Origin of the sequence: Psychrobacter sp. FME5 (assembly GCF_014861375.1) — a bacterium.
Lineage (GTDB): Bacteria > Pseudomonadota > Gammaproteobacteria > Pseudomonadales > Moraxellaceae > Psychrobacter.
In genome coordinates, this window is sequence record NZ_RRYX01000013.1 from 1 (window position 1) to 46,855 (window position 46,855).

A 46,855-nucleotide genomic window follows, 5' to 3' on the forward strand; every position below is an offset into this window, starting at 1 on the left:
TTCTTCTTTGCCGATGCTTATGCGTCATGGCAGCGAGGAACCAACGAGAATACCAACGGCTTAATCAGAGAGTTCTTGCCTAAGGGTTGTGACTTTAGACAAGTCTCTGATAATGAGATACAGGACATTGAGAATAAACTAAACAACAGACCAAGAAAACGATTAGGGTTTAAAACGCCTATGCAGGCGTTCTATAATATTAATTAGCGTTGCACTTGGTGTGTTAATCTAAGATTCATTAAATTTTACTAGTATTTAATAAAGAGAAACCCTTATGTCTACCTCTGCGAAAGCTCTACCCAAGCGTTTGATTGAAATACCAGAGATGCGCCGTATTCAGCATTTGCATTTTATTGGTATTGGTGGCTCGGGGATGTGTGGGATCGCAGAGGTGATGAAAAACCAGGGTTATCAAGTCAGTGGTTCTGATATTGCTGAGAGTTTAATCACTAAGCGTTTAGCACAAATTGGTATCGCTATCGCTATCGGTCATGACTCCAAAAATATCGCCGATGCCGATGTGATCGTGGTATCGTCAGCGATTGATCGTAGCAACCCTGAAGTAAAAGCAGCCCTCGAAGCGCGTTTACCCGTGGTACGCCGTGCTGATATGCTCGGCGAGTTGATGCGTTATCGTCATGGTATCGCCGTTGCTGGCGCTCATGGTAAGACCACAACGACCAGCTTATTGACCACTATGATGGCGGAAGGACAGCTCGATCCTACCTATGTTATTGGCGGAAAATTAAACGCTTCTGGTAAAAATGCGGCGCTTGGTAGCAGTCGTTTCTTGGTGGCTGAAGCGGATGAATCTGATGCATCGTTTTTATCCTTGCATCCGATGGCGGCGATTGTGACCAACATCGATCAAGACCATATGGAAACTTACGAAAACAGCTTCGATAAGTTAAAAGCGGCCTATATTCAGTTTTTACAAAACATGCCGTTTTATGGTTTGGCAGTGGTTTGTGGTGATGATCCTGAATTATATGCGATGATTGATGATATTGGTCGCCCAGTACTGACCTTTGGTCTTGAGCCTTTTAACGATGTACAGGCTGTTGATTTGGTGAGCGAAGGCACAAAAACTCACTTTACCGTACTGCGCCGTGACCGTGAGCCACTACATCTGACCCTTAATATCCCTGGTACTCACAATGTTTATAATGCCCTTGCCGCCATCACGATGGCGACCGATGAAGGCGTAGATGATGAAGCCATTAAGCGTGCCTTACAAAAATTTGAGGGCGTTGGGCGTCGTTTTGAACAACACGCCTCTGTCGATATCGATGATGGTAATGTGTTACTTATCGATGATTATGGTCATCATCCAAAAGAAGTCGATGCTACTATCAAAGCCGCCCGTCAAAGCTTCCCCGATCGCCGTTTAGTAATGTTATTTCAGCCGCATCGTTATAGCCGCACACGTGACTGCTACGATGAGTTTGTTGAAGTGCTTTCAAGCGTCGATGAGCTATTGTTATTAGAGGTATATTCAGCAGGTGAAAGTCCCATTGCAGGCGCTGATACCAAGTCATTAGCACGTAGTATTCGCCTGCGCGGTGCCGTTGAACCGACGATTATTGATAAAGACAATCTCGCACCCGTGATGCAGCGCTTATTAAAAGCCAATGACATGCTTATCACTCAAGGTGCTGGTAATATAGGGCAGATTGCTGTCGATTTGGCCGCAAATAATCTTTATATCAAATAGCTTTTATATCGGTTTTATATTGAATAATTTAGAAAGAATTTTAGGAATGATCTTTATTAGGAACGAGCGCTATGTCGACGAATCACAATCAAGAAAACGTAAACAACCATAATAGTATTAATGCTACCGATGACGCTGAAGATAAGTCTGTAATTGTCAATCCAGAGCCAGCTCTAGCGGCTGCTGCACAAATAGAACAGGATAATGTGGCGAATGAAACGGTTGAAAATGACAAGGCGACTCACAAAGAAGCTTTAGGCACTATGACCAGTAAAGTAACAGATGCTAGTGATTTTGGTAAGGTGGCCGTGGTCTATGGCGGTAGCAGTAATGAGCGTAGCGTCTCTTTAGACAGTGGGGCAGCAGTATTGCAGGCGCTGCAAAATCAAGGCGTCGACGCGACTCACTTTGACCCTAAGCACCAAGATATTATTGAAATACGCGAGTATGACCGCGTCTTTAATGTGTTACATGGTCGCGGCGGCGAGGATGGTTTGTTACAAGGCGTGCTGCAATGGCTTGATATTCCGCAGACGGGTTCAGGTATTTTGGCATCTGCGCTGGGCATGGACAAAGTTCGTACCAAACAGTTATGGCAAGGATGCGGCTTATCGACCGCGCCATTTTCATTGCTCACTGCGGATACCGACTGGCAGCAAGTAGTCAATATGCTAGGACTGCCGCTTATCATCAAGCCTGTTCACGAAGGGTCCAGCATTGGCATGACTAAGGTAAATCATCTTGATGAGCTGCCGGCTGCCTATGCCACAGCAGTGCAGTGCGGCGATGCAGTAATGGCCGAGCGCTGGATAACGGGTCGCGAATTTACCATTGCTATTGTCGACGACGAGGCCTATCCGGTCATTCGTCTGGAGCCTGCCGATATCACTAACTTCTACGACTTTGAAGCCAAGTATAACCGTAACGACACCAGTTATTATATTCCGTGCGGTCTAAATGCCAATGATGAGAAGCATCTACAAGCATTAAGTCTGGCCGCTTTTCGTGCGGTTGATGCTAAAGGCTGGGGACGTGTTGATGCCATGCAAGACGAAGCGGGCAACTTTTGGTTACTCGAAATTAACACCGTACCAGGGATGACCAGTCATAGCTTGGTGCCGGTGGCTGCCAAGGCTCGAGGTATGGATTTTGATACGCTATGCTGGCATATATTAGCGCAGACCGTTTAATTATCATTTGAACGGTAGTTATAGTAGTTATATTTACGTCTAATACCGCAGCGCAACCGTGATTTCGCTATTTTCCAATAGTGTTTATCACGGTATTTATAATAAAAAGGGTATTTATAGAGAACGAGTTTTGTTAAATAAATACCAGCTAATGTATCGCTAGAGCTGCTATAGCACAGCATCATGTAAACTTGTGTAAATTCGTTGTCACTAGTAGGGGTTAGGCTATTGTTTAACCATAAAATACGTTAATATTGTAAGTATAGGTCTGTTTTAGTGAGGTTTATAGTTTTTATAGGTATAACCCACTATTAATTTATAACCTATCAAATCCATAAAGTTCTGCAAGAAAATATGCAGGTTCATATCCATAAATAGCATGAACAGTTTTATGCAAATATAGGGACATAGGTCGTCATGGCTCAAACTGTCAACGGGGTAACTGACTTGATGAGTGATAAAGGTAGTCGGCCAATATCTAAGTTCCAAGTACCAACATCGGTTAAGTATCTATTTATGGTGTTGGTATTAGGTTTGCTAGTGCTAATATTGATAATGGGTGGAAAAGCGTTACGTGATGCCCCTCCTGCTGCTATTCATGTCAACAACCAAGGTTTGACGGTTGCGCAATACAGCTCATTGCAACAGGTTATGAATCAACGAAAAATTAGCAGTTTTTTTACCTCTGATCTGCAAGCACTAAGAGACATTACGACGGGTTTGGCTTGGGTTGACCAAGTGAGTATCTCGCGTGACTGGCAACGCGGCATCGTGGTTACTGCCTTGCCCAAACAAGCAGTCGCCAATTTTGGTACAGAGCGTTTGGTCGATGCAAAAGGGGCAGTTTTTGTGCCTGCTGATAGTAGAGATTTAACGCAAGAACGCTTTGCTACCTTGCAAGGTGAGATAACACAAGCGCCGGTCATTATGCAGCAGATGCAGCAAGTCAATGATTGGTATGCGCCACTTGGTATACAAGTTGCAGATATTATTTTATCACCCAGAATGACATGGTTGATTCGCTTTGATAGTGGGTTACGTGTCATCGTTGATAATGAAGATACTGCGCAAAAGCTGCTGAATTTAAGTCAGCTGCTCGGCAATCAGTTAAAGGAACGCCGAGATGAGATACAGTCGGTAGATTTGCGTTATAAGAACGGTTTTACTATCGCTTGGGATATGTCCCAACCCCAAAATGGCGAAGCACAGTAGCCATAGATAGATTTATAGATAATGGTTTTAAAAACTAATGAGCATTTAAAGTTTTAACTTGACTGCTTTTATAGTATAAATAATGAATATAATATTTCATCGCGTCTTGATAGCGCTTTTTTTAATGATTTAATGGGCGATCACTTGGTCTTCCGTTTAGCGATAATTTGTCTGGTAACATGAAAAATACTGAAAATCTGGTTGTTGTCCATTTAAGTGCCACGGCAGTGTATGTCGTCATTGGCAATGTTGTCTCTGCAAAAGACATTCGTATTCTAGGTGTAGGGCAAGTCAAAAACAGCGATTTTTATCAAGGTCAAATAAAGCATCGTGAACGTTTGCAAGGCGCTATCAAACAAGCTATTCAAGAAGCAGAAGATATAGCCAATTGCCGTGTGCATAGTGTGTGGCTGACCTTAGCAACGCCTGAACTATCTAGTAAGAACAGCGCCGGCGAAGTACGAGTAGAAGATGATGTTGTACGTGCCAAAGATATGGTGCAGGCTTTGTCCAATGCCAAGTCACGCGACCTTTCATCAGATTACTACTTAATGCATTGCTGTCAGCAGGGCATTTATGTTGATGAACAAGACTTTATGGTCGACGATGCCATTGAAACAATGGCGCACAATATCACCGTGATGTATCATATGATGATGCTGCCTGTCGCTAGCCGTCAGAACATCCAAAAGCTATTGCAAAGCTGTGATGTGGGTATCGATCATATCGTATTCGATGCGGTGACCAGTGCTGAATATAGTCTAATGAGCGATGAGCGTCAGCAAGGTGTTTGTTTGGTAGACATCGGTGCTAGTACGACGAGTATCTGTGTTTATAAGGAAAATAAACTGATCTTTACCCATTGTATTGCAACGGGTAGTCATGAAGTCACCATGGATATTTCAGCAGATTTTGGAATTTCAATGATCGAAGCTGAAAAACTCAAAAAGACTCATGGTACTGTTGATGTCAATAGTGTCGATCCCAGCTCGTTTTTTATCTTTAAGCCACAAGGCTCAGGAGATGAAATTAATGTCGGTATTTATAATCTAGCCCGTATTATTGAGGCTCGCTACATCCAAATCTTTACCGAAGTGGCTCGTCAATTACATGAAGCAGATTTAATCAGTTATATTGATAAAGGCATCGTACTGACTGGTGGCGGTAGTGTGATAAAAGGTATGATACCCTTCACCAAAAAACTGCTTAAAATGCCAGTAGTGCTCACCAATACACATCCTGCTATTAGTGCATATAACCATTTCGATAATGATGAGTCATTTAAGCAACTGAATATTCAGGTCAATGATCGTGCTTATCAAACCGCATTTGGTACATTACTATATAGTCAAAGCGAGCAGTTCCGCCGAAGTGAAAAAAGTGAGCCTGAAGCGATTCAAAAGAACCGAGTGACAGGCGTTTTTCAAAGCGCAGGGCAACGTTTTGCTAGTGTGCTAAAAAAGATATTATAGGTTTGCTTTCTAGAGTGCCTAGAACCTAGCGTGCTTAATAAAAGGCCCTTAAACTATTTAAGAAAAAATACAGTTAAGTGAGCTCAAGCCACTTAAAATAAAGTCACGTAAAAAGCAATGCCCTGTGTGATGATGACCTATTGTTGTCTGCACATAAACTATTTAAGCCATAGCCCTGTTTTATTTAAATACATTTATATATAGTATGTCGATAGTGCGCCATATGAGTGCGTTACCACGTATCAATCATCACGCTATCTGCAACTGGAGAATCTTTTTTATGTCAAAATACACCATGCCAGATGATAACCAGCTTCAAAATAATGGCCAAGCGAGCTTCACTGTATTCGGTGTTGGCGGCGGCGGCGGTAATGCGGTTGAGCATATGGTACAACAAGGGATTAGAGGTGTAACATTTGTCTGTGCAAACACGGACAAACAAGCGCTCGATCGTCTGACGGCCCCTCATAAATTACAACTTGGCGCAAAAACAAACCGCGGCCTAGGCGCGGGTGCAAACCCAGAAGTGGGGCGTGAAGCGGCAGAAAGTGAAGAAGAAGCCATCCGCCAACTACTCGAACACTCAGATATGGTATTTATTACCGCTGGTATGGGTGGTGGTACGGGTACGGGTGCAGCACCAGTGGTTGCGCGTATTGCTAAAGAAATGGAAGTATTGACCGTGGCTGTCGTGACCACACCCTTCAAATTTGAAGGCGGTAAACGTATCAAAGCTGCCAAAGCGGGCATTGAGCAACTAACCAACTTCGTTGACTCTATCATCACCATTCCAAATGACAAGCTGATGAGTGTCTACGGCAATATCTCTATGCAAGATGCCTTTAAAAAGGCCGATGATGTTTTACTACACGCTGTTCAAGGTATTGCTGAAACCATCGCCAGTGAAGGTATGATCAATATTGACTTTAACGATATTCGTACCGCTATGACCGCCAAAGGTCATGCGATGATGGGTATTGGCCGTGCCAGTGGTGATGATCGTGCGCGTCAAGCGACCGAAAAAGCCATTAGATCTCCACTCTTGGATGATTTACGTTTAGAGAATGCCAAAGGCTTACTGGTCAACGTGATTTCTTCTGAATCTTTATCATTAGATGAAATGAGCAAAATTAGTACGATAGTCGAAGAAATTACCGATATCGATGATGCGCACATTTTCTATGGTTCTGTCATTGATGAAAAAATGGGTGATGACTTGCATGTAACCGTCATTGCAACAGGTCTGACTCTAGATGAGCACGCTGGCGAAGAGGCTGAAGTAGTAGAGACGCCAGTTCCTTCTGTTAACAGCACACAGCCTGTCGATCCAAACTTACATACCAGTGCTTTAAACAGTCAAAAACAATCTCAAGCGCAAATGTATCAGGATACTGCAGCGCGCTCAAATGCGCCACAAGAGCAGCCTAAAACCAAAACAAATAGTATTCAGGACTATTTGAAGCGTCAACAAAATAGATAGGCGTCTTGACTGTTTGAGATGCTCTGAGTGTTTTAAATATTTGAAATTAAGGAAAGCCAGCATCAATTGCTGGCTTTTTTGTGCTTATAAATTAGCGTTATTTGCCCAGAGAGAAGTATTTATAGTCAGTGAGAAGTAATATCGCTACATCACGTACTGCAGGTACCGTTTTTTCTTGCTTGCTGTGCCTACGCAGACAGAGGCTGCAAAAAAACTATACCCGCAGTATCGTAGCGTTTTTAAAGTATTTTAACTATATATCAAAAATTGATGAGGTAGACGAATGAATGAGGCTTTATTTTCATAACAACTGATGGGTTTGTGACTATTTATAGAATTTTTAATAAGTGGTTTAGAGAAAGGAATAATCAATAAAATATCGACGATAAGTGTTATCAATCAAGGAGATAAGAAAATTAGCCGTTTTTAATTGTGGCGAACTGGGGGTGTGTAATGATACACTATGGCAATTGTAACAAAATATGTGAGAAGACAGTCATGAACCAAAGAACCATAAAAACTGCGATAGCCGTTACGGGTACTGGTCTCCACAGTGGTCAGCCTGTTGACTTAGAGTTTCATCCGCAACCAATTGATACCGGCATTGTTTTCGAGCGTTCCGATATTGAAGGCAGCCAACCGATTCCAGCGAGTGCATTTTTGGTACAAGATACCATGATGTCATCCAATCTCGTATTTGGCGGCACACGTGTCGGTACGGTTGAGCATCTGCTCAGTGCGATTGCTGGCTTAGGGGTAGACAACCTGTTGATTCGTGTTTCGGCGTCTGAGATACCGATTATGGATGGTAGTGCTGCACCTTTTGTTGGGTTGTTACTTGATGCGGGTTTCTGTGAACAGGATGCCCTAAAGAAGTTTATTAAGATTGTGCGGCCTGTACGCGTCAAGGTCGATGATAAATGGGCAGAACTACGTCCTTATCAGGGGTTTGAGTTAAACTTTGAGATTGATTTTGATCACCCTGCCATTGATAAAGACTTTCAGCACGCACAGCTACAGTTTTCGACACAAAACTTCATCGAACAATTGAGTTCAGCACGTACTTTTGGCTTTTTACGCGATATCGAAGCGTTACGTCAGAACAACTTGGCTTTGGGTGGCAGCATGGACAATGCTATCGTCATTGATGAGGCCAGTGTGCTTAATGAAGGCGGTTTACGATTCAATGATGAGTTTGTCCGTCATAAGATTTTGGATGCTTTAGGAGATTTATATCTGATTGGTTATCCAATTTTGGGTCGTTTTAATGCTTATAAATCTGGTCACGCGTTAAATAATTTATTGGTACGTGAGATATTATCTGACCATGATAACTTTGAAATTGTAACATTTGATGACAATGTAACTTGTCCTATCGAGTATTTCCCTTTGAGCGGCCTGACGGTTGAAGGATGAATACAGGAATATACACGAAGTATCGAAACATTTACGCAATATTACATAGTTAGGCTCTAGTTACACTCATATAATATGCTGATATTTGGATATATTGTTTAGATTACTTTAACAATTCTGCTCTAGGGTAGAGACCATAAAAGCTGTGGATAATTTCTAAATCATCTGTTGGTGACTTTCACATTTTGAAAGTCACCAACAGATGATTTTTTTTGTTCGCGTCATTACAAACTTGCTGTGTTACTACCCTCATTTTACGATTTTATTTACATAACTTTACGTTTGGGCACACCGTTTTTTAGTGATTTACCAAGCGCAAAAGTGCTTTTTTGAGGTTTTCATCAGTGGTGACATGGTCTGCGGCCTGTGATATAGTCCGCTTTGTGTTTTGGCTAAGAGCCTGATTTCCATTGGCTTTACCAGGTTTTGAAATGGGCACTGAAGAAGCTGATGATGATTTAGAATAATGATTATTGGCAGATGTCTTAGCTACTACGACGCGAATTTGCTTGAGTTGTTTAAATGTAATTGACTGCTCTGTTAACACTTGCAAGTAAGCGCTTTGTAAATAGCGAATATGGTTGGCAGCGGTCATCGAGCCAACACTGAGTATCAATTGCTCAGTAGTTAAGCCCACGACCCAGCAGCTATTGAGGATTTCCTCAGGTAGACAATCTACCAAAAGGGTTTTTACTTCAGTGGTTGCTTGTATATATAAACGCATATTGTCAGCAAGAGTTTGAGGTAGCGCACTACCAGCAAAAGCTTGATGGTCGATAAGCTGGGCAAGTCGGTTAGGTTGTTTTTTTGACATCGTAATAACTCATCTAATAGGTGACAGAATCGATGTTTATTATAAACAGCGCGCTGTTGTAACAAGGATTTTATCATGTTTATTTCATGACTATATCCGCTAAATTAATTCATGCTTTGTCACGGATGACGAGCAATCCTGTATTCACAATAGGTAGTAAATTTATGAAACAAGCTTTATTAATTTTGTCAGTATTGGGAATGGGTGTAGCACAGACGAGTGGTGCTGCCGAAACGACCTTTCAATCAAATAATACCTTGAGTCATACCATCACAAATATCTCTACTTCTGCGAACTACGGTTCTAGTCGCAATATCTATAGCACTAATAATGGTGCACATGTATATAGTAACGATGAGATCAGTCAAGCGATTGATAACTTAAGTGCTCATGCTAAGCAAAAAGAATATCAGCTTGCCTCATTGACCAGCCGTTTGTCTTACGAACAGCGCCAGCAGCAAGCAAGTCGTGTCCCTGATAGTAACTCTGCCCCTGCTATCGCAGCATCACGCGCATCACGTGTGGCATTATCTAGAAGCTCAGGCTACTGCGCTCGCTATGTGCGTAAAGCATTACAATCAGCTGGTTATGAGTTTACGCCTAATCCTTCAGCCTATCAGTACGCCTCTCGTGGTACGCTTGCCAATGCAGGCTTTACCAAAATCAGTAATGATATGCAGCCTCAAGTGGGTGATGTCGTAGTCTATGATCGTACATCTAGACGACCACATGGTCATATTCAGATATTTGATGGTAATGGTTGGGTATCTGACTTCCGTCAAAACAGCATCAGTCCATATGGCGGTCATCATAACTATACAACGTGGCGTGATTCACAATATGTTGATGATGCATCAAACAGTGGTATCTACCTAGCGATGGCTGATAAGTAATATTGAGCTCAGCTTAAGCGAACCCTTTTCTCCAAACCCAGTAATGCTCTTTACGACATTGCTGGTTTTTTTTGTGTTTTTAAATGCTGAGGTTTAAGAAGGGTGAAGGTTTTTTTATTGGCTTGAGTTATCTTGAATAGCTAAGGTATAAATCTCGACCAGTAGCGCTGATCGTGAAAATCAGGCGGAGAAGCATGTTTGGGAGCAAAATATAGCGCAGTCGCTCCAAACCATAAAATGACGCATGGATGTATATACTCAATAATAGTACTATTAATAGCGTATTGCGGCTTGGAGTTAGCGTTAGAAGGGCGTAGTTGCTTCAATGGCACCCGAAAACTGCGCTCATAATGATAGGCTATAGCAGAGGTAGGTTTCGTTAACGCTAAGGGGAGCTTGGAGCTTTCAAGCCAATCAATAGAGGCATAAGTCTGTTTATCTGCATGCAAAAGGGGATTGGGCGGCAGCGTTGCAGGGTTTCGATAACGCTGAAATTGATAAAGTGCATAGCGGCCATCTGGATTGGCATTGATTTCAATATAAGACGCTGTATTGTCAGTGTCAAAAGCTTCATAATCACCGACAGAACGACCAGTGATAAAACATTCAAGGCAGGTCTCTTCCCATAAATAATCAAAAAACCCTACTTGCTCTGCTTGCCATGCCGTCCAATCTAATTGAGCAGCCAAGGATTCAAGCGGCAGGGTCACGTGATACTGCAGTTGTAAATAAGCTTTTGGCTGCTGTATAAGGGTTGCGCTTATCTGTACCTGAATCCGTTGTAAATCTTCTATAGCAACACCGAGTTGGTATGCATCATTTGCTAGCGTTTCGTTTGCTAGGCATAAATCAAAAAATTGGCTCATAGCGTGCGCGCCCCAAAAGTAATTTATATCTTAAAAAGTCATATTTGCGATAGATAACGCATGATATTAAATATTGAATCATAGCAATTATTTAAGCCTAGATAACATAAAAGCCGCGAGCAAAGTTGCATCGCGGCTTTTATCATTTACTGTATTGATTAGCCTCTATAAAGTAAATCAACACCATATATTTGTTCTTACATCAACGATTACGCATTACGTGCAAGATTTGACAACTTAGGATTGGCATTCGGATTTTTACGTAGCAAAAGCGCCATACGACCAATAGTATGAACCAAAGAAGCATTAGCAGCCGCAGCAAGTTCAGCACCGATGACTTCACGTTCTTCTTTGGTGCCAGCAGGCAATTTAATTTTAATAAGTTCATGATCTGATAAAGCGCGATCAATCTCTTCAGTAATGGTCGGCGTGATACCTTTATTACCAATCATAACGATAGGTTTAAGATCGTGGCCAATGCCTCTTAGGCGTTTAATTGTAGCGTTATCGAGTTCCATAGAATTCCTAAGTGTGGGTAAAAATAAATGATAGTGCTATTAAGCGTAGTTAATGACCATTATAAATAATCTATGGTCATCTTGCATAAGATCAGCAGGATTTTGCACGATTTTACGTGATGAAAATGTTAAACTGAATATTTGGTCACATTATAAACGCTACTGTCTGATAAATCAGTGTTTTAACCAATAGAATTTAGCCAGTCTGCTACTGCGAATGAATAAAAAGCCTGATTGATAGTATATCCGAATGAGTTCGGCTCATCTCAAAAGTGCTTTATAAATATTTTGGCTGCTTCGGCAGTATGTATAGCCAATAGTACTGTCTCGTTTTTAAAGTGAACCCACTATATTAATGTTTTGCAAAGCAATAGGAGCAGGTATTTTGGCCACGCGTATCGAAAACAAAAAACTGTCAAAGAGTAGTAGTGCTTGGATGAAAGAGCATATTGACGATCATTATGTGCAAAAGGCTCAAAAAGACGGCTATCGTGCCCGTGCTGCTTATAAGTTACTTGAGATTAATGAAAAAACCAATCTTATTAAAAAAGGCATGACGGTTGTAGATTTAGGCAGTGCGCCCGGTAGTTGGTCACAAGTAGCTGGCCAGCTGGTAGGTGAAAAAGGCATTCTAATAGCCTCTGATATCTTACCTATGGACACCTTGCCTGACGTTACTTTTATTCAGGGCGACTTTCGTGAAGCGGAAGCATTCGATGCTATCATGGCGGAGGTGGGCGATAGACAGGTCAATGTGGTGTTGTCTGATATGGCGCCCAATACTGCTGGCAATAGTGCCATCGATCAACCACGCATGATGTATTTATGCGAGCTGGCAGTAGACTTTGCTTTGGCCACCTTACCAGAAGGTGGCGCGCTTATTATGAAAGTGTTTCAGGGCGAAGGTACACAAGAATTACGCAAGCAAATGCAGCATGATTTTAGTAAAATCCGTAGTATTAAACCTGGTGCTTCACGACCGCGCTCAAAAGAGATGTTTTGGATTGCGATTAAATAATCATCATTTCAATAAGTTGTTGTCATTGTAGCGGGTTTAATACGTCACTATAAACGGTGTTTATCGGCGTATTAAATCCGCTACAATCGTTAACTGAATAATAGTGAAATCGGCTTGAATTATGCAGGGTAACACCACATATCATGGTATATTAACTTTGTTTTAAACATATTTTTTAGACAAAGTCGTCTGATAGTAAGCGCTTGATAGGCTCACCTAAGATAGACTCTTGATATCCATGACTTGTTAAAAGTTAAAAACAGTCCTCATGCGACATTTGAAAAGCATAGGCTTGAATCGCAAGTTTTCGATATCGATGTGTTTATCAAAAATGAGCAATACGTTTATAGACGTCACGTGTCAAGTTGACACACCAATAAGTAAGGGATGGGAATAACTAGTGAGCGACATGGTAAAAAATACCTTATTGTGGCTGGTGGTAATCGGCGTTTTGGTGCTGGTGTTTAGCGGCTTTGACCAATCATCTGAGCCGGATAACCTTAACTACTCTGAGTTTGTGACCGCGGTGTCAGAAAATCAAGTAGCCAGTGTCGAGATCGATGGCGAGCAGATCACCGGCGAAAAGAAAAATGGCTCATCTTTTGAGACCATTAGACCAGCTGTGTCAGATGACGAGCTGATGCCAATGCTGCGTGAGAACCAAGTCGAAGTTCAAGGAACAGCGCCGAAGCGTCAAAGCGTCTTGATGCAGTTACTAATAGCCAGTTTCCCAATTCTATTGATTATTGGTCTGTTTTTATTCTTTATGCGTAACATGCAAGGCGGCGCTGGCGGTAAAGGCGGCGGCCCTATGAGCTTTGGTAAATCAAAGGCCAAAATGCTGACTGAAGACCAAATCAAGGTCAACTTTGAAGACGTTGCTGGCTGTGAAGAGGCCAAAGAAGAAGTCGTTGAAGTGGTCGAGTTCTTACGTGATCCTGATAAATTTACCAAACTGGGTGCGACGATTCCACGTGGTATTTTGATGGTAGGTCCACCAGGTACGGGTAAAACGCTATTGGCAAGAGCCATTGCTGGCGAAGCAAAAGTGCCTTTCTTTTCAATTTCAGGTTCTGATTTTGTTGAAATGTTCGTGGGTGTCGGTGCCTCACGGGTACGTGATATGTTCGAGCAAGCGAAGAAAAGCGCTCCTTGTATCATCTTTATCGATGAGATTGATGCGGTCGGTCGCCATCGTGGCTCAGGTACGGGCGGCGGTAATGATGAACGCGAGCAAACGCTTAACCAATTATTAGTCGAGATGGATGGTTTTGAAGGTAATGAAGGCGTCATCGTCATTGCTGCTACTAACCGCGCCGATGTTCTTGATAAAGCCCTGCTGCGCCCTGGTCGTTTTGACCGTCAGGTACAAGTGGGCTTGCCAGACATCAAAGGTCGTGAGCAAATTCTAAAAGTGCATTTGAAAAAACTACCGAATACAACGAGTGTCGATGCTCATTCACTTGCTCGTGGCACTCCTGGATTCACAGGTGCGCAATTGGCCAACCTTGTCAACGAAGCGGCGCTATTTGCCGCACGCCGTAACAAGAAAAGCGTCGATATGAATGACTTCGAGGACGCGAAAGATAAGCTATACATGGGACCTGAACGTAAATCAATGGTGATACGTGAAGAAGAACGCCGTGCTACTGCTTACCATGAATCTGGCCATGCGTTAGTTGCTGAACTGCTACCGGGTACCGATCCGGTGCATAAAGTGACGATTATGCCGCGCGGATTTGCCCTCGGGGTGACGTGGCAGTTGCCGGAGCACGATCAAACCAGCATGTATAAGTCGAAAATGCTGAGTGATCTCGCCATCTTATTTGGTGGACGTATCGCTGAAGAAGTCTTTATTAATCAAATGTCGACGGGTGCTTCTAACGATTTTGAACGAGCGACTAAGATGGCACGCGCTATGGTGACCAAATATGGTATGTCCGACGCGCTTGGCATCATGGTCTACGAAGACGATGATAGCTCACAAGGTTACTTTGGCGGTAGCCGCACTATTTCAGAAGCGACTCAGCAAAAGGTCGATGAAGAAGTTCGCCGTATGCTAGAAGAGCAATATGATATCGCCCGTGAGTTGATCGAAGGCAACCAAGAAAAAGTGCATGCCATGGTTGATGCATTGATGAAATGGGAAACCATTGACCGTGATCAGCTGCAGGATATTTTAGCAGGCGAAGAGCCACGTCCGCCAAAAGTGTATCAGCATAACGAAGTCAACTTAGCAAAAAATGATATCACCACAACGAATTCAACACCGCCACCATTACCAGCGATGTAGTTGTTAATTGATTAACCTTCAATAAAAAAAGCCCTTTTTGATAAAGGGCTTTTTTGTGGCTATCATTCTATGAACGCTTTAGGACAGAATAAGATTTACTGGTATCATAAGCACAGCTATAGTTAAAATACTTTAAAAACGCTACGATACTGCGGGTATAGTTTTTTTGCAGCCTCTGTCTGCGTAGGCACAGCAAGCAAGAAGAAACGGTACCTGCAGTACGTGATGTAGCGATATTACTTCTCACTGACTATAGCAATCATTAGAATGTTTCTTATGCCAAACCCAAGAATTACGATTAGCCGTGTCAAACTCGTTTAGTCTACAGTGCATAGCACTTGCACTCGTTTTCCTTGCTACTCTAATTTTTGTGAATGGTATTATAATAAATGGATTATTTATGTCCTTATTCCAGCTTTTACCCCAACAAAAAATATCGAGTCGTGATAAAACCTTAGATTTATCACAACCTCATGTTATGGGTATTCTCAATGTCACGCCAGATTCGTTTTCAGACGGCGGGCAGTTCAATGGGGTAGACAAGGCCGTTGCTCATTGTCAGAAAATGATAAAGGAGGGCGCTACAATCATCGATATTGGCGGCGAATCTACTCGTCCCAATGCAGATGTAGTAGCCACTAGCGATGAGGTACAGCGTGTCGTGCCAGTTGTTCAAGCGATTAGGCAGCACTGCGGAGATGAGATTTGGCTGTCCATTGACACCAGTAACCCAGCGGTGATGCAGGCAAGTTTTGATTCAGGTGCTGATATTTGGAATGATGTACGAGCGCTGAAACGCGAGGGTGCAGCGGCACTAGCAGCTGAGCTTGATATACCTGTGATGCTGATGCATATGCGCGGTGAGCCAACGACGATGAATAATCTGGCACAATATGACGATATAATAAGCGACGTGAGTACCGAGTTGTCAATGCGCATTGATGAAGTAATGAGCCTTGGTGTTAAGCGTGAAAACATCATTATTGACCCAGGCTTTGGCTTTGCTAAAAACTATGAGCATCATTGCGCACTATTAAGCCAGCTTGAAAGTTTAAAAGCACTTGGGTTACCAATCATGTTTGGTATTTCACGCAAGCGTTTTTTAGCGGAAGTGTTAAGCAAGAGCAGGGTTACAGCGGTTGCAACGACTCAAGCGTTAGATCGTGATGCGGTAGGCACGACGGCTGGCATTTTTGCGCTACAGCAAGGAGCAAGTATCATTCGTACGCATAATGTGGCTATGATGCAGCAAGCGGTGGCATTATGGAATCAATTATCTGCGTATAATCATCCTGAATCTTAAACATCATTTAAAATAGTGAGAGTATCTCTATGACCAGCACCATTCAGCCAGAACCAACCAATGAACAGCGCCGTATAATTTATCAAGCGCGTCGCGGATTAAAAGAGTTAGACTTTTATATCGATCCTTATGTCAAAGAGCTGTATTTAACGGCAGCGCCTGCTGAACAAGAGGTATTTGCAGAAATGCTCACTCATGAAGACCCTGATTTACTGGATTATTTCACCAATCAAAATCGCCCAGAAGATGAGGCAATATGGGCGTTGGTCAATAAAATAAAAACCTGGCGCCATACTAAAGAGTTGACTTAATAAATCTTATTAGCAGCTTATGTGCTTTAACTTGGAATAGCAGTTCACCATTTTTTGGGAGTACACTATGAGCTTGGCAACCCCATTACGTATTGACACTGCTATCCAGCCTACCAGCTACTTACGAGTATTGTTTTATATAGGTTTATCTGTTGTCATGGTTGTGCTTGCATGGCTTGCGGCTCTAGCCTTCTGGCAATATGTACTTATCTCGATAGTTGCGGCAGCGGTCAGCATTTATTTGATATTATCACGCCCGATATTACTACATCTTAGCCAGCCGCCCCTCAGTCAGCGTCTTGATCAACAGTGGCAACTATTGATGCGCACGGGGCGTGGTGATGAGCTATGGCAGGCACAATTAAAAGCGGTCCATCGTTATCAATGGGTGATGAGTTTTGAGTTCATAGTCATAGAGCCTTATCAGCGGCCATTATCAGTGACGGTGTTTCGCGATCAAGTAAACCCTGAGCAATGGCGAGAATTAAATATTTTAGCCCATGTAAGTTCTACTAAAACACGGTAATCCATTACTCTCTCGACTCCTATCAACCCTGCCTTTGTTCTATAGATTTACGAACACCTACATGTCATAACAAAATACCTATCTCTGTGCCGAAAAAGATTTGTTATATTGCAAGATAACAATAAATACTATGACAAAAAAGTGAGTAGATGATGAGTTTATTAGGGAATTTAGTGAGCCAAGTGGCCCGTAATGCGATGGATCCAGAAGATGCCCAACGCAATCCAGTCAACCAACATACTAGTCCGCGTCGTACAGGTGGCCTTGGCGATATACTGGGCGGTGTATTAGGCGGCAGCGGTGGTCAAGCGGATGGCTATAATCCTCGCCAATATGACCGTCAAACCGATAATGGTTTTGGTTTAGATGACATTCTCGGTGGACTAACAGGTGGTGGTTTAACAGGAAGTAGTCAGCGTGGTGATATGAGCTCAGGTGCGGGCGGGCTTGGCGACATATTAGGTAGCGTATTGGGTGGACAGACTATGGGTGGTCAAACTAGACAGTCTGGCTTCGGCGGTAAAGGGATGCTAATTGCTGCATTGATGCCGATGGTATTAAACTGGATCAAACGTAACGGCGGTTTGAGTGGTGCATTATCAAAAATTACTGGCATGGGCTATGAAAACCAAGCGAAGTCGTGGATGAGTAATCAACAAGACAATGACAACCTTGATCCAAACGAAATCAGTCGCTTATTTGACGACAGTGAAATCCAGCAAGTCGCTGCTCATACAGGTGCTAACGATACAGAAGTACGTCAAGGATTGGCTGAGTTACTGCCCGAGATCATGAACCAACTAACGCCGAATGGTAACTTGGATAATGAGACTGAGGCTAACCAAGAAGTTGATCAAATTATTAGTCAGCTATCAAGCCGATTGGGTGCATTAAAGTAGGATAATTCTTTCTATTCATTATTTTAAAGTGATAAAAATAAAAAAGAGTACATATCTATGTGCTCTTTTTTTGTTTTTTTAATGCTATAAAACAAGCTCATAGAAATGTATGGAACGGTAAAAGCACCCAGGAAATGGGGTGCATTTTTCATATTCAAGCACCATCAAACCTATATTTATTCATTTTGAACAGAGTATAAATATGTTAAAAGTAGTGAATAAACACCATAAATAGATTTGAAATTATTATGATAACTGTATAATTTATTTAGTACTACTTTATAAAAGCTGTTAATTTGAGGATGCTTTACCTTAAAGGTAACGATAACTGAGGGTATAAATACTTTATAAGGATATATGACTCATGCCATTTAAGCCTATTCCTGCAGCACTTGCGATTTTAGTCGGTCTTATTATCTGGTTTGTTATCCCAGTACCTACTGGGGTGACGCCTGAAGCTTGGCATATGTTGGCATTATTTATTGCCACCATTGTCGCCATCATTGGTAAAGTCTTACCTATTGGCGCGATTGCTATTATTGCCGTTACCTTGGTTGCGCTTACGGGTGTGACTAACGACAGTCCAAAACAAGCCATCAGCGATGCATTATCAAGCTACTCAAGCCCCCTAATTTGGCTGATTGGTGTTGCCGTTATGATATCGCGGGGGTTAATAAAAACCGGTTTAGGTCGACGTATCGCTTATTATTTTATTTCTATTTTTGGTAAAAAAACCATTGGAGTGGCGTATTCTTTGACCGCCGCAGAGTTGATGATCGCACCGATTACCCCCTCTAATACAGCTCGTGGTGGTGGTATCATTCACCCTATCATGAAGTCGATTGCCCAGAGCTTTCACTCGACGCCAGAAGAAGGCACGCAGAAAAAAATAGGCCGTTATTTAGCGATGGTCAATTATCACGCTAACCCAATTACGTCCGGTATGTTTATTACGGCTACTGCACCAAACCCGTTAGTGGTAGATTTGGTCAACAAAGCAACGGGTAGTGAGATTCAGCTAACATGGACGACGTGGGCTGTTGCGATGTTTATACCAGGGATGCTGTGTTTATTATTAATGCCATTGGTGATTTATTTGATTTATCCACCCGATGTCAAAGTAACCCCCGATGCGAAAAAATTTGCCAAAGATAATTTAACAGAAATGGGGCATGTAAGCACACAAGAGAAAATCATGTTAGGTGTCTTTGCACTGATGCTGATACTGTGGGCAAATATTCCTGCGCTAATTTTCGGTGAGCAATTAAGTGTCGATGCGACCACCACCGCCTTTATAGGGTTAACGACGTTAATACTGACTGGCGTATTGACTTGGGATGATGTGCTTAAAGAAAAATCTGCGTGGGATACCATTATTTGGTTTGGTGCCCTTATTATGATGGCGTCTTACCTCAATAAACTGGGTTTAATTGGCTGGTTCTCAAGTAACATCGAATCGATGATTGGAGTGATAGGTGTTGGTTGGATCGGCGCTGTGGTTATTTTGACTTTAGTCTATCTATATATTCATTACTTTTTTGCCAGTACTACCGCTCATATTACTGCACTGTTTGCCGCTTTTTATGCAGTAGGGTTAAGCTTAGGTGCACCGCCAATGTTATATGCGCTGATTTTGGCAGCAGCAGGCAATATTATGATGACCCTTACCCATTATGCAACTGGTACCGCACCCGTTATTTTTAACTCAGGCTATGTGACGTTAAGAGAATGGTGGAGCATCGGGGCAATCATGAGTGTGGTCAATCTGGTGGTTTGGATTGGTGCCGGTCTGATTTGGTGGAAGCTGCTTGGCTACTATTAATTCACGATTAAGCTGCTTATAACTACAGGCACTCAAACTGGCACTAAAAGCGTTCATCTAGAGTTTCTAATGTATAGTTGAGTGCTTGAAAGCAGATATCGGTATTAAAGCCTCTATACTGTAAAAAACGAAGCTGTTTGGCCTTGTCTTTTTGCTCAGTCGGTATGTCGTTACCATACTTTTTGGTACGGGCGGTCACTGCTAATTTGAGCCAATCTACGCCATCGACTAGATTGTCCGCGCTATCATCTACAAAGTCGCGAAACTCCTCTGATTCTGTATTAGCCATATCAATGAGCTCGTCAATATTACCTGGCATGGCGATCTTTTTATTATAGAACTCTTGCTTGATACGGCCACGGCCACGACCTTTGCGGATGTTTTCACGAATAAGCATTAAGGTAGTGCGATAGTCGCTTTGGTAGCCTTTTTCCTCAAATTCCTCAAGTAGCGCCTCTATCTTTTCTGGGTCTTGCTCCTTGTCGATCAGTTTTTGCTTCAGCTCAGCTTTACCATACTCGCGGCGCGATAGATAATAAAAAGCCAACCAGCGCAAGCGGCTTTCAGCTTTGATGGCATCGACTTCTGCCTGTCGTTGCTCTGGTGTGCGCAAATAAGCTTTGAGTGCAGCGGGGAGGTTGTCAGTTTCGCTAACGTTTTCTCTAGCACTAGACACCGTTAGCGTAGGCAGTTGCTCCCCACTTTCAGTATTTTGCTCGTCATTAGTTACAGTTTCCGCGTCGTTATCGCTTTTATTGCCATGAACGTGCTGCTTAACTTCAGCCAGCATTTGCTTAATACTTTGTGCCTTTGGCGGTTGATAAGCAGGGGCATTGTTGGGCTCAGGAGTAAAATTGGCAGCTGGGTGAAAGCGTTTCTTACATTTTTTAGACTTGGAAGTTTTGCTGGGAGTAGAAGAGGGTGAATTGGTTGATTCTATATCAACGATAGAATCATTGTCTAAGGAGTACTTTTCAGCTGAGTCGTTTAAACGCTTGTTGGTCTTACTGTGTTTTTTGGAAGCGTCTTTGTATGAATGTTTAGAAGGCTTAGAGGGTTTAGATGGCTGAATAGGTTTTTTTGCTTTTTTGGCCTGGTCATTAATACTACTCGCTGAATCGGTATCCGATTCAGCGAGTATTTCAGCTAAGGTTTTAATTTTCATAATAAGTCATGCTTACTTAAAATGGTTAAGAAGACACGGTTATTGTACCGGTTCAGCAGTCTGCTCTTTATTGGCGTCATCACTATCTTCGGTTTTGCTGTCTTTTTTGCCCCCAAGTTTTTCGGCACGAACTTTATTTTCAATCTCTTCAGCTATAGCAGGGTTTTCTTTTAAGAACAGCACAGAATTGGCTTTACCTTGACCAATTTTTTCATCGCCATAGCTATACCAAGAGCCTGCTTTGCCAACTGCGCCAATCTCAACGCCTAAATCAATGACTTCGGCTAAATGATTGGTGCCTTCGCCGTAAGTAATCTCGAACTCAGCTTGGCGGAATGGTGGTGCCATTTTATTTTTGATGACTTTAACACGGGTTTGGTTACCAATGATTTCATCACCGTTTTTGACCGCACCGATACGGCGAATATCCATACGTACTGAGGCGTAGAATTTAAGCGCATTACCACCCGTCGTGGTCTCAGGACTACCGAACATAACACCAATTTTCATACGGATTTGGTTAATAAACACTACCATACAATTGGAGCGTTTGGCGTTACCGGTAATTTTACGTAGCGCTTGACTCATTAGACGCGCTTGCAGACCCATATGTGAGTCACCCATTTCGCCTTCAATCTCTGCACGCGGTGTCAAAGCAGCGACCGAGTCAATAACGATCATATCGATTGCCCCTGAACGTACTAGCATGTCAGTAATTTCAAGCGCTTGCTCGCCATTATCGGGCTGAGAAAGCAATAATTCATCAGTGTTGACACCGAGCTTGCGCGCATAAACAGGATCAAGCGCATGCTCAGCATCGATAAAGGCACAAGTACCACCTTGTTTTTGACACTCTGCAATCGCTTGTAAGGTCATGGTGGTTTTACCTGAGCTTTCAGGGCCGTAAATTTCAACGATACGACCTTTTGGTAGACCGCCAATGCCCAGCGCGATATCTAAGCCTAATGAGCCTGTTGATACGACATCAACATCCATAATCGCAGCATCATCACCTAAGTGCATGATGGTATTTTTACCAAACTGCTTTTCTATTTGACCTAAGGCGGCTTTAAGCGCTTTGGCTTTATTCTCGTCCATAAAGGACTCCTTGTTATAAATAATTTATTCAGAATAATAAGTATAATTACGATAATTGGTACTGTAAAAACTGCTTACTCAATGCTGCTGATTACTTAAATATAGGCAGTTCTAAATAAAGTCGATGTGATTGTAATAAAGTAAATAGCCACGTGCTACTGTTATAAATTTTTCTTGCTTGCTGTTCGCAAGCGTGACAGAGGCTGCGAAATGTTTACTTTAGTAGCACTCGCATTGGTTTTAAATCGCATCAATTATAGTAAGCTACGGTGTTTCGAGTAAATTTGGCGTTATTGGTAATATAAGATTTTAGACAGTGGTATCGGATATATCACCTTACTATACAGTAAAAATAAACAATGAGAAAAGTAAAAATAAGTTCATAATTAGCTGCTATTATGTGAACTTTTGAGCTTATTATGCTGGTCAATCATTCTATGATTTGTAATAGCGCTGTTGAGTAGATAAGGTGATTATAACAAAAACCAAGGGTTAAATAGCGAGTTGGATGACATCATACGACAACCAATGTCGTATGACATATCATCAAGTATTTGTATAAATACTTGATGGCTTAAATGGTAATTTCGGACAGGAGAATGGTGCTGTTTGTCAATAGACTACTAAGTTGTCCACAACAAATAAAAGTATTTTATTTATCAGTTGTGAAACATCGCTAGTTATAAAATAGTTTTGAAAATAATTAAAAAGTAATTATAAATGTTTCTATAGTTGGTTCAAGTATTTGATTTTTAACCACTTTTAAATTGTATAAAAAATGAACGATTTTACCTTACCCTTTAAGCTGCCTAGGGATATTCTTGTCAAGTAGCGACTTATACACAGGGTTATCCACAGCTTATGGGGAGAACTCATGAAGCCCTTATGGTATCAATGCTTGCGCAGATAGTTAATATTTAAGACTGACGCTGTAATACGATTTACACGCTTATATATACAGGCTTTTATCAAAAAGTTGCATGCTGATAACGATGTTTCACGTATAAATAATTTATCAGTTTTTATCATTAAATACTCTCAACACCTCTGCAATAAAGGGTATGGCTGAGATTTTATCAAATATACCTTATGTAAAGTGACAGTTGGTTTATCGGTGAGTACAAAAAAGCGGCTACATAAATGTGCCGCTATAGTAAAATCATAAAATTGTGCTGTCAGTGTCAGTCTTTAATATAGATTAAATCCCATACCCCATGGCCACGCTCTAAACCACGTCGCTCAAACTTAGTCATTGGACGAAAGTCAGGACGGTCGGTAAAGTTGCCCGCACCAGCTTGGTTGGTTAAGCCTGTAAAACCATCTAAAACCTCAACCATCCAAAATGCATAATGCTCCCAGTCAGTGGCAGTATGGAACCAGCCGCCTTGCTTTAAGCTGTGAGTCACGATTGCCATACGTTCGGGACTAACGAAGCGGCGTTTGTAGTGGCGCTTTTTTTGCCAAGGGTCGGGGAAGTAGAGTTGGATGCGATCGATATGGTTTTCTGGTAGCTGTTTGAGCAATTGAATGGCATCACCATTGATGATTTTTACATTGCTCAAATTTTGCGTACCTGCCATATAGGCGCATTTACCAATACCGGGCTCATGAACTTCGACGCCCACAAAGTTACGCTTAGGCTCAGCTGCTGCCATCTCGATAAATGAATCACCGAGACCAAAACCAATCTCCAGAGTAAGTGGGGCATCACTACCGTTAGGAGTATCTGCAAATAGCACGCGCAAGTCATCAATACCATCCAGATTGCCATCACCGAAGCTGTTATTGACAAGGTAATGCGCAAACTCTGGCGCAGTCAGTGCCAGCTCGGCATTTTTATTCATATGCGTGCGCCGTTTCATAAAGGTATTGACGATACGAATATGCTTACTGTCTTCAGTCGCTAACTCACTTTTGGGGCTGTCATTCTCATTAGTGTTGGTGCTATTGACGTTATCATGGATATCAGGATGTTGGTTCATAGGATGGGCAAGGCTTAATAAAATGGGTGGAATACGCTTATTATAGGTGAAATCTATACAGCTGTGAACGAACATTGCTTTTTTAGTGGTTTTAACTTACTCAATCTTTTTAGCATGTATTTTTTATCGTTTAGCAGTTCTATACTTTGTTGTCCTATACAGGGGTTTTGGCGTTATCATATAATAAATATGACGAGGTCATATTTTTTCTTAATAGCAAGTAAGGCTTATCACTATGTTATTTATCGAGACGGATTCGCCGCCCCCTTTTTATCAACAAAAACTGACTGCTACCAGACGTGAACAATTAGATAAATGGTTCATTAGTCATCGTAGTCAGCGTTATTATCTTAAGCGCTTTAAGCAGTTTGATGAGCAAGGCTATCTATCGCCAAAATGGCATTGGGCGGCATTTTTTGTCACCTTTCCTTGGCTGCTCTATCGTAAGCGTTATATGGATGCGATTGTGTATAGTGTGGCAGGCTGGTCATTTATTCAGCTTAACGTTGCCATTGTGCTGGTCACGTTTGAATTTGTAGCGATGTCCTATATACCCGATGCTTATCAAATGGCAGTACGAGTAGGTATCGCTGCGGTGATTTGGCTGTTTTGGTCGTTTATGGTGGCACGCTGGACCGACGCTTATTATTATCGAATGGCGCGACGTGAAATTGCCGATGTTATTGAAGATTATCCGCAAGACGAGGCCAGACAAAAAGCACATTTGCGTCGAGAAGGCGGGGTTAGTTTGTTTGGTTTGGCATTGGGCTTTGGATTTTTCGCCTTTGCTTTAACGGTCATTAAAGTGCAGTTTTTACCTATTATCGCGAAGCCGAAAGCCAATGAGGTGTTATTCAATGCTTATGACATCACCAAAACGACGCAAAACCGTGTGGCTGTGATTTATCAACAGACTGAGCAGTGTCCGGTTGATTTGCCATTTGACATAGAGGATCCGCAGATTAAGGTGCGTATTGATACTCAAGTACCGGGCGTGCCCAAAACAGATTGCGCAGTTGTAGGAACGATTCAGAATGTTAAGTTTCCACTGCGTTATCTCAATGAGCAAACAGTGGTTTTTTATCATGTGAAAGATAGCGATAGCTGGCAGTGCACCAGCTCGTTAAATGAAAAGCTAGCGCCCCCAAATTGTTCAACGGATTGAATTATTCAACGGATTAACAGCTCTTTTAAACTTTGGGGTCGGTAGCGGTAGTGTCTTTTTCATCAACTGGTGTCGCTTGGCTTTTTAGCGCATCATAAAAGTCGCTCAAATCCATTTTACGGGCTTTATCGATATCTTCGTCAAATAAGCTCTCAAGCTCTGCCATCGCGGATTGGGCTGACTCAATCATGCTGGCTTCATCATCATAAATCGCTTGCTGACGTTCAATCAAATCGTCATCGTAGTCACGGAAGGTTTGTACCGTTTCGCGGGCTTTTTCTGGTGAAATTCCGAGCAGCTGTAGTGATTCACGCGACATATCTAGCGATGACAAATAGGTCTCGCGCCAAATATGACGGACGCCCACCTCACGCAGGCGATAGTAATGCTGGCGGTCACGCGCACGAGCTAAGACAATCATGTCTGGGTAGTTTTTACGCAGGTATTGAGCAGTGGTAATAGAGCGCTCTAAATCATCGATGGCGAGAATAAAGACGCGGGCTTTTTTGATACCAGCCGCGCGCAGTATCTCAGGGTTTTTCGGATCGCCATAATAGACTTGGTTACCAAATTTACGGACGAAATCGACGCGATTTGCTGAGCGCTCAATGGCGGTAAACTCGATATTGTGCATACGTAGCACTCGACCAATAATTTGTCCAACGCGCCCAAAACCAGCAATAATTACCTGATGTTCATGGTCTGGAATCGTATCATATTCGCGACTGGGTTTACCTTTAGCAAATAATGGCTCACCAATTTTTTCTAATAACAAAAATGCCAGTGGTGTGAACGCCATAGAAATCGTCACGACAAGATTTAGGGTATTGGCAAGCTCAGGGCGCAAGACGTTCTGCGCTGTAGCCACACTGAATAAAACAAAGGCGAACTCACCACCTTGAGCAAGCGTAACGCCCAGCCGAATACTGGTCGGCCAACGATTACCGGATACTTTTGCAATCGCGGTAAGAACGCCGAATTTAAGAAACATCAGCCCCATCGCACAGCCGATGATAAAAATAGGCTTAGCTAAGATGAGTTTGACATCAGTCAGCATGCCGACCGACATAAAAAACAGCCCTAATAGCAAGCCTTTAAACGGTTCGATACTGGCCTCTAGCTCGTGGCGATACTCAGAATCTGCTAGCAAGACGCCAGTCAAGAATGCCCCTAATGCCATCGATAGACCAATCTGCTCCATCAAGATAGAAACGCCCATGACGATGAATAAAGCCACAGCAGTCAGTAGCTCTGCGGCACCGCTTGAGGCGACAAACTTGAAAAATGGTCTAACAATGTAACGGCTAGAGAAAATCAAACCGGCAAAAACAGCAAAAACTTTACCAAAATAAATCAAATCATAGCTTTGTTCGCGAACGCCTGAAAGGAAGGGGATGATAGCCAATAAGGGAATAACAGCAATGTCTTGGAATAATAAAATAGTAAATGCTTCACGACCATGGGTGCTCGATAATTGTTGCTTTTCAGTCAATATCTGTAGTACAAATGCCGTAGAGGAAAGGGCCAGACCAAAACCAACGATAAAGGCGGTATCGAGTGGCAAGGCAAAAAACTGGTGTGATAGCCACATCAATAGCGTGCCAGTCAATCCGACTTGCAAACCACCTAACACAAATATCGAACGGCGTAGCGCCCAGAGTCGTGAGGGTTGTAGCTCAAGTCCAATAATGAACAGCAGCATGACGACGCCAAACTCAGAAAAATGCAATAAGCTCTCAGCGTCGCCCGCCACATCTAAACCACTAGGGCCCAATATCAAACCAGTGATGAGATAACCTAAGACTGTTGCAATACCAAAGCGCTTGCCCAGTGGTACAAACAGCAGCGCTGCTCCCAAGAAAATCGTAGCTTGTAACATTAAGTTTGGTGAGCCGGCGGCGGCAGCGAGCATCTGGAATCCTTAGCAAGAACAATAAAATAAGCAGTGAAGCAAGATTATAACAATAATAAAAACTATTTTAGCATAGGTTATTTTTTACGATAAATCTTCCACACGCCATTATCTGCTAGCGGATTACGATAAGCATCGTTACGGCGCTTACGAGGTGTCTGCCGACTGTCTACGATTTTAAAGTCGGGCAGAGCATGGACGATAAGCCCAGTACGATAAAAGCGTACTCGTTCAGGCTCTAGCATCTCGCCCTTGTTATCTCGGCAAAAAACATAAGCGCGTAGATCGATAAACTCACGATGGGCGACCAAACGCGCTTCATCATCGTTATCAAACACGGCTGCCATACGCTCAATGTCATCAGCGTTATAATCGCCGCATTTATCTGTGAGTGCACCAACCGAGCCAAAGCTTTTAGATTCTTTAGCACGGGTCTTGGTCAGATGTAGTCTTTGAACATGATAGATAAACTGTGGTATCTCAAGGCTGGCTGGCAGTGGCAGGTAGTCGGGCGGCAGATTGGCAGCGGGATAAAATGCCATCGCCCGCTCAAGCAGGTTATGCCAATGTTGCTGGTATGCTTGGACTTCAGCTAAATTGCCTTCATAAATAGGCATATCACGGATTTGACGTAAGATATCAGGCGGGAATTGCTCATCTCGAAAGCTGGCAATGTCTTCTTGCAGCGTTGACAGCAAAACTTTGGCGTGTTTTTTGCCGTCTTTTGAAGTGGGGTCGTCGATATAGTCTGGGGCGACAAATTGTGCTGAACGTCTAGACATGGCTGAAGGTCATCAATTGGTTATGAGTGAGGCTTTAAGTCTTAAGTATACAGAATTTATATTAAAGATATGGCGGCGAGTCTAAATTTCCCATCATTTTTAACATGCTATTACAATGCTAAAAATCAGCGTGATATAAGCTCATACACAATAAAGTCTTTTTTATTTATCCGAATCTACTTTTTTAAGTGTCATCTGTATCTATAAATAGGCGGCGTGGCATGAGTTATTACAAAATCATTTCTTATAAATAAGCGTTTAGCATTTTTAACCAAATATCATGAAAGGCGTTACTCATTGAAAGTTTTTATTAGAATAATATTGAGAGTTATTGGCGCAGGAGTAGGGCTGATACTTGGGTTGTGGTTGGTTATGGCCTCAAATATGGGGCCTGCTTATCTGCCGCAAGTGATGGATGGTGCCTTAGATTTCTGGATTAGAATAAGTCTATTGGGGGTAGGTCTTGGTATTTGGATAAGCACAGTAGTGTGGTTACTGTGGCTTATAGTATGCTATTTCTATGATTTGGTTAGGCCTGACCCATAATTGATGAGGTTTAGATTTATTATTACCTTATATTTTAATGATTGTGCCCGATATGACTATTGCCCTCAACAGCTTGCTCTGAGATATCACAAACTAGGGCATCACTATGGGTATTGGTTTGCGGATGCGAGGAGCTTTCGACTTGAATCGTGGCATGGTGAATGCCAAGCTCAAGCAGGCTTTGTTCCAGACTGGCAATCAATAAGCTTGATTCGTGGATACTCATTTCACCATCGACCACCACATGGCAAGATAAGGCGTTTAAACCACTGGTAATACTCCAAACATGCAGGTCATGAACTTGCTGCACCTGTGGGTGGGCAAGCAGTTTTTCTTCAACATTGACCAAAGATATGCCTTCTGGCGTACCTTCCATTAAGATATGTACGGAATCACGCACCACGCGGTAACCGCTAAACATGATAAGTATTGCAACAATCACTGATGCTGCCGCATCCGCCCATACCCAACCAAAACTCATCATCAATAGCGCGGCTACAATAGCCGCAACCGAACCCATTAAATCACTCAATACATGCAAGTAGGCACTTTGCATATTGAGATTAACAGGCTGTTTGTTATCCGATGCGTCGCTTGTTAATTTGGCATCATTCGCCTCATGTTTATCTTTATGTGAACCATGATTATGTCCATCGCCACTACGGCTGCCGCGATGCATCAGCCAAGCGACCAAGATATTGACCAGCATGCCGATAGTGGCAACGATGAGCATACCTTGGCTGGCAATCTCTGGCGGTGAATTAAAACGTTTAATCGCCTCATAAAAAATCATTAAAGCAATAATAACCAGCGTCGCACCATTGACGGTCGCGACCAATATCTCAAAACGTTTGTAGCCATAGGTTTTTTGATGGGTGGCTGCTTTTTCGCCGATTTTAAATGCCATCAAGGTAGCGCCAAGTGCGATCGCGTCACTTAGCATATGACCTGCATCGGACAGTAGGGCTAAACTGCCCGTCAATAAGCCTCCAATGGCTTCGACAAACATATAGCCAGTAATAATCAGAAAGCTAAACAATAAGGTGCGTTGATAGCCTTTGGTATCTCGCGGAGCGACTGTTTGTTCTAAATGTTCGTCATGGTCATGATGGGTGTCTGAAGAGTAGTTGTTTTCCTCGTTTTTCTGAACGTGTTGATGCCTATTAGCCGAATCATTCTGCTGAGAAAGGCTGTTTTTTTTAGGTTCTTGATGGTTCTGATTCATAGCAACACTCAGGATGATAGAAAGTGAAATTGACTTTTATAATGGCATTAAACACTGTGAAATGACATATCTCATTCTTAGGGTTTACTTAGCGTTTAATAACTGATCATTAAGAGTTACCAACCGACAGGGTCAATATCTAACGTTAGCTTAAGGTATTTAGCGCTTGGCAGAGCAAGTACGGGTTGCCACCATTGGCTTAATACTTGGTGTAATTGCTGTCGATTCTTACCTAGCAGCAAAAGCTGGGCGTGGTAGCGGCTGTTCTTTTTGCTCATTGGTGCATCGATAGGGCCAAGCACGGCCAAATTATGGCCATTTGGTAGATTAGCAATCGCATCTTTTAGCGCTTGGGTAGTGGCGGCAAGAGTTTTGCCTTCACAGCGTATCAGTGCAGCATGGCTATGAGGAGGTAGCCCCATCATCCTGCGTTCTTGCAGCAATTCGCGAGCAAACGACAGATAACCATCCTTGACCAGCTTTAATAATAATTCATTATCGGGTTGCAACGTTTGAATCAGTACGCGACCTGCCTTGTCTCCCCGTCCTGCACGTCCCGCCACTTGAATCATCAATTGGGCAGTATGTTCAGGCGAGCGAAAGTCAGCGGATAAAAAGCCGCGATCAGCGTTGGGTAAGCAAACCAGCGTGACATTGGGAAAATGATGACCTTTGGCGACCATTTGCGTGCCGACTAATATGGCAGGCGTGCCTTCATTGATACGCTGATAAATATTTTCCCAGCTGTCTTTACGCCTAGTGGTATCGCGATCGATTTGAATAATAGGATACAGCTCTTTACTGGTTTGCGGGTTGGCAAAAATTGCATGCAAGTTTTCGCTGAGCCTTGTGGTACCCATACCTTTGGCATCGAGATTTTGACTGCCACAATCAGGGCAAGCCGTCGGAATATAAGCCTGCCAGTCACAATGATGACATTTTAAATAAGAGTTGCTTGAATAACTGCTCCGCTGAGCTTGGCTGCCATAGTGAACGGTTAAATGCGCATCACAGCGCGGGCAATCTGCCTGCCAACCGCAAGCCTCGCATAATAACACTGGCGCATAGCCGCGACGATTTAAGAATATCAATACCTGATCACCGGCTTCTAGGGTTTGTCGTATCGCCCCGATAAGTGCATCGGTCAGCCCTGTATCATAGCGCGTGCCATTGTCCGTCGTTTGCTGATGGGTGCTTTGCAAGCGTGCATCGATGAGCTGTATGGTTGCAGGCTTTGCATTACCGGGGCGAGTTTGTAATTGACACTCCACCAGCTTACCATCATCGATCAGTTTTAGATGCTCAAGAGACGGGGTGGCGGTGCCAAGCACAACTGGAATATTATATTGCAGGCCTCGGTAAAGCGCGACATCAGCAGCATGATAACGCAGCGTATCTTGCTGCTTGTAAGAGCCATCATGCGCTTCATCAACGACGATGAGCCCTAAGTTTGCAAATGGATAGAGCACTGCTGAGCGCGTACCGATAATGACTTGTGCATGACCAGTGCGGCAATCTTGCCAGCCCTGTAAGCGGTGGGTATTATTCATACCTGAATGTAATAAGACAATATTAGCGGCAAAGCGACTGGCAAACCGCGCGCGTGTTTGCGGTGTCAGTCCAATTTCGGGCACTAGAATTAACACTTGCTTGCCAGCTTCCAATACCGCCTGCATCGCCTGTAGGTAGACTTCGGTCTTACCACTGCCGGTAATGCCATTTAATAAAAACCCTGTATAAGACTCAGATTTATGCGCGGTAACAATAGCCTCAACGGCAAGTTGTTGCTCCTCGTTGAGGTCAAGCGGCATTGTGGCGAGTTTAACAGGGGCTGGCGCTTGCTTTATCTGAATATAGCGCTCAATTAGCCCTTTATCTTCTAGTGTCTTTAAAAAGGTGCGCTGCAACCCTTCTAAAAGCAGTACATCTTCACTCGCGCCGTGTTCACCATGCAGTTTTAACATATCGAACTGCTGTTTTTGCTTTTTTGCATTGGCACGAAAGTCGTCATCAGTGATATGAGGCAAAATTCGCCAATGGGTAATAAGTAAATCTAGCGGTTTGCCCTGACGCACTAAGCTTGGCAAGATAACGGCTAAGACATCGCCGAGAGGATAGTGATAATAACGCGCCAGCCAATGAGCCAGCTTTAACATACTGGCACCTAGAATTGGCTCAGCATCTAAGCATTTATTAATAGGTTTGAGTTTGTTGCGGGGTACGCTACTCTCAGTTTCAGCAATATGAGCGACGACGATACCGATTAACGTTTGGCGACCGAACGATACTTCGACGCGGCTGCCAATTTGCGGTGGCTGTATTGATGTGTCATTCGACAAAGTATTGATATCTGCCGGTAAACTATAATCAAATACCCGATAAAGGGGTACGGGCAACGCAACTTGTACCAACATAAAAGGGCTTCGCAGAATGATTAAGGTAAGATGAAATAAACAGATAGAAACCAATAAGCTTAGCATGATGCTAAGCTTATTATTCTTCAACTTAAAATATTAATATTTACGCAACATCTATAATAGACTTATTCAATATACAAAATAGACTCAATCTCAACCACACCGCCTTTAGGCAATGCTGCTACTTGAACAGCAGCACGAGCAGGATATGGCTCGCTTAAATTGGCCATGAATACTTCGTTTAATGCTGCAAAGTCATTTAAGTCGGTCAATGAGACATTAAATTTAACCACATTCTTCAAGCTACCACCAGCCGCTTCACAGATGGCTTTAATGTTTTCAAATACTTGCTTGGCTTGTGCGTCAAAACCCTCTCTTAACTCCATAGTTTCAGGGTCGAAGCCCAGCTGACCTGAGATATAAACAGTATTACCAACTTTGACGGCTTGTGAATAAGTGCCAACGGCTGCGGGTGCTTTATCAGTTTGAATGGTTTGACGGCTCATATTATATCCTTGTAGTATTTTTGGTGTTTGATGTGCTGACTCTACTTGCTAAGAGGTTAGCAGAAGACTTTAATGCTATTAAAGTTTTATAAAGCTAAAAATTAAATATCCCTGCTTTCACATAATATTTAAGCAGCAGAGACTTTCACGCTTATTCTAACTGAGTTTATAGCTGATATAAACGGATGATATTTGGGAAGCCAAGTAACGAGCGTAGTTCACGAATACCTTTAGCCAGATGATTGCGACTACGAACCACAATATGGATGATCGTATCACTGCTACGCACGTCAACCGTTTCTACCCCCATATTTAACTGGCGCAGATGGTAAATGACCTCACTAATTTGTTCATCACTGAGGGCAATTGACAGCTTTAAATAAGCAGGAAAACGAATTTTGCCGCTGTTTTTTATATCGTTCTCGCCAGCTTCACCTTGTTTGACCGCATTGTCATTGCGCCAACGCAGTTGGATGACTTGATAGGGGTTGTCTTTACGAATCTCGTCTAGTGAGAAGCATTTATGTCGATGGACGACCAGACCGTGGCGGGATAAATGGCCAACGATAGGGTCGCCATAGATAGGGTGACAGCAGTTAGCAAAGTCTAGCTCGACCCCAGAAGTATTCACTATCAGCTGTTGTGGCTGGGTCATGTCATTGCTGTGCTCTTGTGCTTGTAAATCACTGACTTCATCGCTGAACAAGCGTGTCACTATCAGCTGTGGTAGTAGCGTACCAGAGCTTATTTGCTCAAATAGTGCTTCTTTTTCGGTTAGGCCGCGCCATTCGATGAGGTTTTTCCAATCACTATCCGTTAAGTCATCGAGACTTTTTTGATAGGTTTTTAGCGCGCGATCTAGGGCTTGACTGCCGTGATGCTGTTTATCAGCAGTTGATAAGTCTTTAAACCAACGCAGAATCTCTTCACGTGCCTTGTTGGTCACTACAAACCCAAGCCATTCCGCTTTTGGCTCTGAGTGGCTGTTGACTTCGATTTCAACCAATTGACCATTTTTGACCACGGTACCAAGTTTTGCAGGTTTGCCGTCGACACTGGCACCGACCGCGACGTTACCGACCATAGGGCCGACAGCATAAGCAAAGTCTAGCGCAGTAGCCCCTTGTGATAGCTCATAGGCACGGCCTTGCGGGCTGTAGCAAATGATTTTGCTAGAATGTAGATAATCCATTAACTCATTAATGGTAGAGACCGCCGCTGAAAAATCGGGGCTATTTTCATTTAAGCTGTCTTCATCGACCAAGTCTTTCATATTACGTAGTGAGGCTTGAATAACCGACTGGCTAACATCGGAAGCGTGTTCTGCACCAATGACACCAAGCCTTGCCGCGCTTTGCATTTGCTTGGTTAAAATCGTGACTTTGACAAAATCATTATCACGCTCATAGATAAGCGTGAGCGACTGATTGCCGCCAGGTAGTGGCCGGCGAATATTATCAGCGATATGACTGTCATCTATCTGATATTTTTTAATCAAATAATAAGCCAGTTTGTCACAAGCTTCGATGTTATCGAGGACGATTTCAAACGCATAATGGCGGAGCAGCGCATTAATTTCCCCACGATTACGGAAGAATTGACGAAAGATAACCACGCGATTATCTAAGACTTTCACCATGCCATTAAGGTGAAGGTTATTCAAAACAATGCTTAAATAGCGATGGATGGCTTCTCTTTGAAAATTACGCCCAAGCCCGTGTTGTAGCAGCTTATCAGAGATTTTGTTATACATCTCAGAATCAAGGTTACGATAACAGAGCACTTCAATATAATCGGCAATATCATTAAGTCCCATCAGCCGCGCAAATGGCACATAAAAATCTAGTGTCTCTTGAGCGGTGGTGCGCTGTTTTTCGGGGCGTACAGCGTCAAGCGTCGACATATTATGTAGTCGATCGGCAAGCTTAATAATTAATACCCGCGGGTCAGCAAGCGTGGCTGTTAGAATTTTATGAAAAGTAGCGGCTTTATTTTCTTGTTTGTTATGCGTCGATGATTTCAGTTTGGTCACACCGTCGACCAGTCTGGCTACTACTTTGCCGTAACGCTGTTCAATCTGTTCGTCACTGACATCAGTATCTTCAACCGTATCATGTAAAATAGCAGCAATAACGGTATCTCGATCCAAGCGAAAGCCAGCTAGTATTTCGGCGACCGCAATCGGATGGGTGATATAAGGCTCCCCTGATTTACGCTTATCTTTAATATGCGCTTTATCACCGAACTCGCAGGCATCAACAATATCACGACGTTCGGCAGCAGTGAGATAACCGACTGAACGGAGTAAATTATATTGAGCGTCATCGACCAGATGATGACTGAGCTTGGGTAAGGTTTGACTCATAAAGTGACGATCCTGTGTTCCACTAGCTAGCTACTTGACCACTTATAACGATAAGATAAATGGTGACTGAATAGATGCTGATCTACTATTGAAGGGGGATTAAGAGCAAAAATTGGGTAGATCACCCTCTAATTAATCGTAAATTGCATTCAATGTCAACTGCTAAGCGCGCAGGCGCTATAAAATTTTGGAAATTTTAACTCAACGGTAGGTTTTGAGATATAAATGGCGACTAAAACCGTCAATTCAATATCATTATAACTAAAAAAACCACAGCATAGGCTGTGGTCTCTATCGTCAGTCAATATAACAGTCAGTATAACTTTGACCTAAAAGTAGTGTTCAGCTTCAATATAATAAACTCTATCCAAGCGGTTTATTAGAAATTAATTATTAGAAGCTATGTGTTAGAAACTATGTGTTAGAAACTATGTGTTAGAAACTATGTGTTAGAAACTATGATCGCCTGACAAAGCCAAATCTAATGAGCTCGTTGCAAAATTATGCTCTGGCTGGTTTAAAATATCACGGGTGATTTTACCAGCAGCAATTTCACGTAATGCCAATACCGTTGGCTTGTCGTTATCGACATCAACCATAGGCTCAGCGATACCTTTGGCTAACTGACGGGCGCGTTTGCTTGCGACCAAAACCAGCTCAAAGCGATTATCAACATTATCCAAACAATCTTCAATCGTCACTCGTGCCATAAATAGCTACCTCGGTTGTTTTTATTAGCGACGGAACTTGCCCGCCACTCAATAAAAATAATATCAAAAATATAAAGGGGGATAGCGACATATTATAGCATTTTTTGCTCAGTCGCGTAGTTGCTTTTTATATCTAACGCTTAATTGAGCCATAATGTCTTTTGGCACACCGCTTACTCTTCTGTTTTAGCATGTAGCAAGTTGGTAATCGTGCGATGATAACGCTGCTGTTGACGACTTAAGGTCTGTCTATCTGCCACGATGATGGCTTTTAATTCCGTCAAAGCGACTTCAAAATTATCATTAATAATGACAAAATCAAAATGTACGTATTGCGCCATTTCAGTCACTGCACCAGCCAAACGTTGCTCGATGACCTCGATAGTATCTTGCCCACGCGTCGATAAGCGTTGACGTAAGGTGGCAAGACTTGGCGGTAAAATAAAAACCATCGTCGCTTCAGTAAATATTTTTTTGACTTGTAGTGCACCCTGCCAATCAATCTCTAAAATCACATCGACACCTGCGTCCAGCTGCGCCCGCACGCTTTGTTCTGAGGTGCCATAATAATTATTAAACACCTCAGCGTGTTCTAAAAATTGACCAGCACCGATAGCTGTCACAAAGCTATCGACATCGGTAAAATGATAGTGATGGCCGTCAATCTCGCCTGGACGCGGCGCTCGGGTAGTGTGTGAGATACTGACGGTCAAGTCATTGGTCGTGGCAAGTAGCTGCTTTACCAGTGAGGTCTTGCCCGTACCTGAAGCGGCAGTGATAATAAATAATGAACCTGTCATACAGTTTGTCCTAAAGGCTGGTAAAAATAAAAAATACCATCATGTATGGTAGTAGAAATCGTAATCGATACCTCATTATAAACTGCTTTAAAAGCAAATTATGCTAAAGTAGGGTATCGATTTTATCCCAACTTTTGAATTAAAGCTTTTGATCCCAATATTTTGTATGGTTGATTCAATATAATTTGGATACAAGGAAGGCGAGTGCAAGTACTACAACTGGTAGACTAAGCGAGCCTGACACCGTATCCGATTGATATAGGATTGGCTATATCTAAGCTTTGATTGTAAATTATCTAATGATAGGCCTTCTTATGCAAATTTATCTTGCCAATCCACGTGGGTTTTGTGCTGGTGTGGATCGCGCGATTGCGATTGTCAACGAAGCATTGACACGTTTTGAGCCACCCATTTATGTTCGTCATGAAGTGGTCCATAACAAGTTTGTGGTTTCTGATTTGGCCAATCGCGGCGCGGTATTTGTCGAAGAGCTGCATGAAGTGCCCGATGGTTCGATTGTTATTTTCTCCGCTCATGGCGTCTCAAAAGCTGTTGAAGATGAGGCAGAACGCCGTGATTTAACGGTGTTTGATGCCACTTGTCCTTTGGTGACTAAAGTACATATCGAAGTCGCTAAGTTTGCGCAAGATGGAATGGATGCGGTATTGATTGGACATGCTGGGCACCCTGAAGTAGAAGGTACGATGGGGCGCTTTAACCGTCGTCATGGTGGGCAGATACATTTGGTCGAAAACGAAGCCGATGTTGAAGTATTGAACGTACAAAATGCGGAGCATTTGGCCTTTGTCACGCAAACCACTTTATCCATGGATGACACCGCGCGCGTCATCGATGCCCTGCGTGAAAAGTTCCCCAGCATTCAAGGTCCGCGTAAAGACGATATCTGTTATGCCACCCAAAACCGCCAAGACGCGGTAAAAGATTTAGCCAGCCGCTGTGAAGTAGTGTTAGTAGTCGGTTCGCCAAACTCATCAAACTCCAATCGTCTGCGCGAGCTAGCAGAGCGTATGAATTGCCGTGCCTATTTAATCGACAATGCTAATGAAATGAACAGCAGTTGGTTAGACGGGGTGCAGAGTATTGGTGTAACGGCTGGCGCGTCAGCGCCTGAAGTGCTGATTCAAGAAGTGCTACAACAGCTACAGGATTGGGGCGGTGAATTGCCGAGCGAGCTGTCAGGGATTGAAGAAAATGTAACTTTTAGTCTGCCCAAAGCATTGCGGATTCCAGTAACCCAAGTTGGCAAGTAAGAATAAGCGTGCTTTGTACAGCGCATTAATTAGGTAAAGCCGAATGAAAAAACAGAAAAAAAGATTTGTACTGGCAGAGGCCACTGTTGATGAGATTAATAAACAATTGAAAGTCAATATGTTTGTGATTGTAGTGTTGGTATTCATGCTTTTTCTTAATATAGTGCAATTTATGAACAGTTACAGTCTTTTAATAGGTGGGCTCATTATTGTTGGGGTTATTCTATTATTTGTAATGGCTAAGAGCCGTACATTGCTTAATATGAGAAAGCAAACGCTTACCCAGTAAACGATAACAAGTACACAATAAAAAAAGGATAGTTATGTCAGCTTATTACAACTTTATAAAACGCGAACAACAAGAAGATGGCAGTAGCGTAGCGCACTATCAGCCCACCCAACATGCACAAGGCGCGTGGAATGAGCATGAGCAACATATGGCGCCAGCGACAGGCATACTCACCGCTGAGTTAAAAGGTTTTGTGCCACAAGCGAACATGCGCATTGCGCGTATTAGCCTAGATATTTTAGGGTTGATACCGCTTGATGATTTCACGATTACCACGCGCTGTATTCGTCCGGGTAAGACCATTGAGCTGATTGAGGCAGTCATGAGTAGTCGTGGCCGCGACGCCATTATTGCTCGTGCTTGGCGACTGATGACCCAAGATACCAGCGCGATTGCGGGGCTTGAGGATAAAAAATCCGTATATAAACCTGAAGATTTGCCAGCTTGGGAGGATATGAAAGGCTGGCCAGGCGGTTTTATTGAAAGCGTGCGTTTTGTGGCAGAACCAAACCGCCGCTCAGGTTGCGGTATGGTATGGGTAACCAATGATGTCGACATGATAGAAGGCGAGCCTACCGATGATATGGTACATCTATTGGGCATGGCTGATACCGCTAATGGCATCGTGCCACGCGTCGGTCTTGGTTTATCAAACTTAGAATGGATGTTCCCTAATACCGATTTGCAAATTCATATGCATCGTGCACCACAAGGGCGTTGGCTAGGTATTGAAGCCGTACAACAATACGGCGCTGATGGAATAGGGTTGACCAGTGCCGTATTGCATGATGAGCATGGACCTTTTGGTCGCAGTGAGCAGATTTTAACCATCCGTCCGATGCCGCGTTAATGCTAAGACCTATTGAGTAGGCAGCTCTTATTGTACTATCAAAATTGTCTTATCAAAAACCACCCTATGAATAAAACCTATAGTCAGTGAGAAGTAATATCGCTATATCACGTACTGCAGGTACCGTTTTTTCTTGCTTGCTGTGCCTACGCAGACAGAGGCTGCAAAAAAACTATACCCGCAGTATCGTAGCGTTTTTAAAGTATTTTAACTATTGTGGATAAGTTGAAAAACTAGTAATTCTGAAAAACAAAACGAAAGCATGTGATTAATTTATTATACAAATTGATGCTAATCAGTTGTAATAGCAATCAACAAGGCAACGATATTGCACTGACAGGTTATTATGCATAAAAACAGCCGTTTTTCAGAAAAAATGACAACTATTCTGGAGCTATTAATAGAAGCGTATTCAGAATAGAATTTATACTTTAATCCATTTGTTATTCAAAGGAGTATGATTTATGAGCAATGATATGAGCGATAAAAAATGTCCTTACGCACCGACCCAATTAACGATGGGAAATGGCGCACCAGTTGCCGATAATCAAAATAGTCTCACCGCCGGCAAGCGTGGACCATTATTGGCGCAAGATATTTGGCTTAATGAAAAACTAGGTAATTTCGTTCGTGAAGTGATTCCAGAACGCCGTATGCATGCCAAAGGCTCAGGTGCATTCGGTACGTTTACCGTGACTCATGATATTAGCAAATATACCCGCGCTGATATCTTTAATGAAGTGGGTAAGCAGACTGAAATGTTTGCGCGCTTTAGTACAGTAGCGGGCGAGCGCGGTGCTGCTGATGCCGAGCGTGATATTCGCGGTTTTGCGCTAAAGTTTTATACCGAAGAAGGTAACTGGGATATGGTGGGTAATAATACGCCGGTGTTCTTTTTACGTGACCCACGCAAATTCCCAGATTTGAACAAAGCGGTCAAACGTGATCCACGTACCAATATGCGCTCGGCGACCAATAACTGGGATTTTTGGACTTTGCTGCCAGAAGCATTCCATCAAGTGACCATCGTCATGAGTGATCGCGGTATTCCTGCCTCATTTAGAAATATGCATGGCTTTGGTTCACATACTTATAGCTTTTGGAATACAGATAATGAGCGTTTTTGGGTCAAATTCCATTTCCGTACTCAACAAGGTATTAAAAACTTAACCGACGCAGAAGCGGCAGAAGTAGTCGGTATGAACCGCGAAAGCAATCAAGAAGACTTGTATCAAGCGATAGAAAATGGCGATTTTCCTAAGTGGAAAATGTATGTGCAAATCATGCCAGAAGCTGAGGCTGATAGCGTTCCTTATCATCCATTTGATTTGACCAAGGTATGGCCAAAAGGCGACTATCCACTGATTGAAGTCGGTGAGTTTGAATTGAATAAAAATTCTGACAACTACTTTGCCGATGTTGAGCAAGCGGCATTTGCCCCAAGTAACTTGGTGCCAGGCATCAGCGTTTCTCCTGATAAAATGCTACAAAACCGCTTGGTGAATTACGCCGATGCCCAGCGCTACCGTGTTGGTGTCAATCATCAGCAAATCCCTGTGAATAAGCCGCGTTGCCCTGTGATGAGCAATCATCGTGATGGTCAAGGCCGTGTTGATGACAATTATGGTGGCCGTCCGCACTATGAGCCCAATAGCTTTAGCCAGTGGCAAGAGCAACCTGACTATGCTGAGCCGCCATTAAAGATTAATGGTGATGCGGCGTACTATGATTTCCGTGAAGACGATAGCGATTATTTCAGCCAACCGCGCGCGCTCTTTAACTTAATGAGTGCTGAGCAGCAACAGGTGCTGTTTGAAAACACGGCTGGCAACTTGTCGGGTGTGCCTGACTTTATTCAGTATCGTCATATTCGCAACTGCAACTGGTGTGAACCTGCTTACGGCGCAGGCGTGGCCAAAGCCTTAGGTGTAACCGTAGAAGAGGCTATGGCTGCCCGCGAAACTGATCCAGCTGGTCATTTACCTAGCTGCTTATAATTTATAAATTTTATAAGACTGTCTCTATTAAAAACTTATTTTTGTCAAAAAACACCGTTCTAGAAAACTAGAGCGGTGTTTTTGATTGAATTATGTCTTTGATCTTGAAATTTTCTGCTACGCCCCTATTAGTATAAACAGCTTAGCGGTATTCAAAATGATACCAAACCCAAAAAGTACGATTAGCTGTGTCAAACTCGCTTAGTCTACCGTGCGTAGTACTTGCACTTGTTTTCCTTGCTATTCTAATTTTTGTGAATGGTATTACGCTTCTCTGATATTTATTAGAGTAAGTTTGGTTTGATTGCTGTTATTTTATAATAAGTTTCTAATACAAATTGACGGAGTTTTTTATGAGTGAACAGACCCAAGTGGATGGTAAAAACCCTGAATTAAAAAAACATACCTTTGAAGCTGAAGTGGCGCAACTACTGCATTTAGTGACGCATTCGCTATATTCTAATGCCGATATCTTCGTGCGTGAGCTGGTCTCTAACGCCTCGGATGCTTGCGATAAACTGCGCTTTGAAGCGACCAATGATGACAGTCTTTATGAAAACGATGGCGAGTTAAAAATTCGCATTGCCGTCGATGAAGACGCCAAAACCATTACCTTTACCGATAATGGCATTGGAATGAATGAAACCGATGCGATCGAAAACCTAGGCACGATTGCCAAATCTGGTACCAAAGCATTCTTAGACAAATTGTCTGAATCACAAAAGCAAGATGGTCAATTAATCGGCCAGTTCGGGGTTGGTTTCTACTCCGGGTTTATCGTTGCTGATACCATTAGCGTTGAATCACGCAAAGCGGGCGAGCCTGCCGATAAAGGCGTGCGCTGGGTATCAGACGGCACAGGCAGCTTTACCGTTGAGCCTATCAGCAAAGACACGCGCGGCACTGCCATTACCTTGCATCTAAAAGAAGAGTATTCTGCAGGCGAAGACAGCTATCTCGATCGCGGCAAAATCAAGGGCTTAGTCAATAAATATTCAGATCACATCAGCTTACCGATTCAGATGCGTAAAGAGGTTTGGCAAGAAGATGAGGCTGAGGAAGGCGACGACGCTGAAAATGCCGCACCAGCTAACGGTCAAATGGTTCTGACTGACGAATGGGAAACCATTAACAAAGCCAGCGCACTATGGACACGTTCAGCATCTGAGATCGAAGATGACGAATATATCGACTTTTATAAAAACATTAGCTATGACATGGACGCGCCGCTCACATGGACCCATAACCGTGTAGAAGGCCGTGTACAGTATACTCAGCTGTTATATATCCCTACAAAAGCACCTGCCGATTTATATACTCGTGAGCAGCAACATGGTTTGAAATTATACGTCAAACGCGTCTTTATTATGGATGAAGCTGAGCAATTATTGCCGATGTACTTGCGCTTTGTAAAAGGGGTGATTGATTCCGCCGACTTGCCATTGAACGTCAGCCGTGAGCTATTACAAGAATCACGTGATGTGAAATCTATCCGCGATGGTAACGCCCGTCGTACTTTAACCTTGCTAGCAAGCCTTGCCAATAGCGAAGACAGCGACAAGCAAGAAAAGTTCGCCCAGTTTTATAGCGAGTTTGGCGATGTCATCAAAGAAGGTCTAGGCGAAGACATGGGCAATCAAGAACGTATTGCCAAACTGCTTCGTTATGCAACCAGCACTCAAGATGGCGAAACAACCAGCTTTGAAGACTACAAAGGTCGTATGAAAGAAGGGCAAAAAGCCATCTATTATCTAACCGCTGATAATCTAGCGGCAGCAAAGAATAGTCCGCAACTTGAGCTGTTCAAAAAGAAAGGCATCGAAGTTATCCTGATGACCAGCCGTGTCGATGAATGGGCGATGAACTTTTTAACCTCATTCGATGAGACACCACTGCAAAACATCGCCAAAGGTGCGGTAGACTTGGGCGACTTGCAAGACGAAGAAGAGAAAGCAGAAGCTACAAAAGCTGAAGAGACACTAAAACCAGTGGTGGATAAACTCAAAACGGCTTTAGGTGAACGCGCCAAAGACGTGAAGGTATCGACGCGTTTGGTTGATAGTCCTGCCTGCTTGGTCGTTGGTGAAGGTGAGCTGTCGCCACAAATGATTCAGATGCTGAAACAAATGGGTCAAGATGTACCAGAAAGCAAGCCCACGCTTGAGGTCAACCCAGATCATCCACTGATTAAAAAGCTTGAAAGTAGCGAGCAGTTCGATGATTTGGCTCAAGTAATTTTTGACCAAGCGTTGCTAGCAGATGGTGGTCAATTGGAAGATCCTGCTGCTTATCTTAAGCGCGTTAATGAGTTGTTGATGAGATAATATTCAACACGCCCTAGTATTTAATAAAAAAGGAGGTCTTTAGTCTAAGGCCTCCTTTTTTTATAGGTTTAAGAGGGTTTTTTAAGTGAATTTTACAAATCAGCCTTATCCTCTTGACCGACAATCCGTTACAATCGCGATAGATTAGCGGGCTAAACTATTAAATCGTACTTCTCGCTTTTCAACCCTATTTTATCGTGAATTAATTACAATATTTATATCAATATGCCTTATAAAAATGTTCATCTAAGACATAAAAAAGTACTGATATCGAAATATTTTATCATTGATTTACTTTATTTCTATCGACTGGCTAGAGGTCTAAGTCTTTGTCACTTGCGTCGTTAAAAACTGTATCGCTTCAGCGTTTTTCGCTCAATTTCGCTGCCAATATCATTGCAACCTTATGGATGCTGGTCGGATCGACGCGTGCATTTTCTTGGGTCAAGCCCACCTTTATTCAGTTTGCTGTCTTTGCATTATTAGCACTCGGTAGTAATGTGCTGTTTTCTTTTTTGGCTGCTGAACACGGCAGCATCTTTAATGAGCAAGGATTGGTCAGCTATTTAATCTGGCCAATGATTATTCTATTGGGCGGTATTATTTTGGCACGGCGCGCGGGCAATCAAGCGCTGGTTTTTGTGCCCGTAGTACTGTGGTTAGTCGCCGATACATTATCGGCATTGCTACAAAGCTTGGTACAGTTTTTAGGTAGTTATGGTTGGTTGCCGGGCTGGAGCTATTCGTTTTTACCTATCCTGTTCCTCGTGCTGTTCTTATGGCAGACCTTAGCACTATTATGGATATTTTTCCGTCGCCTGCGTATCTCATGGTGGGAGCGGGTGATTGTATTGATAGGTGCGGTGGCACTGTTGACAATCTGGCAGCGTAATGTCGCTGATCAGCCAATTTTTAAGCAGATTCCTGTAGAGTCTGTATTAGAGGAGGCGGCACTGTATGAGCAGCCGCGTCTGCTACAGCAAGCATTAAATAGCATTGATTCGAGTACCGATGGCAAGACCGATTGGTATTTTATGGGTGTTGCTGGCTTCTCTGATCAAAACGTTTTTCGTTCTGAAATTAATAAAGTACGTGAATTGTTTGATGTGCGTTTTGGCACCAGTGGGCGCTCTTTAGCATTGATTAACAATACTTATAGCTGGCTTGATGAGCCAGTCGCCACCAAGACCAGTGTTTTACGAGGTTTAAAACGCATTGGTCAGCAGATGAATGCCGATGAAGATGTATTGATGCTGACGCTATCCTCACACGGTAATGAAGATATCATTCAATTGGCAAATCCTCCGCTTGCAATGGAAAATTTGGATGCCGCATGGCTACGTGAAGCGTTAGATGCGTCAGGTGTCCGCTGGCGAGTGATCGTGGTTTCAGCCTGTTATTCAGGCTCATTTATCGACGAATTGGCGTCTCCAACCACAGTAATAATTACGGCTTCAGCCGCTGATAAAATGTCGTTTGGCTGTACCAATACCGCGGAGATGACCTATTTTGGTCAGGCATTTTTTGCAGAGAGCTTACGTGAAAACACCAGTTTTTCTGCCGCTTTTAAAGATGCCGCTTATCGAGTACAAGAGCGCGAGCTTTACATGGGTTTTGAGCCCTCAGAGCCGCAAATGGTTATCGGTAGTTTAATGGAAACAGCCCTGCCAGCGTTTGAGCAAGTGTTATTTGATAAAACTCTACCATCAGTCGCCAGCATCAAGAACGATACTGCTTCTACCTCTGCCTCTATTAATATTGGTCCCGATACGGACTCAAAGGCTTCTATAGATATCGATAGCACCCCCTAAGAGTTTCTTAACCATAGATGTTTCCCAATCGCAGGTATCTCTTATGAGCCGTCGTGTATTTTATTTAGATAAAAGGAATGTCACTTATGAATAATTCTTATAATCACAGTTTGTCTGCCAGTAGCCAACTGACACAAAAAAGTGTCAATCGCTGCTTTGATGGTGAACAGCATTATTATAGCCACGAGTCGACCTCTACTAAGACGCCAATGACCTTTAGTGTTTATCTGCCAGATGAGGCGCTCGCTGGTCGTCGCTGTCCTGCGATTTTATACTTATCAGGTCTCACTTGTAATGCCGACAACGTCACTCATAAAGCGCATTTTCAGCAGAAATGTAGTGAGCTTGGTGTCATATTTATTGCCCCTGATACTTCTCCTAGAAGTGCTGGTGACAGTGATAGCAATGACAGCGGTAATAATAGCCATGACGTGCCCAATGACGAACGCTATTTTGTTGGGCAGGGTGCCAGCTATTATGTCGATACGACGCAAGCGCCTTGGGCAGAAAACTTTAATATGCAGAGTTACATCGTCGATGAATTATATGATTTGCTACGTTCAGAGTTCCCGATTGATACTATCGGTATCACAGGGCATTCGATGGGTGGTCATGGAGCACTATTATTGGGCTTTAAATTCCCAAGTAAATTTGTCAGCGTTTCAGCGCTATCACCAGTATGCGCTGCCAGTGAGTCAGCTTGGGGGCAGGCCGCCTATACAGAATACTTCGGCGATGATAAGTCGCTATGGTCGCAAGCAGATGCCTCGAAAGTGATTGAAACAGTCGGTCAGCAGTATTCGAGCATTTTGGTCGACCAAGGCGCTGCTGACAACTTCTTAGCAGAAGGACAGTTGCAAACATCCAAACTACAACAAGCTTGTGAAAAGGCCAAGCAGCCCTTAACATTACGTTATCAGGCGGGACACGACCACAGCTATTATTTTATCCAAACCGTGATTGGCGATCATATCGAATATCACTGGCGTATGGCGCAGATAAGCTAAAACCATTATATAAGCTGACAGCCTGATAGATAAACTGACAGACGGTTACGCTGATTGTCCAACCACGCTTATTTTTTGGTATAAAATAAAGCTTAGTGGGAAAGAGATTGGTTGGAAACCGTTTGTCATATTTAAAGGTAAGACTTTTATGATAAGTAATTTGACAGCGCAAGTAAGTACTGGTTCAACTCACAGAGCGCAAGCGACTCAATCATCGCTTAACACTATGCAGGCTGATATGACTGCGGCTTTAAAAAATAAGCAGCAAAATAGTATGGCGCAACAAGGTAACTCAAAGTCAGAGGCTACTCACGAAAAATCAACTCAGGCAACTACTGATAGATCGCTCGATGCCGCGCAACTATCAAGAGTAATCGAGATGGCGTGGGAAGACAGAACGCCGTTTGACGCGATAGAGCATAGCTATGGTTTCAATGAGTCTGGGGTTATCAAGCTTATGCGTCAGCAGCTAAAGCCATCATCTTTCCGCTTATGGCGTCAGCGTGTCACTAGCCGTGCCACCAAACATCAAGCCAAACGAAGTTTTGATGTCGGCCGCGCTTATTGTAAAACCCAGTATAAGCCGCGCTAGTTGTTTAAGCTTAGTTGTTTAGGTCTGGTTATTTAAACATAGCATTAGCACGTTATAATATTGGTATTTCTCTTATTTAGGACTGACTATCCTATTATCGTATGGCTTTTATTTAGAACTGACTATGGTGTCGGCACTAACGATAAATCTACTTTTATTAACTCTTCTTAGATTAACACATGAAGTGCAATACCAAATGTGAGGTGAAAAAAAGACCTAGATGCGCTAGCATCAAAGTTTTTATCCACCGACCAAAGTGAGATTGCAACCATGAACTATACACATCTAAGCCTA

General features: G+C 43.0%; 38 protein-coding genes. 24 read left to right on the forward strand and 14 right to left on the reverse strand.

Annotated features, from left to right (window positions below; all coding sequences use genetic code 11):
- From EI161_RS03420 to lpxC, 7 genes are all read left to right on the forward strand, one after another.
- Positions 1-207: IS30 family transposase (locus EI161_RS03420; protein WP_192529002.1), on the forward strand; the 207-nt coding region annotated here is incomplete at its 5' end.
- A gap of 67 nt (positions 208-274) precedes the next feature.
- Entirely contained in the window at positions 275-1,714 is a 1,440-nt protein-coding gene (murC, locus tag EI161_RS03425; RefSeq protein ID WP_192523055.1) for a UDP-N-acetylmuramate--L-alanine ligase, read from the forward strand.
- Between the two features lie 71 nt (positions 1,715-1,785).
- The gene (locus EI161_RS03430; RefSeq protein WP_318779285.1) at positions 1,786-2,904 is read left to right on the forward strand and encodes a D-alanine--D-alanine ligase; all 1,119 of its coding nucleotides are present in this window, start codon (positions 1,786-1,788) and stop codon (positions 2,902-2,904) included.
- Between the two features lie 417 nt (positions 2,905-3,321).
- Positions 3,322-4,116 carry a cell division protein FtsQ/DivIB gene (locus EI161_RS03435; protein WP_192523056.1) on the forward strand — a complete coding sequence of 265 codons (795 nt, stop codon included), beginning with the start codon at positions 3,322-3,324 and terminating at the stop codon, positions 4,114-4,116.
- A 179-nt stretch (positions 4,117-4,295) separates the two neighbouring features.
- Positions 4,296-5,588, forward strand: coding sequence for a cell division protein FtsA (gene ftsA, locus EI161_RS03440; protein ID WP_192523057.1), 1,293 nt, complete (start codon positions 4,296-4,298; stop codon positions 5,586-5,588).
- A 280-nt stretch (positions 5,589-5,868) separates the two neighbouring features.
- Entirely contained in the window at positions 5,869-7,068 is a 1,200-nt protein-coding gene (ftsZ, locus tag EI161_RS03445) for a cell division protein FtsZ (protein WP_192523058.1), read from the forward strand.
- Positions 7,069-7,566: 498 nt separating this feature from the next.
- Positions 7,567-8,484 (forward strand): UDP-3-O-acyl-N-acetylglucosamine deacetylase, encoded by a 918-nt coding sequence (lpxC, locus tag EI161_RS03450; protein ID WP_192523059.1) that lies wholly within the window; start codon positions 7,567-7,569, stop codon positions 8,482-8,484.
- 298 nt (positions 8,485-8,782) lie between these two features.
- Here lpxC and EI161_RS03455 read toward each other — a convergent pair whose 3' ends face one another.
- Positions 8,783-9,298 (reverse strand): hypothetical protein, encoded by a 516-nt coding sequence (locus EI161_RS03455; RefSeq protein ID WP_192523060.1) that lies wholly within the window; start codon positions 9,296-9,298, stop codon positions 8,783-8,785.
- 164 nt (positions 9,299-9,462) lie between these two features.
- Between EI161_RS03455 and EI161_RS03460 the strand changes: the two genes are divergently transcribed.
- Entirely contained in the window at positions 9,463-10,191 is a 729-nt protein-coding gene (locus EI161_RS03460; protein ID WP_192523061.1) for a CHAP domain-containing protein, read from the forward strand.
- A gap of 140 nt (positions 10,192-10,331) precedes the next feature.
- On the opposite strand, the gene EI161_RS03465 is transcribed toward EI161_RS03460, so the two are convergent.
- On the reverse strand, positions 10,332-11,057 hold the full coding sequence (locus tag EI161_RS03465; RefSeq protein ID WP_192523062.1) for a hypothetical protein: 726 nt from the start codon (positions 11,055-11,057) through the stop codon (positions 10,332-10,334).
- Between the two features lie 209 nt (positions 11,058-11,266).
- Positions 11,267-11,575, reverse strand: a complete 309-nt coding sequence (locus EI161_RS03470) for a YhbY family RNA-binding protein (RefSeq protein ID WP_192523063.1) — start codon at positions 11,573-11,575, stop codon at positions 11,267-11,269.
- 385 nt (positions 11,576-11,960) lie between these two features.
- On the opposite strand from EI161_RS03470, the gene EI161_RS03475 reads away from it, so the two are divergent.
- The 7 genes from EI161_RS03475 to EI161_RS03505 all read left to right on the forward strand — a co-directional run bounded on the left by EI161_RS03475 (position 11,961) and on the right by EI161_RS03505 (position 19,747).
- The gene (locus EI161_RS03475; RefSeq protein ID WP_192523064.1) at positions 11,961-12,593 is read left to right on the forward strand and encodes an RlmE family RNA methyltransferase; all 633 of its coding nucleotides are present in this window, start codon (positions 11,961-11,963) and stop codon (positions 12,591-12,593) included.
- Positions 12,594-12,993: 400 nt separating this feature from the next.
- Positions 12,994-14,886, forward strand: a complete 1,893-nt coding sequence (gene ftsH / locus EI161_RS03480) for an ATP-dependent zinc metalloprotease FtsH (RefSeq protein ID WP_318779286.1) — start codon at positions 12,994-12,996, stop codon at positions 14,884-14,886.
- Between the two features lie 400 nt (positions 14,887-15,286).
- Positions 15,287-16,189 (forward strand): dihydropteroate synthase, encoded by a 903-nt coding sequence (gene folP / locus EI161_RS03485; protein ID WP_192523065.1) that lies wholly within the window; start codon positions 15,287-15,289, stop codon positions 16,187-16,189.
- A 29-nt stretch (positions 16,190-16,218) separates the two neighbouring features.
- Positions 16,219-16,500 (forward strand): succinate dehydrogenase assembly factor 2, encoded by a 282-nt coding sequence (locus EI161_RS03490; protein WP_192523066.1) that lies wholly within the window; start codon positions 16,219-16,221, stop codon positions 16,498-16,500.
- Between the two features lie 67 nt (positions 16,501-16,567).
- Positions 16,568-17,026 carry a hypothetical protein gene (locus EI161_RS03495; protein WP_192523067.1) on the forward strand — a complete coding sequence of 153 codons (459 nt, stop codon included), beginning with the start codon at positions 16,568-16,570 and terminating at the stop codon, positions 17,024-17,026.
- A 152-nt stretch (positions 17,027-17,178) separates the two neighbouring features.
- Positions 17,179-17,925, forward strand: coding sequence for a YidB family protein (locus EI161_RS03500; protein WP_192523074.1), 747 nt, complete (start codon positions 17,179-17,181; stop codon positions 17,923-17,925).
- 364 nt (positions 17,926-18,289) lie between these two features.
- Entirely contained in the window at positions 18,290-19,747 is a 1,458-nt protein-coding gene (locus EI161_RS03505) for an anion permease (protein WP_192524567.1), read from the forward strand.
- Between the two features lie 43 nt (positions 19,748-19,790).
- Here the strand turns inward: EI161_RS03505 and EI161_RS03510 are convergent, their stop codons facing one another.
- The 3 genes from EI161_RS03510 to trmB form a co-directional block, all read right to left on the reverse strand.
- Positions 19,791-20,912 (reverse strand): regulatory protein RecX, encoded by a 1,122-nt coding sequence (locus EI161_RS03510; RefSeq protein ID WP_192524568.1) that lies wholly within the window; start codon positions 20,910-20,912, stop codon positions 19,791-19,793.
- A gap of 39 nt (positions 20,913-20,951) precedes the next feature.
- Positions 20,952-22,010: a recombinase RecA gene (gene recA / locus EI161_RS03515; protein ID WP_192524569.1), complete on the reverse strand. Its 1,059-nt coding sequence runs from the start codon at positions 22,008-22,010 to the stop codon at positions 20,952-20,954.
- 1,181 nt (positions 22,011-23,191) lie between these two features.
- Positions 23,192-23,992, reverse strand: coding sequence for a tRNA (guanosine(46)-N7)-methyltransferase TrmB (trmB, locus tag EI161_RS03520; protein WP_192524570.1), 801 nt, complete (start codon positions 23,990-23,992; stop codon positions 23,192-23,194).
- Between the two features lie 235 nt (positions 23,993-24,227).
- Here trmB and EI161_RS03525 point away from each other — a divergent pair, with 235 nt between their 5' ends.
- Positions 24,228-25,157 carry a DUF2628 domain-containing protein gene (locus EI161_RS03525; RefSeq protein ID WP_192524571.1) on the forward strand — a complete coding sequence of 310 codons (930 nt, stop codon included), beginning with the start codon at positions 24,228-24,230 and terminating at the stop codon, positions 25,155-25,157.
- Between the two features lie 25 nt (positions 25,158-25,182).
- Here EI161_RS03525 and EI161_RS03530 read toward each other — a convergent pair whose 3' ends face one another.
- From EI161_RS03530 to gmk, 8 genes are all read right to left on the reverse strand, one after another.
- Positions 25,183-27,069, reverse strand: coding sequence for a monovalent cation:proton antiporter-2 (CPA2) family protein (locus EI161_RS03530; RefSeq protein ID WP_192524572.1), 1,887 nt, complete (start codon positions 27,067-27,069; stop codon positions 25,183-25,185).
- Between the two features lie 77 nt (positions 27,070-27,146).
- Complete coding sequence (locus tag EI161_RS03535) at positions 27,147-27,851, reverse strand: hypothetical protein (RefSeq protein WP_192524573.1); 705 nt, start codon at positions 27,849-27,851, stop codon at positions 27,147-27,149.
- Between the two features lie 580 nt (positions 27,852-28,431).
- Complete coding sequence (locus EI161_RS03540) at positions 28,432-29,622, reverse strand: cation diffusion facilitator family transporter (RefSeq protein WP_192524484.1); 1,191 nt, start codon at positions 29,620-29,622, stop codon at positions 28,432-28,434.
- A 116-nt stretch (positions 29,623-29,738) separates the two neighbouring features.
- Positions 29,739-32,102: a primosomal protein N' gene (locus EI161_RS03545; protein WP_192524483.1), complete on the reverse strand. Its 2,364-nt coding sequence runs from the start codon at positions 32,100-32,102 to the stop codon at positions 29,739-29,741.
- A gap of 62 nt (positions 32,103-32,164) precedes the next feature.
- Positions 32,165-32,545: a RidA family protein gene (locus tag EI161_RS03550; RefSeq protein ID WP_192524482.1), complete on the reverse strand. Its 381-nt coding sequence runs from the start codon at positions 32,543-32,545 to the stop codon at positions 32,165-32,167.
- Positions 32,546-32,711: 166 nt separating this feature from the next.
- A complete protein-coding gene (locus EI161_RS03555; RefSeq protein ID WP_192529003.1) occupies positions 32,712-34,910 on the reverse strand; it encodes a RelA/SpoT family protein in 2,199 nt (732 codons plus the stop codon).
- Positions 34,911-35,359: 449 nt separating this feature from the next.
- The gene (gene rpoZ / locus EI161_RS03560; protein ID WP_192524480.1) at positions 35,360-35,620 is read right to left on the reverse strand and encodes a DNA-directed RNA polymerase subunit omega; all 261 of its coding nucleotides are present in this window, start codon (positions 35,618-35,620) and stop codon (positions 35,360-35,362) included.
- 173 nt (positions 35,621-35,793) lie between these two features.
- Entirely contained in the window at positions 35,794-36,420 is a 627-nt protein-coding gene (gene gmk, locus EI161_RS03565) for a guanylate kinase (protein ID WP_192524479.1), read from the reverse strand.
- A 314-nt stretch (positions 36,421-36,734) separates the two neighbouring features.
- Here gmk and ispH point away from each other — a divergent pair, with 314 nt between their 5' ends.
- The 8 genes from ispH (at position 36,735) to EI161_RS15010 (ending at position 46,561) form a co-directional block, all read left to right on the forward strand.
- A complete protein-coding gene (ispH, locus tag EI161_RS03570) occupies positions 36,735-37,691 on the forward strand; it encodes a 4-hydroxy-3-methylbut-2-enyl diphosphate reductase (RefSeq protein WP_192524478.1) in 957 nt (318 codons plus the stop codon).
- Positions 37,692-37,734: 43 nt separating this feature from the next.
- Entirely contained in the window at positions 37,735-37,980 is a 246-nt protein-coding gene (locus tag EI161_RS03575; RefSeq protein ID WP_192524477.1) for a hypothetical protein, read from the forward strand.
- Positions 37,981-38,014: 34 nt separating this feature from the next.
- The gene (locus EI161_RS03580; protein WP_192524476.1) at positions 38,015-38,830 is read left to right on the forward strand and encodes a thioesterase family protein; all 816 of its coding nucleotides are present in this window, start codon (positions 38,015-38,017) and stop codon (positions 38,828-38,830) included.
- A 464-nt stretch (positions 38,831-39,294) separates the two neighbouring features.
- Positions 39,295-40,827 carry a catalase gene (locus tag EI161_RS03585; protein WP_318779360.1) on the forward strand — a complete coding sequence of 511 codons (1,533 nt, stop codon included), beginning with the start codon at positions 39,295-39,297 and terminating at the stop codon, positions 40,825-40,827.
- Between the two features lie 353 nt (positions 40,828-41,180).
- Positions 41,181-43,151: a molecular chaperone HtpG gene (gene htpG, locus EI161_RS03590; protein ID WP_192524521.1), complete on the forward strand. Its 1,971-nt coding sequence runs from the start codon at positions 41,181-41,183 to the stop codon at positions 43,149-43,151.
- A 329-nt stretch (positions 43,152-43,480) separates the two neighbouring features.
- Entirely contained in the window at positions 43,481-44,962 is a 1,482-nt protein-coding gene (locus EI161_RS03595; RefSeq protein WP_192524520.1) for a C13 family peptidase, read from the forward strand.
- Between the two features lie 86 nt (positions 44,963-45,048).
- Positions 45,049-45,969 (forward strand): S-formylglutathione hydrolase, encoded by a 921-nt coding sequence (gene fghA, locus EI161_RS03600; RefSeq protein ID WP_192529004.1) that lies wholly within the window; start codon positions 45,049-45,051, stop codon positions 45,967-45,969.
- Positions 45,970-46,342: 373 nt separating this feature from the next.
- Positions 46,343-46,561 carry a TIGR03643 family protein gene (locus tag EI161_RS15010; RefSeq protein ID WP_318779320.1) on the forward strand — a complete coding sequence of 73 codons (219 nt, stop codon included), beginning with the start codon at positions 46,343-46,345 and terminating at the stop codon, positions 46,559-46,561.
- The last annotated feature ends 294 nt before the right edge of the window (positions 46,562-46,855 follow it).

Coding starts and splice junctions, on each gene's coding strand:
- murC (WP_192523055.1), top strand. CDS start 275: ATGTCTACCTCTGCGAAAGCTCTACCCAAGCGTTTGATTGAAATACCA.
- EI161_RS03430 (WP_318779285.1), top strand. CDS start 1,786: ATGTCGACGAATCACAATCAAGAAAACGTAAACAACCATAATAGTATT.
- EI161_RS03435 (WP_192523056.1), top strand. CDS start 3,322: ATGGCTCAAACTGTCAACGGGGTAACTGACTTGATGAGTGATAAAGGT.
- ftsA (WP_192523057.1), top strand. CDS start 4,296: ATGAAAAATACTGAAAATCTGGTTGTTGTCCATTTAAGTGCCACGGCA.
- ftsZ (WP_192523058.1), top strand. CDS start 5,869: ATGTCAAAATACACCATGCCAGATGATAACCAGCTTCAAAATAATGGC.
- lpxC (WP_192523059.1), top strand. CDS start 7,567: ATGAACCAAAGAACCATAAAAACTGCGATAGCCGTTACGGGTACTGGT.
- EI161_RS03455 (WP_192523060.1), bottom strand. CDS start 9,298: ATGTCAAAAAAACAACCTAACCGACTTGCCCAGCTTATCGACCATCAA.
- EI161_RS03460 (WP_192523061.1), top strand. CDS start 9,463: ATGAAACAAGCTTTATTAATTTTGTCAGTATTGGGAATGGGTGTAGCA.
- EI161_RS03465 (WP_192523062.1), bottom strand. CDS start 11,057: ATGAGCCAATTTTTTGATTTATGCCTAGCAAACGAAACGCTAGCAAAT.
- EI161_RS03470 (WP_192523063.1), bottom strand. CDS start 11,575: ATGGAACTCGATAACGCTACAATTAAACGCCTAAGAGGCATTGGCCAC.
- folP (WP_192523065.1), top strand. CDS start 15,287: ATGTCCTTATTCCAGCTTTTACCCCAACAAAAAATATCGAGTCGTGAT.
- EI161_RS03490 (WP_192523066.1), top strand. CDS start 16,219: ATGACCAGCACCATTCAGCCAGAACCAACCAATGAACAGCGCCGTATA.
- EI161_RS03495 (WP_192523067.1), top strand. CDS start 16,568: ATGAGCTTGGCAACCCCATTACGTATTGACACTGCTATCCAGCCTACC.
- EI161_RS03500 (WP_192523074.1), top strand. CDS start 17,179: ATGAGTTTATTAGGGAATTTAGTGAGCCAAGTGGCCCGTAATGCGATG.
- EI161_RS03505 (WP_192524567.1), top strand. CDS start 18,290: ATGCCATTTAAGCCTATTCCTGCAGCACTTGCGATTTTAGTCGGTCTT.
- EI161_RS03510 (WP_192524568.1), bottom strand. CDS start 20,912: ATGAAAATTAAAACCTTAGCTGAAATACTCGCTGAATCGGATACCGAT.
- recA (WP_192524569.1), bottom strand. CDS start 22,010: ATGGACGAGAATAAAGCCAAAGCGCTTAAAGCCGCCTTAGGTCAAATA.
- trmB (WP_192524570.1), bottom strand. CDS start 23,992: ATGAACCAACATCCTGATATCCATGATAACGTCAATAGCACCAACACT.
- EI161_RS03525 (WP_192524571.1), top strand. CDS start 24,228: ATGTTATTTATCGAGACGGATTCGCCGCCCCCTTTTTATCAACAAAAA.
- EI161_RS03530 (WP_192524572.1), bottom strand. CDS start 27,069: ATGCTCGCTGCCGCCGCCGGCTCACCAAACTTAATGTTACAAGCTACG.
- EI161_RS03535 (WP_192524573.1), bottom strand. CDS start 27,851: ATGTCTAGACGTTCAGCACAATTTGTCGCCCCAGACTATATCGACGAC.
- EI161_RS03540 (WP_192524484.1), bottom strand. CDS start 29,622: ATGAATCAGAACCATCAAGAACCTAAAAAAAACAGCCTTTCTCAGCAG.
- EI161_RS03545 (WP_192524483.1), bottom strand. CDS start 32,102: ATGCTAAGCTTATTGGTTTCTATCTGTTTATTTCATCTTACCTTAATC.
- EI161_RS03550 (WP_192524482.1), bottom strand. CDS start 32,545: ATGAGCCGTCAAACCATTCAAACTGATAAAGCACCCGCAGCCGTTGGC.
- EI161_RS03555 (WP_192529003.1), bottom strand. CDS start 34,910: ATGAGTCAAACCTTACCCAAGCTCAGTCATCATCTGGTCGATGACGCT.
- rpoZ (WP_192524480.1), bottom strand. CDS start 35,620: ATGGCACGAGTGACGATTGAAGATTGTTTGGATAATGTTGATAATCGC.
- gmk (WP_192524479.1), bottom strand. CDS start 36,420: ATGACAGGTTCATTATTTATTATCACTGCCGCTTCAGGTACGGGCAAG.
- ispH (WP_192524478.1), top strand. CDS start 36,735: ATGCAAATTTATCTTGCCAATCCACGTGGGTTTTGTGCTGGTGTGGAT.
- EI161_RS03575 (WP_192524477.1), top strand. CDS start 37,735: ATGAAAAAACAGAAAAAAAGATTTGTACTGGCAGAGGCCACTGTTGAT.
- EI161_RS03580 (WP_192524476.1), top strand. CDS start 38,015: ATGTCAGCTTATTACAACTTTATAAAACGCGAACAACAAGAAGATGGC.
- EI161_RS03585 (WP_318779360.1), top strand. CDS start 39,295: ATGAGCAATGATATGAGCGATAAAAAATGTCCTTACGCACCGACCCAA.
- htpG (WP_192524521.1), top strand. CDS start 41,181: ATGAGTGAACAGACCCAAGTGGATGGTAAAAACCCTGAATTAAAAAAA.
- fghA (WP_192529004.1), top strand. CDS start 45,049: ATGAATAATTCTTATAATCACAGTTTGTCTGCCAGTAGCCAACTGACA.